At 65.1% G+C, this 57,671-nt stretch carries 45 protein-coding genes, 3 tRNA genes and 1 riboswitch (1 of these 49 only partly in view); of the genes, 26 read left to right on the top strand and 22 right to left on the bottom strand.

The annotated features are described in order from the left end of the window. Window positions 1-295, top strand: the final stretch of a protein-coding gene (locus G6N77_RS08035; protein ID WP_165181498.1) for an ExeM/NucH family extracellular endonuclease. 4,238 nt of this gene lie to the left of the window's left edge; only the last 295 of its 4,533 coding nucleotides appear in the window; the start codon falls outside the window, past its left edge; its stop codon occupies window positions 293-295. Window positions 296-484: 189 nt separating this feature from the next. Here G6N77_RS08035 and G6N77_RS08030 read toward each other — a convergent pair whose 3' ends face one another. Next, the gene (locus G6N77_RS08030; protein WP_306987276.1) at window positions 485-2,440 is read right to left on the bottom strand and encodes an FAD/NAD(P)-binding protein; all 1,956 of its coding nucleotides are present in this window, start codon (window positions 2,438-2,440) and stop codon (window positions 485-487) included. Window positions 2,441-2,498: 58 nt separating this feature from the next. Between G6N77_RS08030 and G6N77_RS08025 the strand changes: the two genes are divergently transcribed. From G6N77_RS08025 to G6N77_RS08015, 3 genes are all read left to right on the top strand, one after another. After that, on the top strand, window positions 2,499-4,691 hold the full coding sequence (locus G6N77_RS08025; protein WP_165181497.1) for a prolyl oligopeptidase family serine peptidase: 2,193 nt from the start codon (window positions 2,499-2,501) through the stop codon (window positions 4,689-4,691). A 114-nt stretch (window positions 4,692-4,805) separates the two neighbouring features. Then, window positions 4,806-4,893: transfer RNA gene (locus tag G6N77_RS08020), tRNA-Ser, on the top strand. Between the two features lie 188 nt (window positions 4,894-5,081). Then, a complete protein-coding gene (locus G6N77_RS08015; RefSeq protein ID WP_165181496.1) occupies window positions 5,082-5,753 on the top strand; it encodes a FadR/GntR family transcriptional regulator in 672 nt (223 codons plus the stop codon). A 175-nt stretch (window positions 5,754-5,928) separates the two neighbouring features. Here G6N77_RS08015 and G6N77_RS08010 read toward each other — a convergent pair whose 3' ends face one another. The 5 genes from G6N77_RS08010 to G6N77_RS07990 form a co-directional block, all read right to left on the bottom strand. Further along, window positions 5,929-7,734, bottom strand: coding sequence for an extracellular solute-binding protein (locus G6N77_RS08010; RefSeq protein WP_165181495.1), 1,806 nt, complete (start codon window positions 7,732-7,734; stop codon window positions 5,929-5,931). A 26-nt stretch (window positions 7,735-7,760) separates the two neighbouring features. Beyond that, window positions 7,761-8,762, bottom strand: a complete 1,002-nt coding sequence (locus tag G6N77_RS08005; RefSeq protein ID WP_165181494.1) for an ABC transporter permease — start codon at window positions 8,760-8,762, stop codon at window positions 7,761-7,763. 6 nt (window positions 8,763-8,768) lie between these two features. After that, a complete protein-coding gene (locus tag G6N77_RS08000) occupies window positions 8,769-9,731 on the bottom strand; it encodes a carbohydrate ABC transporter permease (protein ID WP_165181520.1) in 963 nt (320 codons plus the stop codon). 500 nt (window positions 9,732-10,231) lie between these two features. Next, the gene (locus G6N77_RS07995; RefSeq protein WP_165181493.1) at window positions 10,232-11,428 is read right to left on the bottom strand and encodes a Gfo/Idh/MocA family protein; all 1,197 of its coding nucleotides are present in this window, start codon (window positions 11,426-11,428) and stop codon (window positions 10,232-10,234) included. After that, window positions 11,425-12,693 carry an alpha-L-fucosidase gene (locus G6N77_RS07990; protein WP_165181492.1) on the bottom strand — a complete coding sequence of 423 codons (1,269 nt, stop codon included), beginning with the start codon at window positions 12,691-12,693 and terminating at the stop codon, window positions 11,425-11,427. The genes G6N77_RS07995 and G6N77_RS07990 overlap by 4 nt, the downstream gene beginning before the upstream one ends. Before the next feature lie 761 nt (window positions 12,694-13,454). On the opposite strand from G6N77_RS07990, the gene G6N77_RS07985 reads away from it, so the two are divergent. Both G6N77_RS07985 and G6N77_RS07980 read left to right on the top strand, forming a co-directional pair. Next, on the top strand, window positions 13,455-15,833 hold the full coding sequence (locus G6N77_RS07985; protein ID WP_165181491.1) for a glycoside hydrolase family 95 protein: 2,379 nt from the start codon (window positions 13,455-13,457) through the stop codon (window positions 15,831-15,833). Continuing rightward, entirely contained in the window at window positions 15,830-17,620 is a 1,791-nt protein-coding gene (locus tag G6N77_RS07980) for a right-handed parallel beta-helix repeat-containing protein (protein ID WP_165181490.1), read from the top strand. The genes G6N77_RS07985 and G6N77_RS07980 overlap by 4 nt, the downstream gene beginning before the upstream one ends. 129 nt (window positions 17,621-17,749) lie before the next feature. On the opposite strand, the gene G6N77_RS07975 is transcribed toward G6N77_RS07980, so the two are convergent. From G6N77_RS07975 to G6N77_RS07955, 5 genes are read right to left on the bottom strand one after another with little or no spacing between them, the layout of a single operon-like run. Then, entirely contained in the window at window positions 17,750-18,649 is a 900-nt protein-coding gene (locus G6N77_RS07975; protein ID WP_262455283.1) for an amidohydrolase family protein, read from the bottom strand. Further along, entirely contained in the window at window positions 18,642-19,610 is a 969-nt protein-coding gene (locus G6N77_RS07970) for an aldo/keto reductase (protein ID WP_165181489.1), read from the bottom strand. The genes G6N77_RS07975 and G6N77_RS07970 overlap by 8 nt, the downstream gene beginning before the upstream one ends. Next, a complete protein-coding gene (locus G6N77_RS07965) occupies window positions 19,607-19,918 on the bottom strand; it encodes an L-rhamnose mutarotase (protein ID WP_165181488.1) in 312 nt (103 codons plus the stop codon). The genes G6N77_RS07970 and G6N77_RS07965 overlap by 4 nt, the downstream gene beginning before the upstream one ends. Then, entirely contained in the window at window positions 19,918-21,234 is a 1,317-nt protein-coding gene (locus tag G6N77_RS07960; protein WP_476855470.1) for an alpha-L-fucosidase, read from the bottom strand. Before G6N77_RS07960 ends, G6N77_RS07965 begins: the two co-directional genes overlap by 1 nt. A 4-nt stretch (window positions 21,235-21,238) precedes the next feature. Then, complete coding sequence (locus tag G6N77_RS07955) at window positions 21,239-22,582, bottom strand: L-fuconate dehydratase (protein WP_165181487.1); 1,344 nt, start codon at window positions 22,580-22,582, stop codon at window positions 21,239-21,241. Between the two features lie 210 nt (window positions 22,583-22,792). Here G6N77_RS07955 and G6N77_RS07950 point away from each other — a divergent pair, with 210 nt between their 5' ends. Both G6N77_RS07950 and G6N77_RS07945 read left to right on the top strand, forming a co-directional pair. Beyond that, window positions 22,793-23,737: a fumarylacetoacetate hydrolase family protein gene (locus G6N77_RS07950; protein WP_165181486.1), complete on the top strand. Its 945-nt coding sequence runs from the start codon at window positions 22,793-22,795 to the stop codon at window positions 23,735-23,737. Continuing rightward, complete coding sequence (locus G6N77_RS07945) at window positions 23,738-24,496, top strand: SDR family NAD(P)-dependent oxidoreductase (RefSeq protein WP_165181485.1); 759 nt, start codon at window positions 23,738-23,740, stop codon at window positions 24,494-24,496. 214 nt (window positions 24,497-24,710) lie between these two features. Here the strand turns inward: G6N77_RS07945 and G6N77_RS07940 are convergent, their stop codons facing one another. Continuing rightward, the gene (locus G6N77_RS07940; protein WP_165181484.1) at window positions 24,711-26,933 is read right to left on the bottom strand and encodes a RecQ family ATP-dependent DNA helicase; all 2,223 of its coding nucleotides are present in this window, start codon (window positions 26,931-26,933) and stop codon (window positions 24,711-24,713) included. 139 nt (window positions 26,934-27,072) lie between these two features. On the opposite strand from G6N77_RS07940, the gene G6N77_RS07935 reads away from it, so the two are divergent. The 4 genes from G6N77_RS07935 (at window position 27,073) to G6N77_RS07920 (ending at window position 30,692) form a co-directional block, all read left to right on the top strand. Beyond that, the gene (locus tag G6N77_RS07935; protein WP_165181483.1) at window positions 27,073-28,485 is read left to right on the top strand and encodes a phosphomannomutase/phosphoglucomutase; all 1,413 of its coding nucleotides are present in this window, start codon (window positions 27,073-27,075) and stop codon (window positions 28,483-28,485) included. 19 nt (window positions 28,486-28,504) lie between these two features. Then, window positions 28,505-28,951, top strand: a complete 447-nt coding sequence (locus G6N77_RS07930) for a hypothetical protein (protein WP_165181482.1) — start codon at window positions 28,505-28,507, stop codon at window positions 28,949-28,951. A gap of 3 nt (window positions 28,952-28,954) precedes the next feature. Beyond that, complete coding sequence (locus G6N77_RS07925) at window positions 28,955-29,398, top strand: RrF2 family transcriptional regulator (protein ID WP_165181481.1); 444 nt, start codon at window positions 28,955-28,957, stop codon at window positions 29,396-29,398. A gap of 121 nt (window positions 29,399-29,519) precedes the next feature. Continuing rightward, complete coding sequence (locus G6N77_RS07920) at window positions 29,520-30,692, top strand: globin domain-containing protein (protein ID WP_165181480.1); 1,173 nt, start codon at window positions 29,520-29,522, stop codon at window positions 30,690-30,692. A 66-nt stretch (window positions 30,693-30,758) separates the two neighbouring features. Here the strand turns inward: G6N77_RS07920 and G6N77_RS07915 are convergent, their stop codons facing one another. Beyond that, complete coding sequence (locus tag G6N77_RS07915; protein ID WP_240901773.1) at window positions 30,759-32,603, bottom strand: phosphoenolpyruvate carboxykinase (GTP); 1,845 nt, start codon at window positions 32,601-32,603, stop codon at window positions 30,759-30,761. 267 nt (window positions 32,604-32,870) lie between these two features. Between G6N77_RS07915 and G6N77_RS07910 the strand changes: the two genes are divergently transcribed. Further along, a tRNA-Arg gene (locus tag G6N77_RS07910) sits at window positions 32,871-32,943 on the top strand. Window positions 32,944-33,040: 97 nt separating this feature from the next. On the opposite strand, the gene G6N77_RS07905 is transcribed toward G6N77_RS07910, so the two are convergent. Further along, on the bottom strand, window positions 33,041-33,799 hold the full coding sequence (locus G6N77_RS07905; RefSeq protein ID WP_165181479.1) for an alpha/beta fold hydrolase: 759 nt from the start codon (window positions 33,797-33,799) through the stop codon (window positions 33,041-33,043). 25 nt (window positions 33,800-33,824) lie between these two features. Then, window positions 33,825-34,556 carry a FadR/GntR family transcriptional regulator gene (locus G6N77_RS07900; protein WP_165181478.1) on the bottom strand — a complete coding sequence of 244 codons (732 nt, stop codon included), beginning with the start codon at window positions 34,554-34,556 and terminating at the stop codon, window positions 33,825-33,827. Between the two features lie 334 nt (window positions 34,557-34,890). Between G6N77_RS07900 and G6N77_RS07895 the strand changes: the two genes are divergently transcribed. From G6N77_RS07895 to G6N77_RS07850, 10 genes are all read left to right on the top strand, one after another. Then, window positions 34,891-36,516, top strand: coding sequence for an ABC transporter substrate-binding protein (locus G6N77_RS07895; protein WP_165181477.1), 1,626 nt, complete (start codon window positions 34,891-34,893; stop codon window positions 36,514-36,516). A gap of 171 nt (window positions 36,517-36,687) precedes the next feature. After that, the gene (locus G6N77_RS07890) at window positions 36,688-37,593 is read left to right on the top strand and encodes an ABC transporter permease (protein WP_205678118.1); all 906 of its coding nucleotides are present in this window, start codon (window positions 36,688-36,690) and stop codon (window positions 37,591-37,593) included. Window positions 37,594-37,596: 3 nt separating this feature from the next. Beyond that, window positions 37,597-39,627, top strand: coding sequence for a dipeptide/oligopeptide/nickel ABC transporter permease/ATP-binding protein (locus G6N77_RS07885; protein ID WP_165181475.1), 2,031 nt, complete (start codon window positions 37,597-37,599; stop codon window positions 39,625-39,627). Next, window positions 39,624-40,445, top strand: a complete 822-nt coding sequence (locus tag G6N77_RS07880; protein ID WP_240901772.1) for an ATP-binding cassette domain-containing protein — start codon at window positions 39,624-39,626, stop codon at window positions 40,443-40,445. Before G6N77_RS07885 ends, G6N77_RS07880 begins: the two co-directional genes overlap by 4 nt. Window positions 40,446-40,495: 50 nt before the next feature. Beyond that, window positions 40,496-41,425, top strand: a complete 930-nt coding sequence (locus tag G6N77_RS07875) for a dihydrodipicolinate synthase family protein (RefSeq protein WP_165181474.1) — start codon at window positions 40,496-40,498, stop codon at window positions 41,423-41,425. A 167-nt stretch (window positions 41,426-41,592) separates the two neighbouring features. Then, a complete protein-coding gene (locus G6N77_RS07870) occupies window positions 41,593-42,528 on the top strand; it encodes an ROK family protein (protein WP_165181473.1) in 936 nt (311 codons plus the stop codon). Between the two features lie 26 nt (window positions 42,529-42,554). Then, window positions 42,555-43,241 (top strand): N-acetylmannosamine-6-phosphate 2-epimerase, encoded by a 687-nt coding sequence (locus G6N77_RS07865; protein WP_165181472.1) that lies wholly within the window; start codon window positions 42,555-42,557, stop codon window positions 43,239-43,241. 24 nt (window positions 43,242-43,265) lie between these two features. Next, window positions 43,266-44,234, top strand: a complete 969-nt coding sequence (locus tag G6N77_RS07860; RefSeq protein WP_205678111.1) for an alpha/beta hydrolase — start codon at window positions 43,266-43,268, stop codon at window positions 44,232-44,234. A 148-nt stretch (window positions 44,235-44,382) separates the two neighbouring features. After that, window positions 44,383-45,327, top strand: a complete 945-nt coding sequence (locus tag G6N77_RS07855) for an ABC transporter ATP-binding protein (RefSeq protein ID WP_205678110.1) — start codon at window positions 44,383-44,385, stop codon at window positions 45,325-45,327. Further along, entirely contained in the window at window positions 45,324-47,360 is a 2,037-nt protein-coding gene (locus G6N77_RS07850; protein ID WP_165181471.1) for a YhgE/Pip family protein, read from the top strand. The genes G6N77_RS07855 and G6N77_RS07850 overlap by 4 nt, the downstream gene beginning before the upstream one ends. A gap of 19 nt (window positions 47,361-47,379) precedes the next feature. On the opposite strand, the gene G6N77_RS07845 is transcribed toward G6N77_RS07850, so the two are convergent. From G6N77_RS07845 to G6N77_RS07830, 4 genes are all read right to left on the bottom strand, one after another. Next, the gene (locus G6N77_RS07845) at window positions 47,380-47,901 is read right to left on the bottom strand and encodes a SixA phosphatase family protein (protein ID WP_165181470.1); all 522 of its coding nucleotides are present in this window, start codon (window positions 47,899-47,901) and stop codon (window positions 47,380-47,382) included. 99 nt (window positions 47,902-48,000) lie between these two features. Further along, the gene (locus G6N77_RS07840; RefSeq protein ID WP_165181469.1) at window positions 48,001-48,849 is read right to left on the bottom strand and encodes a winged helix-turn-helix domain-containing protein; all 849 of its coding nucleotides are present in this window, start codon (window positions 48,847-48,849) and stop codon (window positions 48,001-48,003) included. Window positions 48,850-49,419: 570 nt separating this feature from the next. Beyond that, the gene (locus G6N77_RS07835) at window positions 49,420-50,676 is read right to left on the bottom strand and encodes an MFS transporter (protein WP_165181514.1); all 1,257 of its coding nucleotides are present in this window, start codon (window positions 50,674-50,676) and stop codon (window positions 49,420-49,422) included. A gap of 5 nt (window positions 50,677-50,681) precedes the next feature. Further along, on the bottom strand, window positions 50,682-51,161 hold the full coding sequence (locus tag G6N77_RS07830; RefSeq protein WP_165181468.1) for a MarR family winged helix-turn-helix transcriptional regulator: 480 nt from the start codon (window positions 51,159-51,161) through the stop codon (window positions 50,682-50,684). A 193-nt stretch (window positions 51,162-51,354) separates the two neighbouring features. Continuing rightward, window positions 51,355-51,540: riboswitch (cyclic di-AMP (ydaO/yuaA leader) on the top strand. 4 nt (window positions 51,541-51,544) lie between these two features. Between G6N77_RS07830 and G6N77_RS07825 the strand changes: the two genes are divergently transcribed. Next, a complete protein-coding gene (locus G6N77_RS07825; RefSeq protein WP_165181467.1) occupies window positions 51,545-52,291 on the top strand; it encodes an aggregation-promoting factor C-terminal-like domain-containing protein in 747 nt (248 codons plus the stop codon). A gap of 112 nt (window positions 52,292-52,403) precedes the next feature. Here the strand turns inward: G6N77_RS07825 and upp are convergent, their stop codons facing one another. Further along, the gene (gene upp / locus G6N77_RS07820; RefSeq protein WP_165181466.1) at window positions 52,404-53,042 is read right to left on the bottom strand and encodes a uracil phosphoribosyltransferase; all 639 of its coding nucleotides are present in this window, start codon (window positions 53,040-53,042) and stop codon (window positions 52,404-52,406) included. An 85-nt stretch (window positions 53,043-53,127) separates the two neighbouring features. Here upp and tadA point away from each other — a divergent pair, with 85 nt between their 5' ends. Further along, complete coding sequence (tadA, locus tag G6N77_RS07815; protein ID WP_165181513.1) at window positions 53,128-53,559, top strand: tRNA adenosine(34) deaminase TadA; 432 nt, start codon at window positions 53,128-53,130, stop codon at window positions 53,557-53,559. Between the two features lie 94 nt (window positions 53,560-53,653). Here tadA and G6N77_RS07810 read toward each other — a convergent pair whose 3' ends face one another. After that, the gene (locus G6N77_RS07810) at window positions 53,654-54,838 is read right to left on the bottom strand and encodes a DNA glycosylase AlkZ-like family protein (RefSeq protein WP_240901771.1); all 1,185 of its coding nucleotides are present in this window, start codon (window positions 54,836-54,838) and stop codon (window positions 53,654-53,656) included. Between the two features lie 78 nt (window positions 54,839-54,916). Here G6N77_RS07810 and G6N77_RS07805 point away from each other — a divergent pair. Next, a tRNA-Ser gene (locus G6N77_RS07805) sits at window positions 54,917-55,006 on the top strand. A 103-nt stretch (window positions 55,007-55,109) separates the two neighbouring features. Here G6N77_RS07805 and G6N77_RS07800 read toward each other — a convergent pair. Beyond that, the gene (locus tag G6N77_RS07800) at window positions 55,110-57,491 is read right to left on the bottom strand and encodes a coiled-coil domain-containing protein (protein WP_240901770.1); all 2,382 of its coding nucleotides are present in this window, start codon (window positions 57,489-57,491) and stop codon (window positions 55,110-55,112) included. Between the last annotated feature and the right edge of the window lie 180 nt (window positions 57,492-57,671).

Here is a 57,671-nt window from a genome sequence, read left to right as displayed (position 1 = left end):
GGGCACTGTCAGCTTCCAGCTCAACAAGCTGGACCTGACCTCCCTCGGCAGCCCGAAGAACACCTCCGTCACGGTCCAGTTCACCGACAGCAAGGGCAAGACGACCGTGGTTGACACGGTGGGCGTGAGCAACGGTTCCGCCAAGGTCACCTTCCAGCTGCCGGCCGACGCCCGCACGGGAGGCACCATCACCGTCAGTGCCGCACCCAGCGGCACCACGGTGAGCCTGCCGGTAACCATCACCAACCCGAATGCGCAGTGCAAGCGCAACCCGGGCAGCAAGGCCTGCGTCTAGGCCGTAGCACCCCGACGGCGCACCTCCCTTCCGCTTTCAGTTCCGTGAAAGCGACTGGGGAGGTGCGCCGTCGTTTGGGGACTTTCCGCCGGGGCAAAACTCGACTCGAGTTCTGCCCCGGGTGCACCTGGGGCAAAACCCACCACGAGTTTTGCCCCAGAGGGAAGTCCGCGTAAAGGCGGATGGGGTTCAGGCCAGGATGTCCGCCGCGATGGCGTCGGCGTCCAGCACGGTGCGGTAGCCGCTGCGGTATTCGGCGCCGGCCTGGGCGGCGATGGCCGTGCCCCACTGCACGGAGGAAAGCTGCAGGCCCAGCACGTACAGCCCGGGCACCGGCGTGCCGGCACCGTCGAGTGGACGGTAGGGGGGCGCGGACACGTCCAGGCCGCTCGTGACGACGGCGCCGCCGTCGGCCGCCAGCATCACCCGGGGCCGGGCCAGACCGTCCGCCTGCAGGTTGTTCAACAGGCGCGACGCGGTGCCCTGCACGCGGTTGGCCGGGGCCAGTGCCTCCACCAGGTGCCGGGCATGCCACGGTTCGGCGTCAACCCAGGGCGAGGACAGCTGGAAGAGCCCGTGCTGGATGCGGAAGACCGGGTCAGGTCCGGAGAAGTGCACCACGCCTGCGCGCACCAATGCCGCCAGCTGCTCCATCCGCAGCGCGGGAGGCCCGCTGGCCAGGCCCTCGACAAAACCTTCAAACCAGCCGCGCAGCTCGCCCAGCCACGACTCCTGCGTGATGCCGCCGTCCGCCACCAGCGACTTGATGATGGCCCGCCCAGCATTTAGGGCGCCGATGGCCATCTTGACAGGGTCCTCCTCGCCGCGGGCCGAACTGGCGGCGTCGTCGGCCAGGTAGGCCAGCACCGCCGCATCCAATTCGGCCTGCGAGCCGAAACGGTGCTTGCCTCCGGGGCGCAGGGGGTGGTGGGACAGCGGCCTGGCCAGCGCGGCCAGGTCCAGCGCCCTCCCTTCCGCCACATGCCGGGCCGTCAGGGACTTCAGCCGCTCAGCCCAGTCCACGCCGTCGCCGTCGAGCCCGGAATGCAGCAGCGCGTCCAGCTCCGGCAGGAATCCCGCGGCAAGGGCATCCGGGGAGCTGCGCCCCAGCGTGGTGTAGTACGCCCACAGTGTGTCCCGGTGGAGCAGCGGCCAGATGTCGTGCTCAAAGCCGGCCGTGGCGCCCATGCCACGGATCTTGGCGACGGCGTCCTCGCCCAGGAAGCGCAGTTCCACGCCGGCCGGGTAGTAGCTCTCCAGCGCGGCCTTGGCGCGGTAAGGCGTGCCGCGCCGCGACGCCCCCACCACCACCGGCTCCCGTCCGGAGGGCACATAAGTGAGCGCGCCGCCGTCGGCCGCGGTGGTTTCAAAGCGGCCGCCGCGGCCCTCGGTCAGCTGCCCCAGCACGTCAAAAAAGTTCAGCCCCATGCCGCGCACCAGCACGGTGGCGCCCGCCGGCAGCTGGTCCCAGTCAACATCGTTCGGCACGGCAGGGGGCAGGTAGCTGAGCCCATTGGCGCGGGCGTCGTCGCGGAATTCGCGCTGCGCCGGGCTCAGCCGCGTCTCCACGTGCCCCAGCGCCAGGACCACCTTGTCCGCGTGCAGCGTTTCCCCGTTGAGAAGCTCGACGCCGTAGCCGCCGTTTTCGTGGTCCCTCGCCACCCGCCTGGCCTCGGCACGGTGGTGGGTGACGGTGGCGCCGTCGGGCAGCTTTTCCAGCAGCCGTGCCACGCACCACGAAAGGTAGCGGCCGTAGAGGGCCCGGCTGGGAAAGCCTGTGGCGGTGAGCTGGGCCAGCTCCGCACGGTCGCCCTCGCTGAGTGCGGGGTCCGGGGTTTGGCGCATCCGGCCGCGCCAGTCGTTGAAGCTGCAGCCGGCCAGGGGCGCTGCGGCAACACCTTGATCGGGAATCAGCGTGGGAAAGAAGGACTGTGTGTTCATCAGGTACAGCCGGGACTGTTCCGTGCGCCACACGTGGCCGGGGCCGGGTGGGAAGGGGTCCACCAGGTGGATGTGCAGGGGCCGGGGAGTGCGTGCGGGCCGGGCGGGCCGGGCGGCGTACTGGGCCAGCAGTCGTTCCATGACGGAGGTCCCGCGGGGGCCCGCCCCCACAATGACCACTGCCAGCCCGCCCGATGTTTCCACCCCTTGAGCTTAACGGATGGCGCCGGGCCCGGACGGCGGACCTGCCTAGGATGGGCACATGAGCCAAACCACTGATGCAGCCAAGCCCGCCGCCGCACCGCCCGTTCCCGAAAAGGGCCTCGCGGACGAACCCTTCGACGAGAACCTGTGGCTTGAGGACATCCACGGCGACGACGCGCTGGCATGGGTCCGCGAGCACAACGCCCGGACCGACAAGGCCTTGGTGACGCCGGAGTACTCGGCCCTGGAGGCGAGCGTCCTGGAGGTCATGGACTCCACCGACCGCATCGCCATGGTGTCCAAGCGCGGCAGCTGGTACTACAACTTCTGGCGGGACGAAGCCAACCCCCGGGGGCTGTGGCGGCGCACCACGTGGGAAAGCTACCTCACGCCCTCCCCGGACTGGGACGTCCTGCTGGACGTCGATGCCCTGTGCCGGGAGGAGGGCGCCGACTGGTTCTGGGCCGGCTCGCAATTCCTGCGGCCGGCCCCGGGCACGGAATACCGGCGGGCCATGGTGGCGCTCTCCCCCGACGGAGGAGACGCCGTTGCGTACCGCGAGTTCGACGTCGAAGCACGCGCCTTTGTGCCGGGCGGCTTTGAACTGCCGACGGCGAAGACGCGCCTGAGCTGGTTGGATTCGGACACGCTGTACGTGGGCACGGACACCGGCCCGGGATCCATGACGGTGTCCTCCTACCCGGCCGCGGCCCGGGTGCTGCGCCGAGGCGAGTCCATGGCGCAGCTGGCGGCGCGGGAACCGCTGTTCTCGGTGCCGCCGGACCACCTCAGCGGCGGGGTGTCCCATGACAGCACACCCGGCTTTGAACGCGATGTGGCGTACGACGTGCTGGACTTCTTCAACTCGCGAACCTACCTGCTGGTGGGCGGCGACTGGGTGCACATTGACGTCCCGGACGACATGAACGTCTCCCTCCACAAGCAGTGGCTGCTGCTGCGGCCGCGCACGGACTGGACGGTTGGCGGTGAGGCGCCCGCCACGTACGCTGCCGGGACCCTGCTGGCCATTGGGCTCGATGCCTATTTGGCCGGGGACCGCGCCCTGTCCACGATCTACGCCCCGACGGCAACGCAGTCCCTGCAGTCGTGGAGCTGGACCCGGGACTTCCTGCTCCTGAACCTGCTGGAGGATGTCTCCTCCAGGATTCTGGTCCTGGACCCCGCCGCCGGCTGGGCGGCTTCGGCACTGGATGCCTGCCCTCCGCTGCACTCGGTGGACGCCTATGCCGTGGACGATGAGGACCAGGACCCGGACACCCCGCATGCCGGGAACGAATACTGGCTCGTTGCCACGGGATTCCTCACGCCCACCGCGCTGTTGCGCGGCACCATTCCCGCAGCCGGGACCGCCACCCCGGCCGGGCCGGCAGCGGCGGTCCGGCAGGCGCCGTCGTTCTTCAAGGAGGCGGACTACCGCGTGGAGCAGCACTTTGCCGTCTCCGACGACGGCACCCGCATCCCCTATTTCCAGGTGGGGCCCAAGGATTTAAGGCTCGACGGCGGCAACCCGACGCTGCTGGGCGGATATGGCGGTTTTGAGGTGTCGCGCACGCCGGCGTACAGCGGTGCCGTGGGGCGCACGTGGCTTCAGCGGCGCGCCATGGTGGGCGGGGCGGAGCGCGGCGGCGTGTACGTGGTGGCGAACATTCGCGGCGGCGGCGAGTACGGGCCGTCCTGGCACACGGCGGCGCTGCAGGAAAATCGGCACAAGGCGTATGAGGATTTTGCGGCCGTTGCGCGGGACTTGTCGGCGCGCGGGGTGGCCTCGCCGGCCCACTTGGGCTGTGCAGGGGGCAGCAATGGCGGGTTGTTGGTGGGCAACATGCTCACGCAATACCCGGAACTGTTCGGCGCCGTGTCCTGCGGGGTGCCGCTCCTGGACATGCGCCGCTACACGAAACTGTCCGCCGGGGCGTCGTGGATTGCCGAATACGGCGACCCGGACGTGCCGGAGCAGTGGGCGTTCATCAAGACGTTTTCGCCATACCACCTGCTGCGCGCCGGGGTTACCTATCCGGCCACGTTCATTTGGACGGCCACCTCGGATGACAGGGTGGGGCCGGTGCAGGCACGGAAGATGGCGGCGCGGATGGAGTCTCTGGGGATTCCCGTGTGGTTCCACGAGGCGCTGGAGGGAGGGCACGCCGGGGCGGGAAACAACGCCCAGGCGGCGCGGCTGCACACTGCCTCGCACGAATTTTTATGGCGCGCGCTGACGGGCGCGGCGTAATTCCCGCCGCCGGCGCACCGCGTCCGGTTCCGGAGGCCGTCCGTTTTGCTTAACACCCCTTCCTCTAGGTAAAGTTTGGGATGCTGGTTGGGGGCTTCTACCCCGGCCAGCGCTGGAGACGTGCCAGAGCGGCCGAATGGGCTTCACTGCTAATGAAGTGTGGGGCACAACTCCACCGGGAGTTCAAATCTCCCCGTCTCCGCACATGAAAAGCACCCCTGGCTGGTTCAGGGGTGCTTTTTTGTTGGCCGGTGGCCGGGCAGCGAGCCCTGCGAGCGCTGCCCGGTGGTCGAGCAGCGAGCCCTGCGAGCGCGTCCCGGTGGTCGAGCAGCGAGCCCTGCGAGCGCGTCGAGACCCCCGGCGCAAACGTCAGACCAATACACTTGACCCATGGCTGTCACTGACGAAGCAATCACCAAAATCAAGGACATGATCCTGTCCGGCGAACTGTCCGCGGGCGACAAGCTGCCGCCTGAACAGGAATTGAGCGAAAAGCTGGGGCTGTCCCGCAGTTCCCTCCGGGAGGCCGTCAAGGCGTTGGAGATCATCCGGGTGCTGGACGTTCGGCGCGGGGACGGGACGTACGTCACCAGCCTGGAGCCGAAGCTGCTCACGGAGGCCATGACCTTCATCGTGGACCTGCACCAGGACAAGTCGATCCTGGAAATTTTTGAGGTCCGCCGCATCCTGGAACCGGCTGCGGCCGCCATTGCCGCCGGGCGGATATCGGCCGGGGAGATCACCGCCCTGCGTGCCACCATGGCGGACATCAGCGAAGCCACCAGCGTGGAATCGCTGGTGGAGCATGACCTGATGTTCCACGGCCTGATTGCGGGTGCCGCCAACAACTCCTATCTGGCCAGCGTCCTGGACGCGCTTTCCAGCGGAACGGTCCGCGCCCGGATCTGGCGCGGCCTCACCCAGGAAAAAGCCGTGGACCGGACCTTGGCCGAACACGCCGCGATCATCGATGCGCTGGAACGCGGGGATGCCGAACTGGCCAAGGCCCTGGTCACTGTCCACATCAGCGGCGTGGAAAACTGGCTGCGACAGGCGCTGTGAGGCGCGCGACCGATCCAGGCGGTGTGAAAAATCAGCCGGCCCGGGCGGAACCGAATGCCGCGGCTTCTTCCGGTGCTTTTACCGGAAGTCACGAGATCCCCTGCATAGACGCCCAAATATAGGCTTCCATGCAGGGGACCGGCGTTGAGGTGCTGGGCACCGATACCGCTTGGGACTATTTCGCGGATGTGTCCGTCAACAGCTGAAGGTACTGGTCCTGGCCGAGCTGCTGGAACTTCTTCTTGTGGTTGTCCCACACCTTGTCATCATTGATGTCTAGTTCCCCGAGGATGAACTTGGCGTTTGATTGACTCAGGTAGGTCCCCAGGTTAGTTTCCCACTCGCCGACCTGTGCGGCCTGGCTCTCGTCAAAGAACGGGGCTGTGAAGAATTTTTCTTCGGCGACGGCGAATGGCTCGTACAATTTGCCCGCCTCGTAAAGTGCGGGCTCGACTGATCCCGAGGCCGGGTCAACTGATTCACTGAGCCGGACGTCATTCTGATAGTTGTAGGGGCCCCATTCGTACCAGCCGAGGTTTTTCTCATCCTGTCCGGCGGCAACTCTGGAGAACGTTGCCTGCTTTCCATTGATTCCCAGCTGCCCTTTCTTGGCCCATTCGAAGCCGACTCCGAGGGGACCGCTGGGCATGCTTCGGCAAACTTCCAGATTCATCTGTGCGTCCGCCCAGCGAATCATGGTTTCCGGGTCCTTGCAGTTCTTGGTAATGATCAAACCAACGACTCCACCTGCCGAATAGTCCCAGGGGCAGACCGCGCCTATTGACCCATTCTTGACTGGTGCGATGACCTCGTATTCCCTGTACCTGGCCTTCGGATTCGACGCTTCGACGTCGGCGTACGAGCCCTGGGATCCACCTTGGACCAAGCCCACCAGGGCACCGGCGGGGTTCATGACCTGACGCTTGAGTTCATCGCCGGTCTGAGTAAACGACCGCTTGTCGAGCAACCCTTCCTTGGCAAGGCCGGCCATGTAGCGAAGGCCGTCCCTGTAGAAGTCCTGGGTCGGGGCATAAATCAGTTTGTTCCCTTCGCGGGACACGTTGCTCGCAGGCAGGTATCCGAAGCTCTGCATGATGTAGCCAATGAATGAACTCCCCTCGCCGGCCTTGCTCGCCGACATGGGGACGGATGATGCCAGTCCTGACGGATTCTTTTCCTTGAAGGCCCTGAGCATCGCGGTAAATTCATCGAGGGTGGTCGGCGCCTTAAGTCCGGCCCTTTTCAGCCACGTACTGTTGACCCACATCCGCACCTCCGAGGATCTGCAGTGGTAGCACTGGTTGACGGCGGGAAAGGCGTACATTTCGCCATCCGGGGCAGTGAAGTCGTCACGGAGCTTGGGAACGTTTTTGAAAACTTCGAGAAGTTCGGGCGCAAATTCGTCAATGAGCTTGCCGACTGGCGCAAAGAGCCCCTGCTGCCCGTAAATGTATATCTGGGACCGGCTGAACCCACCCATCCACGCTGGCCCGAGCATCATCGCATCGGGCAAGTCGCCGCCGGCCAGGATGTTGTTGACTTTGGGAGTGCCTTCCTCCCCGATCGGTACAACTTGGTAGTTGACCTTAACACCGGTCTTCTCTTCCAACCACACGGAAAACTTATTGGTCTTCATGTTCTGTCCGGCGAAGGTTCGCGTCAGTACCGAAAATTCCGTTTTGCCGTCGCCAAACTTCTTCAACTCGCGCGCTTTGGGTCCAATGTAGCCCGCACCGTAAGGGACTTTGGTGTCCTCAGCACCCAATTCGACCTGCAGTGTGGCAGATCCAGCTTTATAGGCGGTTTTCTTATCCGATCCTCCCTTGGTGCCGTTGTCGCAGGCAGTCAGAACGGCACCGGCCGTTGCCGCAGTGATGCCGAGCATGGCTGCCGTTCGCAGGAATTGACGCCTGCCAACTGTCCCGGATGCAACTCCCTGCACCAGGCTGACTTTTTCCTGGCTGTCAAATACAAACTTCATGACTCTCCTTGGTTTGTTCGAGGTGCTTAGAGCAGCCCGGATTTGGTGATGCGGCGCGCCATCCAATTGGCGAGCAGCAGAAGTATCACGCCGACCACGGATTGAAATATGCCGATAGCCGTGGCGTATGAGTACTGAGGAACGGCAGAATTCAGCCCTACTTGGTAAACGTAAGTGTTGATGACTTGCGAGATGTCCAGGTTGAGGGGGTTCTGCATCAGCAGGACCTTTTCGAATCCCACATTGAGGATGCTGCCGATGTTCAGAATGAGCATGATCACTGCAATGGGCATGATGCTTGGCAGATCAATGTGCCAGACTCGGCGAAGCTGTGAAGCGCCATCCATTTTGGCCGCTTCGTGCAGTTCGGGCGGAACCCCCGCCAATGCGGCCAGATAAATGATGGCGGCAAACCCTGCAGACTGCCATACACCGGAGAAGACGTACAACGACTGGAACCACTCAGATTGCCCCATGAAATCGATGCGTGGCAGGCCCACTGCCGAGAAGAATTGATTTACCACGCCTGTGGAGGGTGAAAGCATCATGGTCATGATGCCCACGACAACCACCGCCGAAAGGAAGTTGGGGGCGTAGGCAACCAGCTGGACTATCCTGCTGAAGACCTTCTGGCGCAGCGTGTTCAAGGCCAACGCCAAGAGAATGGGTGCGGGAAACGCGACCAACAGTTCGTACATGTGAAGCACCACTGTGTTCTTAATTAGCTCAAAGAACTGGTAGCTGCTCAAAAAGCGAACAAAGTACTTCAGCCCCACCCAGTCCGAACCGGTGATTCCATGCGCCGGCGTATAGTCTCGGAAGGCGATTTGAATCCCGTAGAGCGGCCAGTAGCAAAAGATGGCCACCCAAACCAGGGGAATCAACAACATGGCGTACAACTGCCAGGCGCGAAGCATCCGCCGGCCCAGCGAAACTGACTTGTTGGCTCGGGGTTCGGGCGCCTTGACAATGACGGGCGCCGGCGTCGTCGCCGATTCACCTGCGACTTGAATAGTTGTTTTCATCATTTTCTCTTAGCCCTTCAGGGATCCGATCATCATGCCCTTGACAAAGTGTTTTTGCACGAAGGGATAGATGAGAAGTGGAGGAACACTGGCGATAACAATGAGGGCATATTTCAGCTGGTCTGCAATGCGTTTGAGCTTTTCAATCTGGGCTGGATCAACACCCGACATCTTCGACGGATCAAACGAGTTCTGCAGCAGGATGTCTCGCATAACCATCGGCAGCGAGTACAGGTTCTCGTCGGTGAGGTAGATGATGCCGTTGAAGTAGGAATTCCATGACGCCACCGCGAATAGCAGCGCGTTGACCGCAATGATGGGCTTGGAAATGGGGACCACCACCCGGATAAAGAACGCCCAGTCGGACGCTCCGTCAAGACGCGAACATTCCAGCAGTTCTTTGGGAACATTGACCTGAAAATAGGTTCGGGTGATGATCAGCTGCCAGACGCTCATTGCGCCAGGAAGGATCATGGCCCAGGGCGTGTTGAGCATGCCCAGACTTTTGACCACCAAATACGACGGAATCATGCCGCCTGCAAAGAACATGGTGAAGACAAAGACCATCATCAGCAATCGATGGCCCGGCATGTCAGTCCGGGAAATTGCGTACCCTCCCGCAATAGTTGCAAATGTTGCGAAAACGGTGACGGCGGCCCCGTAGAAAACGGAGTTGATCAGCCCACGAAAGATCAACGGGTATTCGAAAATTGCCTTGTACCCGTCCAGCGAGAACCCGACCGGCCACAATGTCACCTGGCCTGAATTGACGGCCAGAGGATCCGAGAAGGATGCGCTCACAACGAAAATCAGCGGATAAATAATGGAGAGCCCGAGCAGCAGCATGATCACTACGAGCAGCGTATTGAGGATACGGTCACCTTTCGGTTCCTTGATCTTCCGCGCATGACTCTTCCTGCCGGTTGGCTCGGGACGGAGCCGTCCAGGGCGCAATGCCCTTCGTTCGCGCATCGTACTCACGTTTGCTCCATTCGAGTTCAGTTGACCCCTCAAGGGGTCGTATGTGATCTAGACCATTTCTACAGCCATCCGATGTTTGCTGTCAATATCATGACACAAACTCCCAAAAACGCACATCCTTCCCTGAACTAATACCTTTGGGGCGAAATTCATCCGATGAACTCGATCAGGCTGGTTTTGGAATGGCTCCAGAACCATCGCCGATTGACCTACATGGAACCGATAATAGATAGGACATGGAATCTCCACAAAGCGTTCGCAGGCTGTTCAGGCGTACTAGTCCGATCGGTTTTGAGTGCGCGGAGGATAGCCAATGCGCGTCGGGCGGCTTTGACAATTTTAGTTGCTCCGGCATTTTCAGAACGTGTATGACGATGCGCAGCGCGCCGGCAACGCGGGCTACTTCGCCTCACCTTCCGGCAACCGCGCTTCCCACTTCCCAGGCGCCATCGACTCGCACACGACCTAGCAGATGCCAAGGCGGCCATCCATCAAGGCCTGGATTGTCCGCTGGAAAAGTAGTCTTCAAGCGCCTTCTCGACCAGAGGGACGGCAACCGGCATGGAACCGGACCGCAAGGACTCGGCAGCAGATGCGGCAGTCGCCACGGCCTCCCTCGCCGCGATTGGAGAGGTATCGGTGGCGCCACCGTGGCGGATAAATCTCATGAACTCTGCCATCGTCCGCTGGTCTGCACCGCCGTGGCCTGATTCATCTCCGCCAATGACATATTCCACGTCACCATCCGGCTGGTACTCGTGACGTTTTTTCCAAACCTTGATGACGCCTCCACCGGTGTCACCAAAGTTCTCCATGCGCCCACGGCTGCCAATGACCGTGTAGTTTCGCCAATAATCGGGCGTAAAGTGGCATTGTTCGTAAGATGCCAAGGCACCGTTGTCCAGACGCATGTTGACCATGGAAATGTCTTCTACGTCGACGACAGGGTTTAGGTCCCGCTGTGATTCCGGCGGCCAGTTGTCCATGCTAAACCATTCGCCCATCAGGCGGCCTGTGTTGTCCGCCCGAGAGGGATTGACTCCATAAATCATGAGATCACCCATTGCCGAAACGGTTCTTGTGTAGCCGCCGGCGAGCCAATGGATTACGTCGATGTCGTGTGCACCCTTTTGCAGCAGCAGCGTGTTGCTGTAGCGCCGGTCGGCGTGCCAGTCCTTGAAATAGTAGTCTCCACCGTGGCCCACGAAGTGCCTGCACCAGACGGCTTTGACGTCGCCAATCTCCCCGCGCTCAATGATGCTGCGCATCATCGTAACCACGCTCATGTGGCGCATGTTGTGTCCAACGTACAGTCGGCTGCCGGATTCAAATGCGGCGGCCAGTATCCGGTCGGCGTCCGCCGCCGTCGTCGCCATCGGCTTTTCAAGATAGACAGCGATGCCGGCCCGAAGAAGGTGTTCAGCCACGTCTGCGTGCTGGTCGTCAGGGACCGTGACAATCGCCGCGTCAACACCATGATTCACAAAATCCCGGTAGTCGCCGATAAAAGGCACGCTGGTACCGAAGAGCTCGGTCGAGCGCTTCACTGCTGCTGGACTGATGTCAGCCGTGACAACAAGTTCAGCACAATTTCCAACGGCCGAAACCCATTCACCGATAGTTGCCCGCGCACCAACACCAACCAGGCCAACTCGAAGAACGCGATCCTGATCTTTCTGTCCACTCATCGAACACCCTCCGGCTCTGTTGTCGGTGCCGCGTAGCCGTTCGGAATGCTGGGCATTCCAACATCCGGGTCCCCCACATACACGCAGGCAGAGGCAAGCCTGCCGTTTTTCCCGTTGAAATTAACCCGCAGCGTACTGGCGCTGGTGGCATCCACCTGATGTATCCTGCGTATCCCGACGGTCTGGCCGGCTGCCAACTCCGTGCCGTCCACGGAGATGGTGTGATGGCTGAGTCCCTGTCCATTCACAAGGTCCTCCACGAGTTCAATGTGAGTAAACTTGGTCTGCTGCGGCAAAGTTAAGCTGGCGCCATCCCCATCGTTGTCAACCACAGCGTCAATTCGTCCCGAGAACCGACGGTCCAGCTCCGTTCGCCAGGCGTCCACCGTTTTGCGGTCCTCTTCCGGGATCCGTCCACGCCGATCCGGGGCAAGGTTCAGAAGCAGGTTAGCTCCCATGCCGACGGAACGGTAATAGATGGCGAGCAGGTGCTCCACGGACTTGGCTTCATCTCCGGAATTCCAAAACCAGCCCCGTCGGATCGAGACGTCACATTCCGGCGGCAAGTAGGCCATCGAATCCAGCTTGGTGGCAGAGTCTGTGTACTGATCGTTGTCAGTTTTTGCGACCACATAGTTGACCGGGTCGCTGGCCAAGCCGTCCTCGTTCCCGACCCAGCGTATGGTGGGACGGCCCATGTTGAAGATCATGGCCTCCGGCTGGTGTTCGTGAATGACGGCAGTAATCCTGCCCCAGTCATAACTACGGCCCGCGGACCCAGCCCCGTCAAACCAGAGTTCCATGAGGGGCCCGTAGTCCGTGCACAGTTCGGTCAGCTGCCGTACGTAGAAATCGTCATAAGCTGCCGGATCGCCATAGCTCGGTGCGTTCCTGTCCCATGGGGATAGATAAATCCCAAATCCCATTCCGGCGCGGGCGCATGCCTCCGACACCTCCAGGACAACGTCACCCCTGCCATCCTTCCAGGGGGAAGACGCCACTGAATACTCGGTGGTGGACGTGGGCCATAAGCAAAATCCGTCGTGGTGCTTGGCTGTCAATATAAGGTATTTGGCACCGGCAGCCTGGGCGGCAGCCACCCAGTTGTCGGCGTCCAGCCCGCTTGGATTGAAGCTGGCTGCGGGCAACGTTCCGTCGCTCCATTCCAGCGCCGCAAAGGTGTTGACGCCATAGTGGATGAAAATGCCGAGCCCAAGTTCTTGCCAGCGGAGTTGGGCGGGTGTCGGTGCGGGCGGCTTCATCATCAGCCCCATTCCCCCAATGCGCCAAATTGTCCGGCAAGATGCTTGCCGGCCGGGCGCGCACCGACCATTCTTAGTGTGGATGTCATACTTTGGAACCCCTTATGATCTCGTTGTGATGAGTTGGGCACGTTTGGCACCAAGATCACCTCTTGCTTCTGCGCCATTGCAAAGGCTTCAACCGAGACTACGGGATGCATGGACACCGAACAACATGAACATCCGATGTTTTCACCTGTCTTCGTGAGATTTGGTCAAATTTAGACTCTGATCCAGATATTCATCCGATCTTATGCGAGATCGGACAAGTCCTTCCGGAACCTGCACCGGCAGCCAAGATCGCGGCCAGCGCCCTGGCCCGGCCAATTCCGCCCGAACGTCCACGCTGGAACAACCCGGAGGCGCTCCGCCACGTGGCAACTTGGCTTCCGCGGCCAGACCCGATCAATGACCATAGACATCCGACGATTTCTGTCCCTTCCTTTGGATTTTTTCCTCTCTTTGCCATATCCTGAGTGACATTGATCGAATATCCATGAATACATATGATGAATCATCGGCTCTTTGGCGGTCGCTTCGCATCAACGGACTCTCCAAGCTGCACCATCCGGCCAGCAGCCGATCGTCAGACAGCTCCAGATCTGAACACGCAAGCGCCAGGGACAGATGGCACCGGGCCGGCCCTGACACCGTTCCTTCCTGCCGACACGGACTTTGGGACCAGTAGCCCGCCGCCAACACTCCAAGAGAATTAGGTCATCACCATGTCGCACACACTCAGATACGACTCACCGGCTTCACAGTGGCTGGAAGCCCTTCCCCTGGGCAATGGTCACACCGGCGCGATGGTGCATGGCCGCCCGTGGCGTGAACTGATTCAACTCAATGACTCGACTGCATGGTCAGGAAGCCCCCTCAGCGAAGGCTCAAACGGACTCGTCCCCCGCGATGTTGCCGCCAGTGCACTCTCCCGTTCTCGACGCGCACTCTTTGCCGGTGACCATGCTGCCGCGCTGACCGAAGTCCAGCGCCTTCAGGGCCGGTATTCGCAGAGCTATCTGCCGTTCGCTGACCTCTGCGTCACTTCCTCGGTGACCGGCGACACCACCCCTAATTCAGGGTGTCAGACCAAAGTCACCGAGTTCTCGCGCACCCTGGATTTGCGCACTGGGGAACACGTGACCCGATACCTCATCGACGGCAGAGAAATGCGCATGTCGACCATCGTCTCCGCACCGGACGGTGTTCTGCAGATGAACATCGTCAGCCGGGTGCCGCTGACTCTCCAGATCGACATCCAAACTCAGCTTCGGGTTGTAACGAAAGCGGGCGCCGCGATGCGCACATCCCTCGACATGCTCATGCCCAGTGATGTCGCCCCGCCCTTCGAACGCGGGGAGGGTGTCAGCTACTCTGATGTGACCGGGGAAGCCATGCATGGCGTGGTCGTCGCTGGCTGGACCCACGACGGCGAGGCATGCGACGGGCCGCTCTTGGAAGCGAAGGGAGTCACCACTTGCACGATCGTGCTTGCAACCGAGACCGGCTTTACCGGATTCGGCAATCCGATCGACCAGGATGGGACTGCCGCCATGCAGCAGGCGGAGAAGCGGGTGACATGCGCTCTCGAAAGCGGCGCTAATTCTGTGCGGGCGCGCCAACGGAATGATCACCAAGCCCTGTACGATCGGGTGTTACTCAGCCTTGGCGGAGCCAGCCACGCCAAACATACCGGGCCCACCACCGCACTGATTGGCTCGTCGCAGCATGCCATCGATCTCACGTGTCTCCTCTTCCACTACGGCAGATACCTCCTCATCTCGTCGTCCCGGGCTGGCGGCGCTCCAGCCAACCTCCAAGGACTATGGAATGCGGAGCTCAGGCCTCCGTGGAGCTCGAATTACACCCTAAATATCAACACGGAAATGAATTACTGGCCCGCCGAGACCGCCAACCTCCGCGAATGCCTCCCGCCCTTGTTCGACCTCATCTCAGCACTTCGCAAAACTGGCAGCGACACTGCAAAACGGCTCTATGGTGCCCGCGGGTGGGTCGCCCACCACAACTCAGACCTATGGGCCTACACGTCCCCCGTGGGCATGGGGAGTGCAGATCCAGCATGGGCGTTTTGGCCTTTGGCATCAGCCTGGCTATGCCTGCACGTTTGGGAACACATCCGTTTCGGTGCCGATGAAGACTTCGCGCGGTCAACCGCATTTCCCATCATCCGGTCGGCATCCGAGTTCTACCTCGACTGGCTGTTCGAATTGCCGGACGGAACCCTCGGCACGGCCCCATCAACGTCGCCCGAAAACCACTTCGTGACGGCGGACGGCGTCCCCTCCGCCCTCGGCACTTCGTCGACCGCCGACCTGACGCTCATCAGGCTTTTGTTCGACGCACTCGAGGATCTCGCGGTGCGGTTCGACCTGTCAGCTGATGCCGTTGTGCAGGAGGTCCGGAGCATCCGGGGCCGTCTCACCGTTCCGGGCCCCGGCCGTAATGGCTTCATGCGCGAGTGGGCGGCGGACGATCCGCAGGCTGAGCCACAACACCGCCATTTGAGCCACTTGATCGACATTTTCCCTGGAAACGGAGATGCCGGCAACCAGAAAGCCGCCATCCGGAGCCTCGAAGATCGCGGCGATGACTCGACAGGCTGGTCCCTGGCATGGAAGCTGGTCATGCGCGCACGACTCGGCCAGCCCGACAAGGTAGCTGACCTGCTGCGGCTCTTCTTAAGGGCGGCACCCGCCAGCGTTGATGGCCAGCAGGGAGGGCTCTATCCGAATTTGTTCGCGGCCCATCCGCCGTTTCAGATCGACGGAAACTTTGGGTACGTCGCCGGGATCGCGGAGGTTCTCCTGCAGAGCCATGGCGCGGCGATCGAGCTCCTGCCTGCGCTCCCGCAGGATTGGCCGGCGGGGTCCGTTCGCGGACTTGTCGCACGGCCGGGTATCGTCGTCGATCTGGAGTGGGCGGGCAACGAGTCGGGCACACCCAGGCTGGTCTCTGCCCAATTGCGTTCCCGCGACGGAGATAGGCGGCATGATGTAAAGGTGGCCTTCTGCGGGGGCCATTGCCAAGTCGAGATCCTGCCGGGCACGACAGTCACGCTGACACCTTCGGACTTCGCTCGATGACCGCGCTGCCCGTCACTATTGACGTTACAAATTTCGGGGCAGACCCCGACGGGACGCTCGACTCCGCACCAGCGATCCGGGCGGCATTCGCACACGCCAGCCGGGCTGACGGCGCCACCGTGGTCAATTTCCCGCATGGGCGGTATGCGCTCTGGCCTGAGCACGCCGAAAAACGCGAACTCTACGTCTCCAACACTGTGGGGGACGACCAAAGCCATCGTGTAAAAACCATCGGAGTGCTCATCGAGAATGCCACGGACCTCACCGTCGTTGGAAATGAATCGACGCTCATATTTCACGGCTTGCAGACCACCATCGCTGTCATCGACTCGAAACGCATCAGTGTGACGGGCCTGGTGATCGACTTTGCCGTCCCGACCGTTGTCGACGCCACCGTCGTTGAAACCGGGCTCCAAGAGGGGCGGGCTTACCGGATTCTCTCCATTCCCGCCTCGAACCCGTTCCAAATCCATGGCAATTCGCTTGTCTGGCATGGCGGCACCAGCCCGCAGACGGGAGAGGAATACTGGTCGGGTCGAAATGGGCTCGAATACACCCAGGTGCATGACCCCAGGTCGCAGCGCACTTATCGCATCCCGCAGAATCCATTGTTCGAGGGTGTCGTCCGCATCTCAGGCTTGGGCGGACACCGGGTTCGCATCGACTACGAGACGGACCAGCCAAGCGACGACACCGGGCTTGTCTATCAAATGCGCAACATCACACGCGACCATCCCGGCATGCTGATCCTCGAGAGCGCCGACGTCACGTTGGAGCGGATGCGCGTGCACTTTTTGCATGGATTCGGAATCGTCGCCCAGCTGAGCCGCAATATCACCATAGACGCCCTGTCGTTTCAAACTCCCAAAGGAAGCGGTCGCAGCACCGCCGGATTCGCCGATTTCATCCAGCTGTCCAGCGTCGCCGGGGAGGTCGTGGTGCGGAACTGTGTCTTCGACGGACCGCACGACGATCCGATCAACATCCACGGCACTTATCTGCGCGTGGTTGGCCTGCCAAGCCCGCACTCTCTGACACTGAGATATGAGCATCATGAAACGGCTGGGTTCCCGCAGTTCTTCCCTGGAGACGAGGTTGAGATCGCCGACAGCCGAACCCTGCTGCCGGTGGCCGAGGGCATGACCGTTGTAGCGGTTGACGGTCCGTCGGGAAGAGACCACCAGCACGATCTGCGCACACTGACAATCGCCTTCGACCGGCCCCTGCCGGAGGTGGCGAATTTAGGCGAAGAGGCGCTGTCGCACCTTGTGGCGGAAAATGTCAGTTACACACCGAAGGTGACGATCTCAGGCAACCGATTTGCCAACATTCCGACCCGGGGGATTTTGGTGACCACCCGTCGTCCCGTTGTCATTGAGCGAAACCGGTTTGAGCGCATATCGATGGCCAGCATCTACATTTCGGCAGATGCGCAGGAGTGGTTCGAGTCCGGTCCGGTGCGTGACGTCAGTATCGCTGGCAACGAATTCGTTGATCCGTCAAGCCCTGTCATCCTGATCGAACCGACCAATGCGATCCTGGATCCAGGGCAACCGGTGCACGGCAGCATCCACATCACGGGAAATGTCTTCCAAGCCAATGAGGCGACACTTGTCGATGCCCGCAGCGTTTCTGAGCTGAGATTCGAGCGAAATCGAATCGAGTCCGGACCGCCCGCCGGCGAGCCGGACACGCCGACCTTCCGCCTGCGGGGAGTGCGGAGTGCGATGGTTGCGAACAACAGCTTACCTGCCGGCGTCTTACCGACAACTGAGACTGCTGGTTGACCCTCTGGGCTCAAGCCGGCGGATGAACCACGGCGAAAAGGCCCATGCCTCAGTGCACATTTCATTTCACGAACGCACGGAGGAAAGCGGAATGCCCCATGAAGTGCCCCATGTAACACGCAATTGCCCTCACATCTGAAGGTAGGCTCGCTCCGCAGTTCCATTCCACACAGCCGCAGCTTCACCTGCACTGAGCGTCCCAACGAGTTCCGAAACAGGACCCACCATCTCCGCATACGGCGCCCCCAGCAGGCTCACGGGCCAGTCGCCGCCGAACATGAGCCGGCTAGGCCCGAACGCTTCCAGGGCAATGTCCCAGACGTAATGCAGGGCGTCGGCCGTGTACAGGGCACCGTCGCAATGCAGCCCCGAAACCTTGGCCACGGTATTTGGCAGCGCGGCAACCGCCCGCAGCTGCCGCGCCCAAAGCTCCAGCTCCGCCGTCGAACCGGCCCGCGGCGGTTTCCCCAGGTGGTCCACCACCACCGTCAGCCCGGGGATTTCGGCGGCGAGAGCAGCAACCTGGCCCAGATGGCGCGGAAACGCATCCGGTACATCGAAGGGGATGCCTGCGGCTGCCAGCATTCGCAGGGATTCCCGCACGGCGGGCAGCTCCAGCACGTCCGGCCGGGGGTCGCCATGGACCAGGGTGCGCACGCCGCAATATTTGGGGTGTTCCCGCCACGTCTCCAATAGCTCGGCCGCGGCGGCCGGGTCCTCCAACGGCAGCCAGCCGACCACCCCGGCAATCCAGTCATGCCCGGCCGCGTTTTCCAGCATGGCCTCGGTGTCTGCGGCGGTGTCGTCCGCCTGGACCAGGATGGCGCGCTGCACGCCCGCCGAGGCCAGCGCCTGGCGGGCCTCGCCGGCGTCGTAGCTCCTGTTCAAGCTGCCGTGCTGCGGCCCCAGCCAGGAATACCGCCCCTCCCCCACTTCCCACAGGTGCAGGTGCGCATCGAGACGGACGACGCCGTCCCCCGCCTTGGGTGCGGTCCCGGCCAGGGCGGGGGTTGGGCCGGGCCTAGGCACGGACCAGCTCCGCGGCCAGCAGCCCGCGGTCCACCATGGCGCCCCACAGCCCGGCGGGAATGTCGGCAGCCATGCGCTGCGCCGTCTGCGTGATCTGGCCTGCGCCGGAGGCCCCCACCACCACGGAGCGAACCGCCGGGTGGCCGGCCGCGAATTGCAGGGCTGCGGCCGGGAGCTCCACGCCAAAGTCGGCGCAGCAGGCGGCCAGCGCCCTTGCACGGGCCAGAATGCCGGCCGGCGCGGGGGCGTAGTTATACATGGCACTGGAGGGCACCGCGGGCCGTGCCAGCAGGCCGGAATTGTAGACGCCCACGTTGACCACGCCCACGCCGCGTTCGGCACACAGCGGCAGCAGGTCCGCGGCAGCCGGCTGTTCCAGCAGCGTGTACCTGCCCGCCAGCATGATGAGATCCAGGTCTGCAGCCCGGACGCAATCACGCAGGGCGTCGGAAGAGTTGGCACCCACCCCGATGGCGCGCACCAGCCCCTCCCCACGAAGCTTCTCCAACGCCGGCAGGGCCTGGGCGATGCCGGCCTGGAGGTCGTAGAAGTCCGGATCGTGCAGGTAGGCAATGTCGATCCGGTCCAGGCCCAGGCGCTCCAGGGAATCCTCAATGCTGCGTCGGATGCCGGCCTCCGACGGGTCCCAGCGGCGCTCGGTGTCGGCTGGCACGTCAAAACCCTGCGTGTCGCGGGCGCCGGACGGGTTGTCCACGGCTTCCAGGATCCGCCCCACCTTCGTGGAGATGACAAATTCGTTCCGTGGTTTCGTAGCCAGGAATGAACCCACGCGGCGCTCGGACAGGCCCAGGCCGTAGTGTGGGGCGGTGTCGAAGTACCTGATGCCCGCGTCCCACGCGGCACCCAAGGTGGCGGCAGCAACGGCGTCGTCCATGGCGCGGTACAGGTTGCCGATGCCGGCGGCGCCAAAACCCAGCCGGCCCAGCTCCGGCAGGGTCATGGGAGGCCCCAGACCTTGGCCAGGCCCAGGTCGTCACCGGAGTAGTCGTCCTCCACCTCGAGCAGTTCCGCCATGACCGCCTGCCACGCGATGTTCACGGGGTTCGCGGCCAGTTCCCGGCGCATGGCCTGGTAGTCCGCCACCTCCACCACGTGGAAGAGCTCGCGGCCGGTGCGCCAGATGTCCCAGCCGGTGACTCCTGCGGCCCGGAGGGCGGCGTCGAGCTCGTCACTGATCCGGGCGTGGACGGCGTCGTATTCGGCCTCCTTTCCGGCCTTGAGGCGGGTGTGCAGGGCGATCTTCTGCATTAGATGTCACTTTCTTCGATGAGAAACAGCTCGATGACGGGCACCACCGCGTTGGGACGCTGTATGGGCAGCTTGAGCGTTAGGGTCCCGGGAGCCTGCCCGGCCGGCGTCATGTTCCCTGCTTCCTGGTCCGCATCCAGCACCGACATGGCCACCTCGGAGGCATCGCCCAACAACTGCGCATAGGCCACCTTTCCTGCCAGTCCGGGCAGGTGGAGGTGCTCAAAGGGCCATGCGAAAAGGTGCACGTACAGGCGGTTGCCGCGGCGCGTGTACCGGCAGTCCTGTGGCGGCACCAGGGCCGATGCCCCGGCGCCGTAAATGGACCGGCCGTGGACGCGCAGCCACTCGCCCATGCCGGCCAGCGTCTCCCGGGCGCGCACATCAATCTCACCCCGGGCCGTGGGGCCCACGTTGAGCAGCAGGTTCCCGCCCTTGGCAACACCGTCAACCAGCATTCGCACCAGCAGGTCCGCCGGCTTGTAGTCGAGGTTGTCCCGGTCGTAGCCCCAGCTGCCATTGAGCGTCTGGCAAGCCTCCCAGGGCACTTCCCGGCCGCCGCTCATCATGGCACCGGCGGGCTGGTACTGCTCGGGCGTCACAAAGTCTCCGGGGATGTCCAGTCGGTCGTTGACGATGATTCCCGGTTGCAGCTCCCGAACCATGGCCATGAGCTCCTCGGAACCCCAGTCCTTGCGGCCCTTGCCAGGGAACTTGTCCCCCGCCGGGACGGTGCCGCCGGCGTTGGGATAGGAGAAGTCGAAAAAGAGGTAGTCAATCTGGCCGTAGTTGCTCAACAGCTCACGCACCTGGCCGTGCAGGTAGGCCCGGTACCTGGCCATGTCGCGGGTCTTGTTGATCTCCCCTGCGTCCGGACGGTCCCTGTCCGGATGAAACGCGTCAATCGGGAAGTCCGGGTGGTGCCAGTCAATGAGCGAGTGATAGAAGCCCACCTTCAGCCCGGCCTCCCTCAGCGCCTCAACGTAGGGTCCCAGCAGGTCCCGTCCACAGGGCGTGTTGGGGGCCTTGTACTCCGTAAGCGCCGTATCCCACAGGCAGAACCCCTCGTGGTGCTTGGTGGTCAGGACCACGTATTTCATGCCGGCCGCCTTGGCCGCGGCAGCCCATTCACGCGGATCGTAGAGGTCCGGGTCAAAGTGGTCAAAGTACTTCCTGTACTTCGCCGCGGGGATCCGCTCGTGGTTCATGACCCATTCATGCCGGGCAGCCAGGGAGTACAGCCCCCAGTGCACAAACATGCCAAAGCGGGCTTCCGTGAACCAGGGCGCGTGGTCTATCTGCACTTGCTGCTGCACCGTCTTAAACCGCTTCCGTCAGGGCCCCGGGGGCCGCCTGCGCTTGGGCGTCGTCGCGCCAGAATTTCCCGTCGGGGAAAGTGTATTCCGCGATCGAGGCCCCCTGCATTTCACTGCCACCACCCGGTGCGGACGGCGGCCAGTAGCAGCCTCCGTGGACGTCGATGGGTACCACGAAGTGTTCGTGCAGGTGGTCAACAAACTCGATCATGCGGCCCTCCTTGGTGCCGGAGACGGCCACGAAGTCGAACATCGAAAGGTGCTGGACCGCCTCGCACAGGCCCACGCCGCCGGCATGCGGGCACACGCGCACCCCGAACTTGGCAGCAAGCAGCAGGATGGCCACGTTCTCGTTGACCCCGGCCACACGTGCGGCGTCAATCTGGAGCACCTGCAGGGCATCCGCCTGCAGCATCTGCTTGAACACAATCCTGTTCTGCACATGTTCGCCCGTGGCGACCGGGATGGGGGCCACGCCGCGCGCAATCGCCGCGTGCCCCAGGATGTCGTCCGGGCTGGTGGGCTCCTCGACCCAGGCAATGTCAAAGCTTGCCAGGTGCGTTATCCACTCAATGGCCTCGGCCACGCCCCAACGCTGGTTGGCGTCGACGGCAATCTTGATGCCGGGCCCGACGGCGGCGCGGGCCGTTTGCAGCCGCCTCACGTCGTCCGCCAAGTCGGCCCCGACCTTGAGCTTGATCTGCTTGAACCCGTCGGCGACCGCTTCGCGGGCCAGGCGTGCCAGCTTCTCATCAGAGTAGCCCAGCCAGCCGGGTGTGGTGGTGTACCCGGGGTATCCCTCAGCCAGCAGCCTTGCGGTGCGTTCGGCCCGGCCGGGCTCCGCCGCACGCAGGATGTCCAGGGCTTCGCCGGGGGTGAGCGCGTCCGTGAGGTACCGGAAGTCCACCAACTCGACCAGTTCCTCAGGGGTCATGGTGGCCAGCAGCTGCCACAGGGGCAAGCGGGCCCGTTTCGCCTTCAAATCCCAGAGCGCATTGATGACGGCCCCAATGGCCATGTGCATAACGCCCTTTTCCGGCCCCAGCCAGCGAAGCTGTGAATCGTGGGCCAGCAGTTTCCAGGTGGCGCCCATGTCCGCCAGCAATTCCTCTGCATTGCGCCCCAACAGGTAGGGGGTCAGTGCCGAGATGGCTGCCGTTTCCACATCGTTGCCGCGACCGATGGTGAACACAAAACCGTGGCCTTCGAGGCCGTCTTCGCTGTCCGTCACCACGCGCACATAGGCTGCGGAGTAGTCCGGATCCGGGTTCATGGCATCCGATCCGTCCAGCTCCCGGGACGTCGGAAACCGGACGTCGCTGGTCTCCACGGCGATGACTGTACTCACGTATTGGCTCCTCAAAAAGTTCTCCCGGACCGACGGTCCTTGAAACCAGCTAAACATCGGATGTTTTGCATGTCAAGATTGTTCCAAGTACGCAAAAACTTGAAACTTGTGGGTAAAGTGGCTAAAAAGCTCAGATGTTAAGGACCGTCTCTGGTCCTTGGCCCAGAATCCCCGGCCCCGAGGCCGGGGCCGTTGTAAGGAAAGTATCCGATGAAGATTGCACGTCTTGGCGAGCCCGGGCTGGAAGTTCCCGTCGCGATCACCGCCGGGCCCGACGGCGTGGAGCGCAGCTACGATGCCCGCGCCGTCACGTCCACCATTGACGGCGCGTTCCTGGCCGGCGGCGGGATCGACAAGCTCCGCGCCGCCGCCGCGCGCGGCGAACTCCCCGTCCTGGCAGGCGCCGCCGCCCTGCGGGTTGCCTCCCCGCTGGCCCGGCCCAACAACGTGGTCTGCATCGGCATGAACTACGCCGCGCACGCCGCGGAGTCCGGCGCCGAACCGCCCACCATCCCGGTGGTGTTCCTCAAGCCCAACAACACCGTCGCCGGGCCCTTTGACCCCGCACCCATCCCCCCGCTCTCGGCCAAATACGACTGGGAAGTGGAACTGGGCGTGGTGATCGGGCGCGAGGCCAGCTACCTGGCCAGCGTGGAGGAAGCCGCCAGCGTGGTGGCCGGGTACCTGATCGCCAACGACCTCTCCGAACGCGAATACCAGCTCCCCGGCGCCGCCGGCCAGTGGACCAAGGGCAAGTCCCTGCCCCAGTCCACCCCCCTGGGCCCCTGGCTGGTCCCCGCCTCCGACGTCGACGCGAACACGCTCCAACTCAAAAGCTGGGTCAACGGCGAACCCCGCCAGGACTCCAACACCGCCGACCTCATCTTCGACGTCCCCACCCTCATCCACCACCTCAGCCACTACATGCTCCTGGAACCCGGCGACGTCATCCTCACCGGCACCCCCGAGGGCGTGGCCCTCTCCGGCCGCTTCCCCTACCTCCAGGATGGCGACGTCGTGGAACTGGAAATCACCGGACTGGGCCGCCAACGCCAGCAATTCTTCCGGGCTGGCACGGCCGCCCCGACACCACCCCCCGCCGCAACCCCCACCGCAACCACCGCCCCCGCACCCGCACCCCTGAAAGGGGCATAAATGAGCCAGGAACTGAGCAACCTCACCGCCGTCGTCACCGGCGGCGCGTCCGGCATCGGCGCCGCCATCGCCGCCAAACTCCAGGCCATGGGCGCGAACATCGCCGTCCTGGACCTCAACCCCGCCAACCTGCCCGAAGGCCAGCTCGGCTTCACCTGCGACGTCTCCAACGACGCCTCCGTCCGCGCCGCGATCGAGGGCACCGCCGCCGCGTTCGGGGGCGTGGACATCCTCATCAACAACGCCGGCATCGGCGCCCAGGGCACCGTGGAATCCAACGACGACCAGGAATGGCACCGCGTCTGGGACATCAACGTCATCGGCATGGTCCGGGCCTCCCGGGCCGCCCTGCCACACCTGCGCAACTCCCCCGCCGCCGCGATCGTGAACACCTGCTCCATCGCCGCCACCGCCGGCCTCCCCCAACGCGCCCTCTACTCCGCCACCAAAGGCGCCGTGCTCTCCCTGACGCAGGCCATGGCCGCCGACCACCTCCGCGAAGGCATCCGCGTCAACGCCGTCAACCCCGGCACCGCCGACACCCCCTGGGTGGGCCGCCTGCTCGACTCCGCCGACGACCCCGCCGCCGAACGCGCCGCACTCAACGCCCGCCAACCCCACGGCCGCCTCGTCCAACCAGACGAAGTCGCCGGCGCCGTCGCCTACCTCGCCAGCCCCCTCTCCGGCTCCACCACCGGCACCTCTATCGCCGTCGACGGCGGCATGCAAGCCCTCCGCCTCCGCCCCGCCGGCGAGTAACCCTCCCTCAGAATTGGGTCACTTTCGCCCGACGCACGTGCAGTAACTGAGGGAGCCCCTCACACAAAACACCCCCGTTCGTGCGGGAGCGTCGGCCAAAACACCCCCATTCGTGCGGGAGCGTCTGGAGACATGTGGCGGCGAGTGTTTGGAACGCGGGCCATGCCGAGGCAACTGAAGTACCAGCCCCGGCAAATGCCGGCGCTGGCCCACGCTACCCGGCCTGGGCGAGCACCAGCGGAAGGACCTGGTCCACGCCGGCCAGGCGCAACGCGCGCCCCGCCACGGTCAGCGTCCAGCGGCTGTCGACGAGGTCGTCAATGAGCAGGACCGGCCCGCGGCCGTAAGAGGAAACGGCAGACGCCAGCTCGGGACCCACGACGATCCTGTCCCAGACTCCGGCCAGCCGGTAGGCGCTGTTGCCGCCGCGCTGGCCGCTGGGCCCGCCAAAATCGAGCGACAGCTCGCCGAGGTACGGCAGCTGCCCAATGCCGCACATGGCCTGGGCCAGCGAGCGCACCAGCTCCGGCTTGGTCCGGGAGGGCATGGAGACGACGGCCACGGGCCTCCCCTGCCCGGCCCAGCGCGCCTGCCCCCAATCCCGCAGCACCGCCACGACGGCCTGAACCATGGCAGGGTCAACGGGGCCATCCACGGCTCCTGCCGCAAAGATGCTGCGCAGGGCGTTGCCCCAGCCCAGGTCCGTCAACCTGGCCAGCACGCGCCCGGGCGCCACCTGTTCTTCCGCCTTGATCTTGCCCTTGACCGGAACGCCGAGCCTGTCCATGCCGGTGGGCCACAGGGTGCGAGGGTCGATGGGCAGGCCGGCGTGGCTGAGTGATTCGCTGGCAGCCGCCACGGCCCCCGTGCCAATGTCGGTGGGAAACCAACGCCCGGCGCATGAGTCGCAGCGCCCGCACGGCGCCGCCGTTGAATCATCCAGCGCCGCGGCCAGATACTCCATGCGGCACCCGGCCATCCTTTCGTACTCGATCATGGACTGCTGCTCGTCCACCCTGGCCTGCGCAATGCGCTCATAGCGCTGCGAGTCATATGTCCACGGCACTCCCGTAGACTCCCAGCCGCCGGACACGCGCCGCACGGCACCGTCCACTGCCAGGACCTTCAGCAGCAGTTCCAGGGGTGTGCGCCGCAGGTCAACCCGTGCCTCAAGCGCCGGTGTGGACATGGGCTTGCCTGCCTGCCCCAGCGTCTCCAGGACCGTCGATGCCTTCTCCGCTGAAGGCATCGACGCCGTGGCAAAGTACTGCCAAATGTCCGCATCCTCGCTGCCGGGCAGCAGCAGCACGTCGGCGTTGGCGCTGCCACGACCGGCACGCCCCACCTGCTGGTAGTACGCCACGGGCGACGACGGTGCCCCCAGGTGGATGACAAAGCCCAGGTCCGGCTTGTCAAACCCCATGCCGAGGGCGCTGGTGGCCACGAGTGCCTTGACCTGGTTGTTTTTCAGGGCCTCCTCAAGGGACTCCCGTTCCATGGTGTCCGTGCGACCCGTGTACGCCTTGACCTCATGCCCGGCCTCGGCGAGCAACCGGGCGGTGTCTTCCGCGGCGGAAACTGTCAAGGTGTAAATGATGCCGCTTCCGGGAAGCTCCGCCAGATGGGTGAGCAGCCAGCCCAGCCGGTCGCGGGAGTCGGCGAGCCTCAACACCCCCAGGCGCAGCGACTTGCGCGCCAGCGGGCCGCGGATGGTAAATACACCGGCACCCAGCTGCTCCTCAATGTCAGCCACCACCCGCGAATTGGCCGTGGCCGTTGTAGCCAGCACGGGCACCGACGGCGGCAATTGGGCGATCAAGTCCGCAATGCGCCGGTAGTCCGGGCGGAAGTCGTGCCCCCAGTCGGAAATGCAATGGGCCTCGTCAATGACCAGCAGGCCGGTCCGCCGGATCAGCGTGGGCAGCTGATTTTCGCGAAAGGACGGGTTGGTCAGCCGCTCGGGGGACACGAGCAGCACGTCCACTTCGTCGGCTGCCAACGCCCGCGAGACCAGGTCCCATTCGGTGGCATTGGCGGAGTTGATGGCCATGGCCCGCACGCCGGCCCGTTCGGCGGCGGCGACCTGGTCCCGCATCAATGCCAGCAGCGGCGAGACAATCAGCGTGGGTCCGGCACCGCGGGCACGCAGCAACAGGGAGGAAACAAAGTAGACGGCCGATTTCCCCCAGCCGGTGCGCTGGACCACCAAAGCCCGGCGTCCGCCGTCGACCAGCGCCTCTATGGCCTCAAACTGGCCGTCGTGAAAATCGGCATCCGCACGCCCAACGAGCTTGCGCAGCACCACCAGCGCCTGGGCGCGCGTGGACCCGGCGTCCGCAACGGCATCACTTGCAGCGGCGCCGTCAAAGGTGGCGGCCTCAAAAGCAGTGCCGTCAAAAGTGGTGGACGGCTGGCCCGGGAACTGGTCTGGTGTCATGCACCCCAGTATTCCAGTGGGAACTGACAGACACCCCGCCACAAGGGCTCTGGGCAGCAATCTGTGGACAAGGGCACGCCTGTGGATAAACCCGCACGTATGCCCTGCGCTGTCGCACGGCGCCCGGTAGCATGGGGACGTGACTACTGCAGAGAATAACCCCGTTGACCTGTCCGCGTCGTTCAAGGCCTATGACGTGCGCGGCATTGTGGGCGAGACCATCACGGCCGCGTCCGTCCGGGCCGTGGGCGCCGCGTTTGTCGATGTGCTCGGGCTGAAGGGCGAAACGGTGCTGGTGGGCGGGGACATGCGCCCATCCTCCCTCGGATTCTCCCAGGCGTTTGCCGAAGGCGCCTCGGGCCGCGGCGCCAAGGTGCAGCTGCTGGGCTTGATTTCCACGGACGAGCTCTACTTTGCCTGTGGCGCGCTCAACGCGGCAGGGGCAGTGTTCACCGCCAGCCACAACCCCGCCACCTACAACGGCATCAAAATGGCCAAGGCCGGGGCTGTACCGGTCTCCTCCGAAACCGGACTCATGGACATCCGGGACCTGGCCCAGCAGTACCTCGCCGACGGCATCCCCGCCGGTGACGCCGGCACGGTCACGGACATCGACGTGCTGAAGAAGTACGCCGAATACCTGCGCTCCCTCGTGGACCTGAGCGGCTCCCGCCCGCTGAAGATTGTGGTTGACGCCGGCAACGGCATGGCCGGCATGACCACCCCCGCCGTCCTGGGGGACACGCTCCTGCCGGGCCTTCCCTTTGAGATCGTGCCCCTCTACTTTGAGCTGGACGGCACATTCCCGAACCACCCGGCCAACCCGCTGGAGCCGGCCAACCTGCTTGACCTGCAGGCCGCCGTCGTCAAGCACGGCGCTGACATCGGCCTGGCGTTCGACGGCGACGCGGACCGCTGCTTTGTCATTGACGAGCTCGGCGCCCCGGTGTCGCCGTCGGCAGTCACGGCCCTGGTGGCCCGCCGGGAGATTGCCCGGGCCAAGGGCCTGGGCGAGGAACGCCCCGCAGTCATCCACAACCTCATCACCTCCCGCGCCGTGCCGGAACTGATCAACCACGACGGCGGCCGGGCCGTGCGGACCCGCGTGGGGCACTCCTTCATCAAGGCCGTCATGGCCGCCGAAGGTGCCGTGTTTGGCGGCGAACACTCCGCCCACTACTACTTCCGCGACTTCTTCAACGCCGACACCGGCATGCTGGCCGCCATGCACGTCCTGGCCGCGCTGGGCGAGCAGGACGGGCCACTGTCCGAGCTGGGCCGCGAGTACGAGCCCTACGTCTCCAGCGGCGAAATCAACTCACAGCTGGCGGACGTGCCCGCCGCCGTCGCCCGGGTCCGTGCCGCCTACACGCGCGACGGCGTCGCGGTTGACGAGCTCGACGGCGTCACGTTCACCGCCACGGACGGGAGCTGGTGGTTCAACCTGCGCGCCTCCAACACCGAACCCTTCCTGCGCCTGAACGCCGAGGCCGTGGACGCCACCACCATGGCCGATGTGCGCGACGACGTCCTGGCCCTGGTCCGCCAGTAACACCCGCCCAAGGAGAACCGTGCACGACGCTGCAGAAACAGACGACACGCTGGTCCAGGGGGATCTGAACAAGCTGATCGGCACGGCCCTGGGCGTGGCCGGCGACCAGCTCGAAGCCCACGGGGCCTTCGTGCCGGTGGGCCTGGTGGTCGACAACGGCGGCAGCATCAGCCTCGTGGCCGTGGCGCCAAACTCCGTGGAGGGGGACGGCGAGGAAGAACTGAACGCCGACGCGATGATCGCGGACTTGTTTCAGGCCCTGTCCCAGCAAAAGGGCCAGAACCGGGCGGCCGCCGTCGTGTGCGACATCCACCTGCCTGACGACGCAACTGATGCCATCCATGTCATGGCCGAGCACAGCTCCGGCGTGGCCGTTTCGGCGGTGCGCCCCTACCGCCAGACACCGGACGGCTGGGAGTTTGCCGAGCCGTTCCTGGAACCCGGCGACGGGCAAATCTGGGCCTAGCCGGTGCGCATCAGTGCCTTCTCCGACGTCAGCCTCCGCGTGCTCATGCTGCTGTCCACCCAAACGGAGCTGCTGACCACGCGCGAGCTGGCGACGCTGGTGGGAACCCCGTACAACCATGTCAGCAAGGCCGTGCTGAAGCTGCGGCAGATGGGCCTGCTGCTTGCGATGCGCGGCCGCAGCGGAGGCGTGCGCATCTCCGCGAAGGGCCTTCAGGCAACCGTGGGCAGCGTGCTGCGGGTCCTGGATGACCACACGGATGTTGCAGCCTGTGAAGCCGCATCAGGTGATTGCCCCCTGGCGCACGGATGCGGGCTGCGCGGTGCCCTCAACCAGGCCCGCGAGGCATTTTACGCCTCGCTGGACAACGTGACGATATCCAGCCTGGCCGCCACCCCTCCTGCCGGACCGGTCTTCGTGACATTGCACACACGCCAAAACGGTTGAACCGCGCCATCCCGCGAACTTTTCTACGACTCGTAGAAATGGTTGGATTTATTTAACTTAAATGTCGCATTTCAAATGCTACTTTGGGGTTGTCACCACGACTTCCACCCAAGGAGTACAGATGCTTTCGCAAAAATCACGGCCCCTGATCGAAGCCACCCTTCCCTTGGTCGGGGCCCGGCTGGGCGCCATCACGCCGAACTTCTACCGCCGCATGTTCGCCGCCCGCCCCGAGCTTTTGGATGGCCTGTTCAGCCGTGCCAACCAAAGCAACGGCGAACAGCAGAAGGCCCTGGCGGGATCAATCGCCGGGTTCGCCTCCGCCCTGGTCGCCAATCCGGATCTCATCCCCGAGCAGATGCTCAGCCGAATTGCCCACAAGCACACCTCCCTGGGCATCACGGAGGACCAGTACCCGATCGTCTACAAGTACCTCTTCGAGGCCATCTCCGAAGAGCTCGCGGATGTCATCACCGCCGAGATCGCGGACGCCTGGACCGAAGTTTACTGGCTCATGGCCAACGCGCTCATCAAGATTGAAAAGGGCCTCTACGCCATCCAGGCCAATGACAAACTGTGGATGCCCTGGACAGTGGTGGAAAAGAATCCCGCCGGAACCGATTGCATGACCTTCGTGCTGGAACCGGCTGACCCCACCCCCGTCACTGTGGCCCGCCCCGGCCAATTTGTTTCGGTCAGGGTGGCCCTGCCGGACGGCCTGCTCCAGTGCCGCCAATATTCCCTGTCGGCAGATGTGGAATCCACCACCCGCCGCGTGTTCACCACCAAGCGCGACGACGGCGGCGAGGTCTCCCCCGTGCTGCACCGGGACATACGGGTGGGGGACGTAGTGGAGCTTTCCAACCCATACGGCGACGTGACCCTGGACGACGGCGACGGCCCGGTGGTGTTTGCAACGGCCGGGATTGGCTGCACCCCTTCGGCGTCGGCCCTGCGCCTCCTTGCCACGACCGGCTCAGACAGGGACGTCATGGTGCTCCATGCCGAGAAAAACCTCCAGGCATGGGCGCTGCGCGAGCAGATGACCCGCGACGTTGACGCGATAGACGGCGCCCGACTGCAGCTCTGGCTGGAGGAGCCGGCGGACGGGTTCAACAAGGGCTTCATGACGCTGGACGGCCTGGACATTCCGGCCGGCGCGTCCATGTATGTGTGCGGCCCGCTGCCGTTCATGAAGGCCATCCGCAGCCAGGCGCTCGACGCCGGCATCCCGGCCGCGAAGATCCACTACGAGGTGTTTGGCCCGGATCTCTGGCTGGCCGGGGCAAACTAGCCGCACACAAAGGGGCCCTGCCAGCGTCGACCACCGGTGGTCGACGCTGGCAGGGCCCCTTTGACGTTATGCTGCGAAGCGCTGCTTCAGGCCTTCGAGTTCGGCAGCCATTTCGGCCGGGAGCGAGTCGCCGAAGCGTGCGTACCACTCGTCAATGCCGGCCAGTTCGGCGTCCCATTCGCCCGCGTCGACCTTGAGTGCATCCGCCAGGTCCGACGGCGACACCTCCAGGCCGTCCAGGTCCAACGAGCCCTCGGCCGGGACAAAGCCAATGGGGGTCTCGACGGCGCCGGCCTTGCCCTCAATGCGCTCGATGGCCCATTTGAGCACGCGGCTGTTCTCACCGAAGCCCGGCCAGGCGAAGCCACCGGAGGAGGTGCGGCGGAACCAGTTGACCAGGAAGATCTTCGGCAGCCGGTCCGGATTGGCGTCTGCCGAGAGTTCGATCCAGTGCTTGAGGTAGTCGCCGGCGTCGTAGCCAATGAACGGCAGCATGGCCATGGGGTCCCGCCGGACCACGCCCACGGCACCGGTGGCGGCGGCCGTGGTTTCCGATGACAGCGTGGAGCCCAGGAAGATGCCGTGCGTCCAGTCACGCGCCTGCGTCACCAGGGGAATGGTGGTTTTGCGGCGGCCGCCGAACAGGATGGCGTTGATTTCCACGCCCTCCGGGGAGAAGTACTCCTGCGAAAGCATGTCCACCTGGGCGATGGGCGTGCAGAACCGGGAGTTGGGGTGTGCAGCCGGACGTCCGGAGCCGGGCGTCCAGCTGCTGCCCTGCCAGTCCGTCAGGTGGGCGGGGACCTGGTCGGTCATGCCCTCCCACCACACACCGCCGTCGTCGGTCAGGGCAACGTTGGTGAAGATGGAATTGCCCTTGGCAATGGCGGCCATGGCATTGGGGTTGGTGGACCAGCCGGTGCCGGGGGCCACGCCAAACAGGCCGGCTTCCGGGTTGACGGCGCGCAGCTCGCCTTCCTTGCCAAAGCGCATCCAGTTGATGTCATCGCCCAGGGTCTCGGCCTTCCAGCCCGGGACGGTGGGATCGAGCAGCGCCAGGTTGGTCTTGCCGCAGGCCGAGGGGAAAGCGGCTGCCACGTGGTAGCTCTTGTTTTCGGGGCTGGTGAGCTTGAGTATGAGCATGTGCTCCGCCAGCCAGCCCTCGTCGCGGGCCATGACGGAGGCAATGCGGAGGGCAAAGCACTTCTTGCCGAGCAGGGCGTTTCCGCCGTAGCCGGAGCCGTAGGAGAAAATGGAGCGTTCCTCGGGGAAGTGGACAATCCACTTCTCATCGCTGCACGGCCAGGCCACGTCCGCCTGGCCGGGCTCCAACGGGGCTCCGACGGAGTGGAGGGCGGGGACAAAGAATGCGTTGGTCTGCTCAATCTTGTGGAGCACATCGGCGCCAATGCGGGCCATGATGCGCATGGAGGCCACCACGTAGGCGGAGTCGGTAATTTCAACACCAAACTTGGGGTCCTCGGCGTCGAGCGGGCCCATGACGAACGGAATGACGTACATGGTCCGGCCGCGCATGCTGCCGGCGAAGCGGTCCTTCAGGATCGCCTTCATTTCCGCCGGATCCATCCAGTTGTTGGTGAAGCCGGCGTCGCGCTCCTTTTCGGAGCAGATGAAGGTGCGGCCCTCAACGCGGGCCACGTCCTTGGGGTCCGAGAACGCGGCGAAGGAATTGGGGAACAGTTCCGGATTGAGCCTGGTCAGGGTTCCCGCGTCCACCAGTTCACCCGTCAGGGCTGCATACTCCGCCGCAGACCCGTCAACCCAGTGGATGTTCTCCGGCTGGGTAAGCCCTGCAATTTCCGCGACCCACGCGGCCAGGCCTGCGTGGGTGGTCATTGCCTGCTCAACAGAATCCTGCACTGGCGCGTGGCCCATCATGTATCCCTTCATTGGGTCAGTCAGTTGGTGTGCTCTAAATGTTATGGCCCGGAACCGCCGGTTTTCGGGCGTTGGATATGGGATGTACAGCGGAGTCGAGGGACAAAAGTGCCTAGAATCAGGGAAAGTTGAACGGACTTGATGGCAAGTTTTGTGATGTAGATCACCTAGACCGGTCTAGTGCTTGGGAACACTGTACGTTCGATTTGTACACACAGGCATTGTAGGGTTAGAGTTATTCACGGCCCGAGGGCCGGAAACAAAAAAGAAACAGAATATGCGTGCGTAGCTCAACGGATAGAGCATCTGACTACGGATCAGAAGGTTGGGGGTTCGAATCCCTTCGCGCGCACTTCGAGAAAAGCGGTCCACTAAGGTGGGCCGCTTTTCGTTGTAATGGCCGCCACCCATTGGCAGCAGCGTAGAGCGGCGCGGACGGCCCCAGCCCTTCAGCCCGGGCGAACAGCGCCCACATGTGCGGCGATGTACCCTGCCACGGCCGAACCGTCCTTGACCATGGTTTCGTGACCGCGGCCGGCCACCTCAACCATGGTGGCGCCCGGGATCATGGCGGTGGCTTCCTCCACCCAGCCGCGCGGGCAGACCCGGTCGCGGCTGCCGCGAACCACCAGCGTGTGGGCCCGGATGCGCGGGAGCGTTTCCGCCATGGGGTGCTCCAGCATGCTGCCCAGTTTTTTGAGGATCCAGCGCGGGCCGGCCTTGGCGTAATTTACCAGCCCGACGCCGATCACGCGGGGGCTTTCGCCGAAGAGGTCCTGCGCCATGCGCCAGAGCTGCCATGGCGCTGTGTGCTCGTGCACGTTGACCGTAGGGGCAATCAGCACCACCTCCGGGAACATTTCGGGGCGTTGCGCCGCCGCCTCGGCCACCACTTGGGCGCCCATGGAGTGACCCACCAGCACGGTCCCGACCAGCCCCTCGACCCTGACAAAGTCAATGACCACCCGGCCCAGCTCCGCCATGGTGAGGGACATTTCCGGCTCCGGCGCATCGCCAAACCCGGGCAGGTCCACCGCCACCACCCGGCCGAACCCCGCAAGTGCCGCGCCCAGGCTGGCAAAGTAGGAGGCGCCCATGCCGATGCCGTGCACCAGCAGGAACGTCCGTTCCGCCGTCCGTTCCGCCGCCCGGCCGGTGTCCGTGGAGACCACCTCGTGCCCGCCGGCAACCACTTTCCGCACTTTCATAGTGCCAGTATGGCTGAGCGCCGCCTCAGGCGACGTCCACGAACTCCTTGATCTTGGCCCGGATGCCGTCAAAGTGGCGGCTCAGCAGCTCCGAGGCGCAGGCGGCGTCCTTGGCAGCCACGGCGTTGTAGATGGCGCGGTGCTGCGAGGCGGTGTCCACCAGGTCGGTGCCGCCAATGCCAATTTCCAGGTGGATCTTGCGGTAGACCTTCCAGAAAACGCTCATCAAGTTCATCAGGAGGTCGTTGCCCAGCGGTTCAAAGAGCAGCCGGTGGAATTCAGCGTCCGCTTCGGCGAAAGTCTCCCCCTGCAGCGCCAGCTCCTCCATCCTGGCGACGGCGGCCTCGATCCGGACCAGCTCGGCGTCGGTCACGCTCCCGATGGATGCCCCGATCAGCCCGGATTCCAGGGCCTGGCGGATGTCCACCAGCTGCAGGGCCTCGAGCCCTTCATGGCGCAGCGACAGCCGGCCGCGGAACGTAAGGCCGTCCGCCAGGGCGTCAAAGCTGCTCGGTGCCACAAACATGCCGAAGCCATGGCGGATTTCAATGACCCCCAGGGCCTGGAGCACCTTGAGGGATTCACGGAGCGTGTTGCGCCCCACGCCCAGCACCTCGGAGAGTTCGCTCTCGGTGGGCATGGGATCCCCCGCATCCAGGTCACGGTCCAGAATAAGTTCCATGATGTCGGCCTGGAGGGCGCGCAGGCGGACCTGGGCACTAAAGCGAGCCTTGGGGACTACGGTGGAAGTGGCCAACGGAACTCCTCTGGATTGATGCTGCGGGGCCGGTTATTCACTTCAATGGTGAACCCCCGCGTGCGTGATTTACAACATAGAATATCGGATGTCCCACCACTTGCATACATAATGGCATTCATGCCGCGCAGGGAGGGTCTGGCACCACCCCTTGAGCCGCCGCCCGGGGCACGCCCCCGGGTACATCACCAGGCGGCCGAAGTGCAGGGTTTTGATGTTGCCAAATCGAGACCGTCGCACCACTTGACCAATCCCTGTGACGACTATTACAGTTTCTATCAAGCATCGGACGTCCTACATCCGATAACCAACAAGCGAAACGGTGAGTCCACAGATGAGCTCCACTCTTCAGCACCTGCCCCTCAACCAGGCATCCCGCCGCACATTCCTCAAGGCCGCCGGCGTCCTTGGGACGGCAACGGCCTTCACGGCCACCCTCGCCGCCTGCGGAGGACCGTCAAAGTCGAAGTCCAGCGCCGCAGCCAACACCGGAACAGTCAACAAGGACCTGACCATCGAGGCCGGCATCTCCTATTCACTGTCCACCGGCTTCGACCCGATGTCCTCCTCAGGCGCCACGCCCCTGGCCGCCAACCTGCACATCTTCGAAGGCCTGGTGGAACTGCACCCGGCAACGCGCGTGCCCTACAACGCCCTGGCCGCCTCCGATCCCAAGAAGATTGACGACAAGACCTACCAGGTCACCATCCGCGACGGCGCAACGTTCCACAACGGCTCCCCCGTCACCACCGACGACGTCGTCTACTCGTTCGAGCGCGTCATGGACCCGGCCAACAAGGCCCTGTTCGCCCAGTTCATCTTCTTCATCGAGTCCGTGAAGAAGGTTGACGCCAAGACCGTCGAGTTCAAGCTCAACACCCCGTTCGCCGGCTTCGGCCCCCGCATCTCGGTGGTCAAGGTGGTTCCGAAGGCCGTCGCCGAGAAGGACCAGAAGGCCTTCGACGCCAAGCCGATCGGCACCGGCCCCTACAAGTTCGTCTCCGCCGCCAAGGACGACAAGATCGTCTTCGAACGTTTCGACGCCTACAACGGCCCGAAGCCGGCACTGGCCAAGGGCATGACCTGGTTCCTGCTTTCCGATGCCAGCGCCCGCGTCACGGCTGCTCAGTCCGGCCGCGTCGAGGCCATCGAGGACGTCCCCTACCTGGACGTTGACGCCCTGAAGGCCAAGCTGGACGTCGAGTCCGTCCAGTCCTTCGGCCTGATGTTCCTCATGTTCAACCTGACCCGCGCGCCGTTCGACAAGAAGGAAGTCCGCCAGGCACTGCACTACGCCCTGGACAAGGAATCCATCATCAAGACGGCACTCCTGGGCAACGGCACGGCGGCGACCTCCTACTTCCAGGAAGGCAGCCCCAATTACCAGAAGGCAGCCACGGTGTACGGCTTCGACGCCGCCAAGGCCAAGTCCCTGCTGGCCTCCGCCGGCGTGACCAACCTGAAGCTGACGCTCACCAGCACCGACACTGCCTGGGTCAAGGACGTGGTCCCGCTTATCAAGAAGAACTGGGACGCCATTGGTGTCGCCACGACGCTGGAGCCGCTGGCTTCCGCCGCCGTCTACGCCCCCGACAAGGTTGGCGGCCTGAACTACGACGTCGTAGCCGCCCCCGGCGACCCGTCCGTCTTCGGCAACGACGCCGACATCCTCCTGAGCTGGTTCTTCCGCGGCAACACCTGGGCCAAGAACCGCTTTGCCTGGAGCGGCACGCCGGAGTACAAGGAAGTCCAGACCAAGCTCAACGCAGCAGTCGGCGCATCCGATGCTGATGCGAAGGCCCTGTACAAGGAAATCATCGACATCATTGCCGACGCCGTTCCGCTGTACCCGATCTTCCACCGCAAGCTGCCCACCGCCTGGGACGGCAAGAAGCTCAAGGGCTTCGCACCGCTGCCCACCACGGGCCTTTCGTTTGTAGGCGTGGGCCGGACCGCGTAGTTCCGCACCCGCATTCCAACAGCAGGGGCCGCGGCCTTCCGGCCGCGGCCCCTGCGCATTTCCACTTTTCTTTACTATGACGCGGCCCGCCGGGACGCAAATAGAACCGGAGCAAGTACATTGGCAAACTTTTTGCGACTGCTGGGACGCCGGCTCGCAGCCCTTCCGTTGATGATCCTGGGTGTCACCCTGCTCGTCTTCGTGGTGCTGCAGTTCGCGCCCGGCGACCGCGCCGTCGCCGCACTGGGCGAGGGCGCTTCACCCGAGGCGCTGGCCCAGTACCGCCAGGCCAACGGCTTCAACGATCCCCTGATCGTCCAGTATGTCCACTACCTGGGCAAGCTCATCACGGGCGACTTCGGTTCGACCCTCCCGCCAGCCAAGCCCATCGTCGATGTCATTGCCAGCGCGTTCCCCGTCACGTTGCAGTTAACGTTTGTTGGCGTGATCATCGCGGTTGTCATTTCACTTGTTTTCGGTGTCCTGGCGGCCCTGTACCGCGACACCTGGGTTGACCAGCTGATCCGCGTCTTCTCCGTCGCCGCCATTGCGACACCCTCCTTCTGGTTGGGCATCCTGTTGATCCAATGGTTCGCCCTGGGAGACAACTCATGGTTCCCCTCCGGCGGCCTGGCCGACCCTTCCGAGGGCTTCGCCGGCTGGCTCAGCTCCATGGCGCTGCCGGCCCTGGCCCTGGCCGTCCCCGTCTCCGCCTCGCTGATCCGCGTGGTCCGCACCTCCATGGTTGAGGAACTGGACCGAGACTACGTCCGCACCGCGATCGGCAACGGCGTCCCGTACTTCACCGTCGTCTCCCGAAACGTCCTGCGCAACGCCCTTGTCACCCCGGTGACCGTGCTGGGCCTGCGCATCGGCTACCTGCTCGGCGGCGCCGTCGTGATTGAAATGATCTTCTCCCTGCCGGGCATGGGCCAGCAGATCCTCAACGGCATCACCAACTCGGACACCAACCTGGTCCAGGGCGTGGTCCTCGTCATCGCCGTGACGTTCGTGATCGTGAACATCCTGGTCGACCTTCTCTACCTGCTCATCAACCCCCGAATCAGGACGGTCTAAGCCATGCGAAGCAAACTTGCCGAACGGCTCAGCGCGCCCGGCCTGCGTTTCAAGGCCCTGACACTGGGCTCCAAAATGGCCCTCATCTTCCTGCTGTTCATCGTGGTCGTTGCCATCCTGGCCCCCGTGATCGCCCCGCACGACCCCCTGGCCACCGGAGTTCCGGCCCAGGCCCCCAGCGGCACCAACTGGTTCGGCACCGACCGGATCGGCCGCGACGTCTTCTCACGGCTGCTCTACGGTGCCCAGGCGTCGCTGACGATCGGCCTCGGCTCGGTGGCCCTGGCCATCGTCGTCGGTGCCGTGCTCGGCTCCCTGGCCGCGACGTCGTCGAAGGCCGTCAACGAGACCATCATGCGCATCATGGACGTGCTGATGGCGTTCCCGGGCATCGCCCTGGCCGCCGTGCTGCTGACTTCCTTCGGCAACTCGGTCCCCACCATCATCGTGGCCATCGCCATCATTTACACCCCGCAGCTGGCCCGCGTGGTGCGGGCCAACGTCCTGGCCCAGTACGGCGAAGACTATGTGCGTGCCGAACGCGTCATCGGCGCCGGCCGCGCCTACATCATGGTCAAGCACATTGTGCGCAACACCGCTGCCCCCGTGCTGGTCTTTGCCACAGTCATGGTGGCCGACGCCATCATCCTCGAGGCGTCCCTATCCTTCCTGGGCGCAGGCATCCAGGATCCGGAGCCCAGCTGGGGCAACGTGATCTCCTACGGCCGCAACCTGGTCCTGTCCGGCGGCTGGTGGGCCACCACCTTCGCCGGCCTGGTCATCCTGCTCACCGTCCTGGCACTGAACATCTTGGCTGAGGGCCTCACCGACGCAATGGTCAATCCCCGCCTGCGCAAGGCTGCCCCTGTGAAGGACGACGACGGTTCGGCAGCTGCCGCCGTCGAGCTCGCCAAGGCCGATGCCGCCGCCCGCGCCGTCATCGAAAACCCCTTTGCCGCCCTGGACAAGGAGCTTTTGCTGCTCCAGGCCGTGGAACTGCAGCGGAGCGACCGGCTACCCCAGGTGGGCCCGGATGCCCGCGTGGTCCTGGAAGTGAAAGACCTCTCCATCCGCTTCCCGGGCCGCTACGGCGATACTCCCATCGTGGACAAGGTCTCCTTCAGCGTCCGCGAGGGCGAGACCATGGGCCTGGTGGGCGAGTCCGGCTGCGGGAAGTCCATCACCTCCCTGGCCGTCATGGGCCTGTTGCCCAAAACGGCCGAGGTCACCGGTTCCATCAAGTTTGACGGCAAGGAACTGCTGGACCCGGCCACAAAACACAGCTCGGCCAAGGCCTACGAAGGCCTGCGCGGCGAGCAGATCGCCATGGTCTACCAGGATGCCCTTAGCTCCCTGAACCCGTCCATGCTGATCAAGGACCAGCTGCTGCAGCTGACCCGCCGCAACGGCCGCAAGACTCCGGCGGAACTGCTGGAACTGGTCAAGCTGGATCCGGTGCGCACGCTCAAGAGCTACCCGCATGAGCTCTCCGGCGGCCAGCGCCAGCGCGTGCTGATCGCCATGGCACTGTCCCGCTCCCCGAAGATCGTGGTGGCGGACGAGCCCACCACGGCCCTGGACGTCACGGTGCAAAAGCAGGTGGTGGACCTCCTGAACGAGCTCCGCGAGCAGCTCGGCTTCGCGATGGTTTTTGTCAGCCACGACCTGGCCCTGGTGGCCTCGCTGGCCCACAAGATCACCGTCATGTACGCCGGCCAGGTGGTGGAATCGGCGCAGGCCTCGGAGCTGCTGGCCCACCCCACCCACGAATACACGCGCGGCCTGCTGGGCGCTGTGCTCTCCATCGAGTCCGATGCCGTGCGGCTCCACCAGATCCCCGGCACCGTGCCGTCGCCGCGCGAATTTGCCCCCGGGGACAGGTTCGCCAGCCGGTCCCAGCGCCCCGACGCAGACCCCCAGCAGCAGCTGGCCTTTGTCCCGATCACCCGGGACGGCGTTGAAACGGACCACTTCTGGGCCAGCCACAAACGCGCGGCAGACCTTGCCGGCGCAGAAACGGAAGGTGCACGATGAGCAAGCACACCATGGACGCAGCCGCCGGCACCCCGGTTATTGAGCTGAAGGACCTGCACGTCCACCACCGGACGCGTTCCGGCGGCCTGTTCAAGCCCAGCTACGTCAAGGCCGTCAACGGTGTGGACTTTTCCATCAGCCGTGGCGAGACGGTGGGCATTGTGGGCGAATCCGGCTGTGGCAAGTCCACACTGGCCTCGGTGCTGGTGGGCCTGCAGGTGCCCACCTCCGGCCAAGTGCTCTTCCACGGCAAGCCGGCCATCAAGCGCAACGCTGCGATGCGCAAGGAGTTTGGCCGGTCCGTCTCGGTGGTCTTCCAGGACCCGTCCACGGCCCTGAACCCGCGCATGACCATCCAGGACATCCTGGTGGACCCGCTGGCTGTCCACGGCATTGGCAACGGCGCATCGCGCATCGCCAAGGTCCGTGAACTCCTGGCGCTGGTGGGCTTGCCGCAATCGGCAGCCGAGGTCACGCCGTCGAACGTTTCCGGCGGGCAGCGCCAACGCGTGGCCATCGCCCGGGCCCTGGCCCTGGACCCGGACATCATCGTGGCGGATGAACCCACCTCAGCACTGGATGTCTCCGTCCGCGCGCAGGTGCTGAACCTGCTTTCGGACCTGAAGAAGGAACTGAACCTGGGCATGGTGTTCATCAGCCATGACATCCAGACCGTCCGCTACGTTTCCGACCGCATCTGTGTCATGTACTTCGGCCAGATCGTGGAAGAAGGTAGTGCGGAGCAGATTTTCGACCATCCCACCAACGACTACACGAAGAAGCTGCTGGGCGCCGCGCCCTCACTTTTGCACTTGTAGATTCTTTCCCCCTGTTTTCCACCCCTCAAGAAAAATTTGGAGTAATTACCGTGACAACCGTCGCTTCCCGTTTCCAGGGCGTCATCCCGCCCGTCGTCACCCCCCGCACGGCTGACGGCGCCATCGACGTCCCCTCCCTGGAGAACGTCACCCGCCACCTGCTCGACGGCGGCGTCACCGGCCTGTTTGTCAACGGCTCGTCCGGCGAGGTCACCCACCTGACCAACGATGAGCGCGACACCGTGCTGCGCACCATCGTGGGCGTCAACGCCGGCCAGGTCCCTGTGCTGGCCGGCGCCGTGGAGCAGACCACCAACCGTGTCATCGAGGAAGCGGCCCGCGCCGTGTCCCTCGGCGCCGACGGCATCGTGGCCACCAGCCAGTACTACGCCATCAGCAACGCCGAGGAGAATGGCCGCCACTTCCGCGCCGTAGCCGCCTCCGTGGATGTCCCCGTCTTCGCCTACGACGTCCCCGTGCGCACCCACTTCAAGCTGCCCCTGGATCTCCTGCTGGAACTGGGCCGCGACGGCGTCATTGCCGGTGTGAAGGACTCTTCCGGCGACGACGTTTCCTTCCGCCAGCTGTCCATCGCCGCCCGCGACATCCCGAACTTTGACATCTTCACCGGCCACGAGGTTGTAGTGGACGGCGCACTGCTGGGCGGCGCCCAGGGCGTTGTCCCGGGCCTGGGCAACGTGGACCCGGCCGGCTACCGCCGCCTGTACGACGCCGCCGCAGCCGGCGACTGGGCCAAGGCCGCCGCCGAGCAGGACCGCCTAACCGATGTCTTCAACATCGTCTACACCCCGAAGGCCGGCCGCGTGTCCGGCAACGCTGCGGGCCTGGGCGCGTTCAAGACGGCCATGATGCTCATGGGCATCATCAAGACCAACGTCATGAGCGCCCCCATGCTTTCCCTTGACGAGGACGAGACCGCGGCCATCAAGGCAATCCTGGTGCGCACGGGCCTGATCTAGCCGGTCCCCGGCCCGGTGGTCGAGCAGCGTCGGTGGTCGAGCAGCGAGCTCTGCGAGCGCGTCGAGACCCGAGCGCGTCGAGACCCGAGCGCGTCGAGACCCCGGGCGGGTGGTAGCAACTGGGGAGCGAGCCCCGTATTCATGAATTGGACGTTGAAGGAAATTTTGTGCGGTATGTAGTTGGCGTTGACCTTGGCGGGACCAAGACGGCCGCCGGAGTGGTGGGCGAGGACGGTTCCGTGCTCATCACGGAGCAGATTCCCACGTTGAACCGCGACGGCGGCGCCGCCATCCTGGATGCCACGGCCGCCCTGGTCCGGTCCCTGGTGCAGCAGGCCGCAGCCCGTGGAGTGGTGGTGGACGCCGTGGGCATTGGCTCGGCCGGCGTCATTAACGCCGTCGAAGGCACAGTCATTTCCGCCACTGATGCCATCCTGGGCTGGACCGGTACACAGCTCACTGCTGGGTTGCGGCAGCGCCTTGGGCTGCCTGCCACGGCGGTCAATGACGTGCACGCCCACGCCCTGGGCGAGGCCTGGCTGGGCGCTGCCGCCGGAACGTCAACGTCCCTCATGATGGCGTTCGGCACCGGCGTGGGCGGCAGTTTTGTGGTCAACGGGCAGCCGCTGCTGGGCCACCGGTTTGTGGGCGGGCATGTGGGGCACTTCGCCTCGCCGTACGCCTACCATCAGGCCCGGCCCCTGCCCTGTTCCTGTGGCCACGCCGGCCACGTTGAGGCGATTGCCTCCGGCCCCGCCATCCATAGCGCCTATGTGCGCGAGGGCGGCAGTGCCGGCCTCACCGACACCAGGGCGGTGTTTGAAGCCGCCCGCCTTGGCGACGAGCTGGCGCTTGCCGTCATTTCCCGGGCGGCCGCCGCTGCGGGCCAGGCCGTGGGCGGGCTGGTCAACATCCTGGACCCGGCCGTCGCGGTCATTTCCGGCGGATTGGCCGACTCCGGGGAGTTGTGGTGGGATGCCATGGAGCGCTCACTGCGTGCCGAACTACTGGCCCCACTGTCCAATGTCTCCGTGGTGCGTGCCTCGCTCGGCGCCTCAGCCGCGATTGTGGGCGCCGCCTCCCTGGCCCTGCACCAATACTAATCACCAACCGATTCAGGAGACGCCCCGTGCCGCACACTCTGATCAACCTCGATTCCCTCGCCGGCCAGCTGGTGGTCTCCGCGCAGGCTTATCCCGGCGAACCCATGCGCGACCCCCGCACCACGGCCCAGGTGGCTGCGTCGGCCGTGATTGGCGGGGCCGCCGGGATCCGGGTCCAGGGCATCGCGGACATCCAGTTCACGCGTGCCGCCGTCGAAGTTCCCGTGATTGGGCTGTGGAAGGACGGGCACAGCGGCGTTTTCATCACCCCGACCCTGCAGCACGCCCTGTCCTGTGCCAGCGCCGGCGCCCACATTGTGGCGATTGACGGCACCCGGCGCCCCCGCCCGGACGGGCTCACCCTGGCCGAGACCGTCGCCGGGATCCACGCCGGCTCCAACGCCCTGGTCATGGCGGACTGCGGCTCGCTTGATGACGCCGTCGCAGCCGCCGAGGCGGGGGCGGACATCATCGGCACCACGCTGGCGGGATACTCGGGCGAAAGGCCCAAGACTGACGGCCCGGACCTGGAACTCATTGCGCAGATCGCCGCTGCCGGCCTGGACGCCCCTCTCATTGCCGAGGGCCGCATCCACACCCCCGCGCAGGCCCGGGCGGCGCTGGATGCCGGTGCGTTCGCCGTCGTCGTAGGGACCGCCATCACGCACCCGGCCTCCATCACCGGCTGGTTCAAGGACGCCCTGACCGCCTGACCCGCCCCCACGGGAGAAGAAACCTTGAACTACTTTGAGCGCGTCGACCCGCAGCTGCAGCCCGGGGTGGACTTCCTGGTGGGCCGCACCCCTCCCGCCACGCCGGAACAGCTGGTGGCCATGCGGCAGCAGAATACGGCCCGGCAGGCGACACTTCCCGCAGACCTGACCGGAGCCGTGTCCATGACCGACCACGTTGCCCCGGAGGCCGGCGGCGTGGACGTGGCGCTGCGCTGCTACCGGCCCGCCCGGGCAACGGCGACCCAGGCAACTGGACCGCTGCCCTGCCTGTATTGGATTCATGGCGGTGGAATGGTGGCCGGCAGCGTGGCTGAGGATGACCTGTTCTGCCTGCGGCTGGCTGCGGCAACCGGGATTGCTGTTGTCTCCGTGGACTACCGGCTGGCTCCGGAGTACCCGTTCCCGGCAGCACTTGACGACGCCTACCAGGGGCTCCTGTGGACAGTGGAGAACGCAGCGGTGCTGGGCATTGACCCCGGCCGGCTTGCCATTGGCGGTGCCAGTGCAGGAGGCGGACTGGCGGCCGGCACAGCACTGCGCGCCAGGGACCAGCAGGGGCCGCCGCTGAGATTCCAGTACCTGGCCTACCCCATGCTCGATGACCGGGACCAGACGCCGTCCAGCCTGGAGTTCTCAGGCATCCCGTCCTGGAACCGTGAGCGCAACCAGCAGGCCTGGAAGTGGTTTCTCGGGGCGTCCTACGGGAGTGGCACCGTCAGCGCCTACGCAGCACCGTCCCGGGCCGCTGATCTGGCCGGCCTGCCGCCCGCCTTCATCCAGGTGGGTGAACTCGACGTCTTCCGCGACGAGGACATCGACTACGCGGCACGCCTGCTCCGTGCCGGCGTGGCCGCCGAACTTCAGGTTTACGCAGGGGTCTACCACGGCGCCGACGGACTGGCCCCGGAAGCGGACGTCTCCCGGCGCTTCCTTGCGGACCGCAACGAGGCACTGCTCCGGGCCCTTTCCTGACGTCCAAGCGCCCTGGCCGGGCCGCCCCGACTTTCCTGGTTCCGGCGTCTCGAGAACGGGGCCAAGGCGCGCCAGCACGACGAACCCGCCAGGCCAGTGTCGTTTGCGTCTCACATTTTTATACTGACCAGTCAGTTCTGATAGATTTGTGGCAGCCGCCTTTTCCGACCAGGAGCAAACAGTGCTGTCAGCCAAGCAACTTCACCTCGCAGGTCGCCACCACACCCTGCTCCCGCCCACCTCCCTGGAAGCGAACCGGGCCCAAGTCATGCTTGTCCAGGCGGACGGGCAGGAACGCCGCACCGCACTGGCGCTGGCCCTGACAGGGCGCATGAAACCAAGCAGCGGGACAGTGGTCCTGGGCCACGACCACGCCATGGCGGCCCTGCGCAAGCGAAGCGCCATCATCGACTCCCCCGAGGTCAATGCCCCGGAGAACCACCTGACCGTCCGGTCGCTGGTCTCCGAGGACCTGGCACTGGTCCCCTTCAAGTTCCGCGACCGCACCCGTCCCACCGCCTGGCTGGTCAAGCACGGCTTCCGCGACATCCTGGACAAATGGGTCGAGGAACTCGAACCCAACCGGCTGCTTCACCTCCAACTGGAACTGGCCCTGGCCGACCACGACGTCGACCTGCTGGTGGTGGACTCCCCCGACCGGCACACCGCTGACGCCAGCGCCTGGCTCCCCCTCCTGGAACAGGCGGCTGCCGGCCTGATCGGCCACTCACACGACGCCGGCCTGCCGCCACGCGAGGTCATCGTCATCGGGGTGGTGGGCAGGATCCCGGACGGCTGGACCGGCCCGACGGCGGCAGCCGGGCAGGAGATGGCTCCCGTGACTGGACCCGCCGAGCCGGCCGAACCAGCTGAAACGCCCGAACCACCCGAACCACCCGAACCACGGGCAGCCGAATCCGATGAACCTGCCGAGCAGGCCGAACCAGCGGAATCCCCCGAACCACCGGCTGCCGAGCCGGATGAGTCGAATTTGCCTCCCGAACCGGTCGACACCCCGGAACCACCACAGGCCGAACCCGCCGAAGCACCGGAATCGGACACCACCAACACGGAAGGCGGCGACGTGCAATGACAGTCTTTCGACTGGCGCTCTCAGAGCTCAAACGCATGACCGGCGGAATGCTGCCGAAGCTGACCATTGTGGCCCTGGTAATGGTTCCGCTGCTCTACGGCGCCGTCTACCTGTACGCAAACTGGGACCCCTATTCGAACCTGGACCAGCTGCAGGCTGCCGTGGTGGTCCAGGACGCCGGCGCCGTAACCAAGGACGGCAAGGAACTGCACGTGGGCCAGGACGTGGCCAAGAACCTGGTGGACGGCAAGAAGTTTGACTGGAAGATCGTGGACACCCCGGAAGCGGCCAACGCCGGCGTCCAGAACGGCGACTATGCCTTTGCCTTGACCATCCCGAAGGACTTCTCCAAGAACCTGGCCTCGCCGGAGAACTTCAACGCGGCCACGCAGGCCATGATGAGCGTGACCACCAACGACGCCAACAACTACCTGCTGACCTCCATTGTGGACAAGGTGACCACGCAGGTGCACGAATCAGTGGCCAAGGAGGTGGGGCAGCAGACGGCCAATGCCCTGCTGACCGGCTATGGAACCATTCATGCCCAGCTGGTCAAGGCGGCAGACGGCGCGAAGCAGCTGGCCGATGGTGCCACCACCCTTGACACGGGCGTGGGCACCCTGAAAACCGGCACCGGCGAACTGGTGACGGGCGCCGATGCGCTGGCCGCGGGGCAGGTCAAACTGGTGGCCGGCAGCAACCAGCTGCTTTCCGGCGCGGCCGCACTCGACAAGGGGCTGGGCCAGCTCCAGGACCAGACGGCAACGCTGCCCGCTGACAGCCGCAAACTGGCCGACGGCGCGGCCGCCGTCGCTGCCGGCAATGCAGCTCTCAACACCAAGGTCCAGGGCGCCATCGGCACGGCCGGGCAGCTGGATTCGGCAGCCACCACGGCCATTAACGACAAGCTGTCCGGGCTGGTGGCCGCGGGAACCATCACACCGGCACAATCCGCACAGATCAAGGCACAGCTGGCCGGCGCCACCTCCAGCCCGGCCGTCACGGACCTCAAGGCGAAGCTGGCCACGGACGCGGCGGACATCCAGAAGCTGGCGGCCGGCTCACAGGCCGTGGCGGACGGCGCCAGCCAGCTGGCGGCCTCGGCACCCGCCCTCACGGGCGCCGTCGGGCAGGCGCACGCAGGTGCAGGGCAGCTCTCCTCCGGGGCAGCCACCCTGGCCGCGGGGCAGGGTGCGGCCCTGGATGGTGCCAACCAGCTCGACGCCGGGGCGCACAAGCTCGACGCCGGCGCCGCGAGTTTGAAGGACGGCTCGGCGAAGCTTGCCGCGGGGGCGGGCGAACTGTCCACCCAGCTGCGCAGTGGTGCCGGCTCCGTCCCCGACCCCAACGACGCGGACAAGCAGAATGCCTCCGGAGTCATCGCGGACCCCATCCGGGTGGATTCCCTCTCGCAGGCACGCGCCGCCAACTACGGTTCCGGGCTGGCCCCGTTCTTCCTGGTGCTGGCGCTGTGGATCGGCGCGTTCATGCTGGTGCAGGCCATGCGCCCGCTGACACAGCGCGCCCTCGCCTCCAATGCGCCGTCCTGGAAGATTGCCGTGGGCGGGTGGCTGCCGTTTGCCGCCGTCTCCACGGCCCAGGCGCTGCTGCTATACGGGGTGGTGGTCCTTGGCCTGGGGCTTTCCCCCAGCCATCCGTGGCTGACGCTGGGACTGCTGGTGCTGGCATCCATGGCGTTCACCGCGCTCATCCAGGGCATCGTGGCGCTGATGGGCACGCCCGGAAAATTTGTAGTCCTGATCCTGCTGGTGCTCCAGCTGGTCTCCTCCGGCGGCACGTTCCCGTGGCAGACCACCCCGGAGCCGCTGCACATCATGCACCAGGTGCTGCCCATGGGGCACGTGGTGGAGGGCATGCGGCACCTGATTTACGGGGCCGAGCTGGCCCCGCTGGTGCCCATCGTCCTGGGCCTGATCGGGTACACGCTGCTGGGCGGGCTGCTGGCCTGGGCCGCCGTCCGGAAGCACAAGACGTGGACGCTGAAAACCCTCATGCCGGAAATCGCGGTGTAGGAAAAGTACAGGAAGCGGCCTAGCGCGGCACCACAAAGTTTGTCACGCGCGCATCCTGGCCATCGAGGGTGGCCCAGTCGCCGTCGTGCTCCAGCACGGCAAAGGCACTGGTGGGGTAGCCGGTGGCCAGGGACATGTAGGCATCCTGGTCCGAGTCCCGGGACGCCAGCCGCAGGGCCAGGTTTTGTATGCCCGGCATGTGGCTGATGACCATCAAGGTGGTGACGGTTTCCGGGACATGGTTGATCACCGACAGCATGGGCAGCGCGCCCGCAGCGTAGAGGCCGTCCTCGAGCTTGGGCGTGGGCGCCTTGTCCCCCAGCTGCTGGCACACCCATGTGCAGGTCTGGCGGGTGCGCAGGGCCGAGGAACACAGGATGAAGTCCGGCAGCACGTTGTTCTCCACCAGCCACTTGCCGGCCAGCGGCGCCTCGCGGTGGCCTCGCTGGGCAAGGGGCCGCTCATGGTCCTCCACGCCAAGCGGAAAGGCCGCCTTGGCGTGGCGCATCAGGACCAGTCGTTTCAGGTGGTGTTCGCTCATGGTCAAAGCTTAGTGACTCTTGTGCCAGCACGACGGCGGCCCCCGGCACCTGCGTGAGGGGACCGCCGTCGTGCTTGGAAAAAAGTGCCAGGCCGGTTGCTAGATCGAGTACTCGGGGGCGGCCCAGACAACCACTTCGGGGTGCTCGTAGAAGCGGTAGCCTTCGCCACGGACGGTGCGGACGGTGTTGGCCAGGCGTCCCAACTTGGAGCGGAGGCGGCGGATGTGCACGTCAATGGTGCGCTCATTCGGGACTTCGTCGGCGTTGCCCCACAGGCCCTCGAGGAGTTCATCGCGGCCCACGGTGCGGGTGCCGTTTTCCACAAGGTAGTTCAGCAGCTCAAATTCCTTGAACGTGAGGTTCAGCGTCTCGCCGTCCAGGTGGACCTCGCGGCGGGCCAGGTCGATGAGCACGCCGGAGGGCCGGTGCTCGGCGGGGGCCGGGACGCGCACGGCTTCCTGGCGCTGGCGGTTGGCCACCGTGGGGTCGCCGAAAGTGGAGCGGACCACATCGAGGGCGGAGCCGACGGCGTCCGACGGCGCGATGGCCACGGCCGCGTAGCTTTGGGCCTGCGGCACCAGGGCCTGGGCATAGGCCCGGATGTCCTGGGCCAGCTTGGCCAGGGAAGTGCCGGCCGCTGCGGCCGTGTCCTCGTCCACGCCCACGTACAGCACGAAGCCGCGCGCCACGTTGTCGGGGGCCACGCCGCGCAGCTTGTCGCTGCCGGAAATCACGGGGATGGGCGCCGTCATGGGGTGGGTCTCGGCTGCCGGCACGGCGCGCAGCCGGGCCGCGGCCGAATCGGCGTCGCGGCGGTAGGCTGCCGGGTTGCCGTAGACGGCATGGTCGTCGTGGTAGCCGCGGTTCAGCGGGTTTTGCGCCCCGCGGGCCACGGCCTTGGCGGCATTGCGAACAGAAATGTGGACGTATCCGGATGCTACAGACATTGAACTACCTCGGTGTATGGCCGTAAGCTACGGCGCGAATGCTTTCCTCATGTGTTCCGTATACCGGAACCAAATGCCCCGCCAGGGGCCGGCCACAGGGCCAAAAATGCCTAGTTCGTAAGGGTTGTGAGCTAGGCCTGCATTCGACAACTACACAGGGCCCGTCCAGATGGGTTGCAATGGACAGTTGCTGCGGCTGCAGAATTCACTGAGTGGGTGTTCACACTCGCCAGTGTCCTACGTAATATTCCGAACTTGCAAGTAACAAAGGGCCAAAACGTCCACTCTGTGAGATTTTTGCACCCATTGTGATAAAGGTAACAAGGTACGCTTGGTCTCACATCGACGGATTGTGACGCCGTGAGTTGAATTTATTGATCTATTTCGCGATTGTGACGTTGCAAAATTCGGCAACATGGCAATTATGAAGAAATAAGTTCACGCGTCAAAAAAGCATGGCTAGGATGCCCTCCGCAAGCCGCTTGCAACGCCGGGCATTTTCCCAGACTTTGACGTTAAGGCAACAAAAGTTCACCCGAAACCCACCCAGCGGCCCCGCCGTCGGGCTCCTCAACGGTGGAGGGCGTGCGCCACCGTGAACGGGCGCAGGCTGCGGAATTGGTCGCGGATCCGCACATGGTTCCGCCGGTTCATCATGACCAGGGCCACCAGTGCGGAGGCGATGGCCACCACCGCCCCGATGCCCAGGGACCAGCGGGCGCCGAATTCGGTGGCGATCCAGCCCACCAGCGGCGCACCGATGGGGGTGCCGCCCTGCAGGACCACCATGTACACGGCCAGGACGCGCCCGCGCATGGCCGCGTCCGTGTTGAGCTGGACGGTGGTGTTGCAGGCATTCATGAAGGTCAGCGCCGCCAGGCCCACCGGGACCAGTGCCACGGCATAAAGGGCAAAGGACGGCATGAACGCTGCGATGGCCACGGTGCCGCCAAAGGCCAGGGCCCCGCCAACTATGTAGAGCATGCGCATGTTCTTGCGCCGGGCGGCCATCAGGGCTGCGGCTAGCGTGCCAATGGCCATGACGGAGCCCAGCAGCCCGTATTCGCCCGGGCCTAGGTGGAAGACGGTGGTGGCCATCAGCGCGTTGGTGATCTGGAAGTTCATCCCAAACGTGCCCACCATGAACACCAGCACCATGATCATCATGAGGTCCGGACGGTGGCGGATGTAGGCAAACCCCTCGCGAATCTGCCCCTTGCCGCGCGGCACTCTGGCAACAGGCTGCAACTCGGAGACGCGCATGCGCCACAGGGAGAAGATCACGGCCACAAAGCTGGCCGCGTTGATCAGGAATGCCGGCCCGGTGCCGAACAGGGCAATCACCACGCCGGCAATGCCGGGGCCGGCCAGGCGGGCCAGGTTGAAGGAGGCGCCGTTAAGGGCGACGGCGTTGGGCACGTCCTCCTTGGACACCACCTCTGAGACAAACGCCTGGCGCGACGGGGCGTCAAAGGCGCTGGCCACCCCGAGCAGGAAGGCAATGACGTAGACGTGCCACAGCTCCACGGTGTGGGTGACCACCAGCAGACCCAGCAGCAGGGCACACAGCCCCATGGCCATTTGGGTGCACAGCAGGAGCTTGCGCTTGTTGACCCGGTCGCCCAGCAGCCCGGCAAACGGCCCCAGGAAGACGATGGGCAGGAACTGCAGGCCGGTGGTGATGCCCGCGGCTGTGCCGGAATTGTTGGTGAGGATGGTCAGCACCAGCCAGTCCTGTGCCACGCGCTGCATCCAGGTGCCGATGTTGGACACCAGCGCCCCTGTCACCCACAGGCGGTAGTTGAAAACCTTCAGCGCCCTGAACATGGAATTCAAACGGCGCTCATCTCCTGCAGGATGCGGGCCGCTTCGCGCAGGGTCTCGCGTTCCTCCGGGCTCAGCGCCGCCACCCTCTTGGCGAGCCACTGGGTGCGCCGGGACCTGGCCTTGCGCAGGATGGCCGAGCCGTCCTCGGTGATTTGCACCAGCACCTGCCGCTTGTCCAGCGGGTTCTCCCCGCGGGTGACATAGCCGGCGGATTCGAGCCCGTTGACGATCCGGGTCATGGACGGAGCCTGGATCATTTCCCGCTCGGCCAGTTGTCCCACCGTCAGGGGGCCGTGGAGGATGGCCGCGAGCACTGAATACTGGCCCGGGCTGATGTCACGGGACGCTGCTTCGGCGCGGAGCCGGCGGGAGGAGCGCATGATGGCCACCCTCAGCTCGGCAGCCAGCAATCCGGCACCTGCCTGGCGCTTGGATGGCGGAGCTGCCGTGCGGGCAGCCGGGGGCGTTGCTGAGGAAGTAATCATAAGTTGCGTATAGTCCTGGCGTCACTGGCTTCGTGTTTTCTATTACTTAGCATAGGTCATTAGCATTGCTAAGTAAATGTCAGGATGGTCACTCCGTTACCAAAATGTGACTTTTGGGCCTTGCTTCGGTAGGGTGGACTTCGTGCCCGCCGAACCATCCACGGTTCCTTGGCACAAATGGACGGTTCGCCGAGCTCTGCCGCCGCCCATTTCCCGTTCATACCAGACGGCAGAGACGGGGGACCCAATTTTTGCGGGTCTCCTCCATGGAGACCCTTGGGGTTAAGCCGATGACGTGCGCAGCACATGCCTGCGCCGCGCGGCCGGATGCTCTAGTCCGTTCCCGACAGCTCACCTCGCAGGCGTAGAGAGGCTATATCCCTATGTCCGCAGCACCCCAGCACGGCCGCCGCCGCGCCGAACCCGTTCGCTCCGTCTCCCGCCGCGAAGCCCGCAAGGCCTCCCACACTGACGCCAAGGTCGCCGGACCTGCCAAGCGCATGGCCATTGTTGCCGTGGCCGGGGCGCTGCTGGCCGGCGGAGGGCTGGCCCAGGCCGCCACCAACAACGCAACCGCCGGCTTGGCCTCCGCGAGCCTTGTCTCCGGCGGCACCCAGGCCAGCGCCGCGCCGTCGGCCATCTCAGCGCCCACAGACGTTGCCATTGACTTTTCCCGCATCCAGGTGAGTTCCACCAAGGCCGCCAAGGCCACTTCCCAGTCCCTCAGCGGTGCGGCCGACGCCGTCACGCCGGTGGCCACGCCGCCGGCCACAAAGGCTGCCGCGCCTGCCGCCACCAAGGCCGCCGCCCCCGTTCTGGTGGACGACCCCGCCGCGGCACAGCAGTACGCCGCCGGCCAGTTGGCCGCGCACGGCTGGGGCGCCGACCAGATGAGCTGCCTGACGCAGCTGTGGAACCGCGAATCCAGCTGGCTGACGTCGGCCGAAAACGCCTCCAGCGGTGCGTATGGCATTGCCCAGTCGCTCCCGGCGGAGAAGATGTCCGTGGCGGGCGCGGACTACCGCACCAACTACAAGACGCAGATCAACTGGGGCCTTGGCTACATTGAGGGCCGCTACGGCAGCCCGTGCGGCGCCTGGGGCCACTCCAACGCCGTCGGCTGGTACTGACCCCGCGGTCTACTGACCCCGCAGTCAGTATGCAGCAATGGCGACTTAGGCTGGGCCTAAGTCGCCATTGCTGCATACTCGGGAGGGCATGACCGCCGGAAATCCGAAACGGTTAGTCGACGACCCCGTACAGGCGGTCCCCGGCGTCGCCCAGGCCGGGGACAATGTAGGACTTTTCGTTCAGGCCCTCGTCGATCGAGGCGAGCACCACGTGGACATTGTCGCGATCCCCGTGCGCCGCTTCCAGCTTCGCCAGGCCCTCGGGTGCGGCCAGCAGGCAGATGCACGTGATGTCCGCGGCGCCGCGGTCAAAGAGGAACTTGAACGCCTCAATCAGGGTGCCGCCGGTGGCCAGCATGGGGTCCAGGACGTACACCTGGCGTCCCGTCAGGTCCTCCGGCAGGCGCTCGGCGTAGGTGATGGCCTCGAGGGTTTCCTCATTGCGGGCCATGCCCAGGAAGCCCACTTCGGCGGTGGGCAGCAGTCGGGTCATGCCCTCCAGCATGCCCAGCCCGGCACGCAGGATCGGCACCACCAGCGGCGTGGGCTTGCTCAGGCCGGTCCCAACGGTCGGGGACACCGGCGTCTCGATGTTGACCGGTTCCACGCGCACTTCGCGGGTTGCCTCATAGGCCAGCAGGGTGACCAGCTCTTCGGTCAGCTGCCGGAAAACGGGGGACGGGGTGGTCTTGTCCCGCAGGACGGTCAATTTGTGGGCAATCAGCGGATGATCCGCAACCAGTACGCGCATAGATAAAAGCTACCATTGAGCCGTGCCCTCCACGTCGAAACCCAGCCCAATCGAGACCCCCGCCACGGCCCTGCACGCCGGGTGGATGGGCCTGGCGCTGGCGGAGGCCCGCCGTGCCCCGGAGACGGGGGACGTGCCGATTGGCGCCGTCGTCCTGGGGCCCGACGGCGGAGTGCTGGGTGCGGGCCGCAACGAACGAGAGGCGCACGGGGATCCGACGGCGCACGCGGAGGTGGTGGCCATCCGGGAGGCTGCCGCCCGGCTCGGGACCTGGCGGCTGGAGGGGTGCACGCTGGTGGTCACGCTGGAGCCGTGCACCATGTGTGCCGGAGCCATCGTGCTGGCCCGCGTGCCACGTGTTGTATTTGGCGCGTGGGATGAGAAGGCCGGTGCTGCGGGCTCCGTGTTTGATGTGCTGCGCGAACGCCGCCTCAACCATTGGGTGGAAGTTTTCCCGGGCGTTCGCGAGGAAGAATGCGCGGCCCTGTTGAGGGATTTTTTCGGCGGGCACCGCTAAAGGCCGGGTTTCAAGGCCCGATGTGCACCGGCTGTACCCGGGCCGCACAGGATGCCCGTTCGATTTCCGCCCCCAGACTTCCCAGGCCCACGGCTCAGCCCGCCGCGTTCAGTGCGTCGATCCGCTTTTGCCGGCTCGACGGCGAGTCCAGGCTGAAGCTGCGGAAGTCGCCCAGGTCCTCGCGGATGAACGCCTCAACCTCCTTGAGCCGCTGCGTGACGGCCTTCGTGGGGGCACCGAAAAGCCAGTGGGCGATGCGTTCCTCGCCGGGGTCGTATTGCCACAGGCCGATGATCCGGCCGCGGTCCACGATGGGGTGGTCGGGCAGGTCCGCCTGCAATGCCAGCCGGGTGCTGCCCAGCTGCCTGCCCGCGTCCTCCTCGGCAAAGTGGCTGGCGGCGTTGCGGCGCAACAGGAACAGCGAATCACTTCCGGCCAGCAGCTGGATTTGCTCATCTTTCGGCGCCACGAAATTTTCACGCTCGTCGGCGTCGGCCGGGAGCATCCACAGCCCGTCCGCCTCGACAGCCCCCGCCCCGGCCAGCGCGGCCTTGGTCTGGGCCACGGTGAATGCGGTGAACCACCGCGTTTCCTTCAGCGTGGCCCCGCCGGTCCAGCCCAGGTACCGTTCCATCAACAGGGCGCGGGCCTGTTCGGGGCTCTCCGTGGCGGGCTCCAGCCCCCACGCCGCATATGAATAGCGCTGCTGGTCCAGCCGGCCGTTGACGGGAACGCGCCGGATGCGCCCGTCCGCCTGCAGCAGTCCCAGGACGGCCGGCAGGGTGGTGGAGGCGCCCTTCTTCTTCCCCGCCTCCCCCAGGCTGCGGACCGATCCTCCCAACCGGTCCTTCAACTCCTTCGGGTCCAGCGTTGCCGGGCTTCCTTCCCCATGCCCGACGCCGGCGCCCAGGACCGCGAGCACGTCACCTTCCAGCGCGGCCAGCTCGCTGCGCGGAACATCGAGCTTGTCCAGGACCTTGGCCTGGGCCTCCGCGGCGCCGGCGCCCAAGGTGAGGGCCCACGCGAAGTCGTCCGCGCCCAGCACATAGGTGCAGCCGCGCGCCGTCGGCAGTTCATGGATGCGCAAGGCCGCAACGTCGGCATCCGCCTCCTCGCGGCGGATGCCGGCGCGGGCAAAGAGGGTGAGGTAGGGGTTGGCGCCGCCCACTGAGCGGGCCCAGCCGGCTGCGCTGAGAACCCGGCCGGAGCCGTGGCCTTCCAGGGAGCCGTCCAGGCCTTGCTTGTGCCAGCTCCAGGCACGCTGCGTTGCACTGTTCATGGGGCCATCCTCCCCCATTTGCCGCGGTTGTGGGCCCATTTTTGAAGTGGGCCCCCGACCCGGTAAGGTTGACGCGTTGGTGACGTGTCCGAGCGGCCGAAGGTGCAACACTCGAAATGTTGTTTAGGTGAGAGCCTAACGTGGGTTCAAATCCCACCGTCACCGCCACTGAGAAGGCCTCAAATCCCTTGTGAATACAGGGGACTTGAGGCCTTTTCCATGCCCTGCGGCCTCGAAACGGGATACTCAGCGGACCGGGCGGGCACGGGGATCAGGCCGCGCAACCGCCCAAGGCGATTTGTCCGTCAATCGCGCCGATCTGCTGCTGCACCGACCCCAGCTGGTCCTGCAGGCCCTTCACAAGGTCCTTTTGGGCCTTGACCGCATCCTTGTTGGCCTTCTTCTGGGCTTCGAGGTCGCGGAGCACGGACTGCGCTGCCGTGAGCTGCTGGTCCAGCGACGTCAGCTGGGCCTGGAGTGCGCTCAGCGCGGCGTCCGCCGCCGTGATCTCCCCGTTGAGCTGGTTGAGCTGCTCCAACAACGGCGCCACCCGCCCCTGAAGCGCCAGGATGTCCGCTTCCTTGGCGGAGATCTGCGCGTTGAGGCCTGCAAGGGTGGCCGTGAGCTGGTCCAACTCGCCGTTCAGCACGGTAAGCTCGGCCTGCTTGACTCCGACGGCAGCATTCGTGGCGTCCAGCGTTGCCTGCAGGCCGGGCAGTTCAGCGTTGAGGGCGGCAAGCTCCGTGTTCTTGGCGTCCACCGCCGCCTGCGCTGCCGTGGCAGCCTCCCGGGCGGCAGCCAGGGTGGACTGCAGCCCCTGGAGCACCACCTTTTGCGCATCGATGGCGTCCTGGGCCTGCGCAACGCCATCCGCCAGGGCGGGCAGCGCAGCCTCGAGGTTGGAAACCACCTGCTGCTGGGCGACGACGGCGGCCTGGGCGGAGCTGGCCGCATCCTGAAGCGCCGGCAGCTGGCCCTGCAGTGTGCTGAGCTCGCGGGCCTTGTCTGTCACGGCAGCGTTTGCAGTGGACACCGCGTCCGACAGGCCAGGCAGCTGGCCCTGCAACGCGGCGATGTCTGCCTGCTTGGTGGCGACATTCCCATTGGCTGTGTCCAAGGCCGCCTGCAGCGGCGCCGCCTGCTGCTGGAGCGCGCTGCTGGCGCCCTGCTTGGCCACCAGTTCGCCACTCAGCGTGTTGACGGCTGACTGCAAACCGGCCAGGTCGTCTTGGAGTGCTGAGATCTCGCCGGACTTCTGTGTGATCTGGGTATTGATCGGATCAAGCTGGGCCTGCAGCCCGTCTCTCTGCTTGATGAGCCCGGTCTTGTTGCCGCCGCTGCCGTCATTGATCTTCCCGTTGAGGACAACGATTTGGTCACTGAGCAACTTGGCGCTCGCCTGCAGCGACGTCAGCTCACCCTGCGCTTGGGCCAGCAGCGTCTGCTTGGCAGCGATCGCCATGGTGTCAGCTCCAATCTGCGCTTGCAGCGAGGCGATGTCAGCGTTGGCCGCATTAATCCCCGCAGTGTTATCTGCCACCGCGGCCACCGCGGCTGCCGCCGTCGTCTGGAGTCCTGCAAGGTCGTTTTGAGCCTGGGTGATCTCGGTGTTCTTGGCGGTGAGCGCATCTGCAGCACTTGTAGCCGCCGACTGCAGCGCCGCCAGCTGCCCCTGCGCCTGGGTGATTTCGGCATTCTTGGCCGTGACCGCGTCGGCTGCCGTTGTTGCGGCAGACGTGAGCGTGGCGAGGGTGGTATTTGCCTTGGCCACCTTGGCGTTCTGGGCGTCGAGGGCATCCTGGGCCGCGGTGCCGCTGTTCTCAAGGACGGTGAGCTCGCCTTCGGCATCTGCGACAGCGCGGGTGGCGGCAGCCACGGCGGCGTCGGCGTCCTGCGCGGCCTGGGTCAGGGTTGCCAGTTCCGCCGTTGCCTTACTGATTTGCGTCTTCTTGGCGTCGAGGGCCTCGGAAGCCTGGGTGGCTGACGCCTTCAGGGCCGTCAGCTGTCCGTCGGCAACGGAGATTTCGGCCTGCTTGGCGGCCACCTTGCTGGCAGCGGTTTGGGCCTCCCCGTTCAGCTGGGCGGCGGCTGACTGGGCGTCCGCCAGCTGCGCCTGGAGCGGCGTGAGCTGGCCCTGCACTGAATCCCTCTGTGATTCCAGGTCAAAGAGGGCTGTCTGGGCGTCGGCAATGGCCTGCGCCGTGGCTTCCTGCTGGGCCTGCAGGCTGGCCAGCTGGGCGGTGGCCGTGGCAAGGTCGGCCTCCAGCTGTGCCCCCTGGGCTTCAAGAGTGGCGATGGCCGTGTTGGCGGCGGCAATCTGTACCTTCAGGGCCTCTCCGCTGGACTGGAGCTGGGCACGTTCAGCCTGCAATTGGGTGATGATGGCAGCGTTCTTCCTGGCGGCGGCCTTCAGCAGGTTTTCCTGGACAGTGCCACGGTGCGCCAACTGGTTGACGACGCCGTTGCAAATGCCGGCAGTGCTTGCAGAGCTCACGGAGTTCCCGGGGGCCGCCGTCGCAGGTGGTGCCAGCACCAGCATGCTGGTGACAACGCCTGTCATCACGACGGCGCTGGCCAGCCGCCGGGCGGACAGCCGGGCGGACAAACCGGCAGCGGTCCGGGCGGAATTGGGTATAGTTCTGGCATTGCTCATGGAAACCCCCAGGTCTCATCGATATGTGCGGGTGCGAGTCGCAGCACTCGGCCAGGCGGCCAGTGCATGGCAGCCAAGCTATGGGGCTTCCGCGCGGGAAACACGAGTGGTGGACACTCGCTTATTTGCACCCGCTTTGAGGGACTACTGGGATTTCGGTGAAAACCCGCCCCCACCGCG

The sequence above is a fragment of the Arthrobacter silviterrae genome (assembly GCF_011045165.1).
In the GTDB taxonomy this organism is placed as follows: Bacteria; Actinomycetota; Actinomycetes; order Actinomycetales; family Micrococcaceae; genus Specibacter; species Specibacter silviterrae.
Note: the sequence above shows the minus strand (reverse complement) of the source record. Positions and strands in the feature narration are given on the sequence as shown.

Coding starts and splice junctions, on each gene's coding strand:
- G6N77_RS07965 (WP_165181488.1), bottom strand. CDS start 19,918: ATGCAGAAGATCGCCCTGCACACCCGCCTCAAGGCCGGAAAGGAGGCC.
- G6N77_RS07995 (WP_165181493.1), bottom strand. CDS start 11,428: ATGAGTGGACAGAAAGATCAGGATCGCGTTCTTCGAGTTGGCCTGGTT.
- G6N77_RS07810 (WP_240901771.1), bottom strand. CDS start 54,838: ATGAACAGTGCAACGCAGCGTGCCTGGAGCTGGCACAAGCAAGGCCTG.
- G6N77_RS07895 (WP_165181477.1), top strand. CDS start 34,891: ATGAGCTCCACTCTTCAGCACCTGCCCCTCAACCAGGCATCCCGCCGC.
- G6N77_RS08000 (WP_165181520.1), bottom strand. CDS start 9,731: ATGCGCGAACGAAGGGCATTGCGCCCTGGACGGCTCCGTCCCGAGCCA.
- G6N77_RS07840 (WP_165181469.1), bottom strand. CDS start 48,849: ATGTCTGTAGCATCCGGATACGTCCACATTTCTGTTCGCAATGCCGCC.
- G6N77_RS07990 (WP_165181492.1), bottom strand. CDS start 12,693: ATGATGAAGCCGCCCGCACCGACACCCGCCCAACTCCGCTGGCAAGAA.
- G6N77_RS07885 (WP_165181475.1), top strand. CDS start 37,597: ATGCGAAGCAAACTTGCCGAACGGCTCAGCGCGCCCGGCCTGCGTTTC.
- G6N77_RS07970 (WP_165181489.1), bottom strand. CDS start 19,610: ATGACCCTGCCGGAGCTGGGCCGGCTGGGTTTTGGCGCCGCCGGCATC.
- G6N77_RS08005 (WP_165181494.1), bottom strand. CDS start 8,762: ATGATGAAAACAACTATTCAAGTCGCAGGTGAATCGGCGACGACGCCG.
- G6N77_RS08010 (WP_165181495.1), bottom strand. CDS start 7,734: ATGAAGTTTGTATTTGACAGCCAGGAAAAAGTCAGCCTGGTGCAGGGA.
- G6N77_RS07800 (WP_240901770.1), bottom strand. CDS start 57,491: ATGAGCAATGCCAGAACTATACCCAATTCCGCCCGGACCGCTGCCGGT.
- G6N77_RS07915 (WP_240901773.1), bottom strand. CDS start 32,603: ATGAAGGGATACATGATGGGCCACGCGCCAGTGCAGGATTCTGTTGAG.
- G6N77_RS07835 (WP_165181514.1), bottom strand. CDS start 50,676: ATGTTCAGGGCGCTGAAGGTTTTCAACTACCGCCTGTGGGTGACAGGG.
- G6N77_RS08025 (WP_165181497.1), top strand. CDS start 2,499: ATGAGCCAAACCACTGATGCAGCCAAGCCCGCCGCCGCACCGCCCGTT.
- G6N77_RS07950 (WP_165181486.1), top strand. CDS start 22,793: ATGAAGATTGCACGTCTTGGCGAGCCCGGGCTGGAAGTTCCCGTCGCG.
- G6N77_RS07890 (WP_205678118.1), top strand. CDS start 36,688: ATGATCCTGGGTGTCACCCTGCTCGTCTTCGTGGTGCTGCAGTTCGCG.
- G6N77_RS07945 (WP_165181485.1), top strand. CDS start 23,738: ATGAGCCAGGAACTGAGCAACCTCACCGCCGTCGTCACCGGCGGCGCG.
- G6N77_RS07980 (WP_165181490.1), top strand. CDS start 15,830: ATGACCGCGCTGCCCGTCACTATTGACGTTACAAATTTCGGGGCAGAC.
- G6N77_RS07830 (WP_165181468.1), bottom strand. CDS start 51,161: ATGATTACTTCCTCAGCAACGCCCCCGGCTGCCCGCACGGCAGCTCCG.
- tadA (WP_165181513.1), top strand. CDS start 53,128: ATGGGCCTGGCGCTGGCGGAGGCCCGCCGTGCCCCGGAGACGGGGGAC.
- G6N77_RS07850 (WP_165181471.1), top strand. CDS start 45,324: ATGACAGTCTTTCGACTGGCGCTCTCAGAGCTCAAACGCATGACCGGC.
- G6N77_RS08015 (WP_165181496.1), top strand. CDS start 5,082: ATGGCTGTCACTGACGAAGCAATCACCAAAATCAAGGACATGATCCTG.
- G6N77_RS07880 (WP_240901772.1), top strand. CDS start 39,624: ATGAGCAAGCACACCATGGACGCAGCCGCCGGCACCCCGGTTATTGAG.
- G6N77_RS07845 (WP_165181470.1), bottom strand. CDS start 47,901: ATGAGCGAACACCACCTGAAACGACTGGTCCTGATGCGCCACGCCAAG.
- G6N77_RS07905 (WP_165181479.1), bottom strand. CDS start 33,799: ATGAAAGTGCGGAAAGTGGTTGCCGGCGGGCACGAGGTGGTCTCCACG.
- G6N77_RS07985 (WP_165181491.1), top strand. CDS start 13,455: ATGTCGCACACACTCAGATACGACTCACCGGCTTCACAGTGGCTGGAA.
- G6N77_RS07940 (WP_165181484.1), bottom strand. CDS start 26,933: ATGACACCAGACCAGTTCCCGGGCCAGCCGTCCACCACTTTTGACGGC.
- G6N77_RS07920 (WP_165181480.1), top strand. CDS start 29,520: ATGCTTTCGCAAAAATCACGGCCCCTGATCGAAGCCACCCTTCCCTTG.
- G6N77_RS07825 (WP_165181467.1), top strand. CDS start 51,545: ATGTCCGCAGCACCCCAGCACGGCCGCCGCCGCGCCGAACCCGTTCGC.
- upp (WP_165181466.1), bottom strand. CDS start 53,042: ATGCGCGTACTGGTTGCGGATCATCCGCTGATTGCCCACAAATTGACC.